Here is a 53,188-nt window from a genome sequence, read left to right as displayed (position 1 = left end):
TTCCGACATGCCGTGCTTGCGGCACAAGTCCGCGCATTTTGCGCCTGCTTCGTGCTCGCCAAGGATGCCGATGATCTGTTCGTCCGTGAATCTCGTTCGCTTCATTGTCCGTCCTCAAGTTGGGCCGGACTCTAATCGACGGTGGAGGAAAAATCCCGTGGCAGGTCACGGCATCGCCAAGCAGGTCTTCAGGCCGCTCGCAGCCCTTCAGTAGTTCGTCCAGCAGTTCCTTGGATATGGTCATCGTCCTTGCTCCTCTCAGGAAGCATGGACCAGTTCGCAGTTACACAAAAGATCGGACACTCTCGTTTTAATTCAATTATCGCAGGCCATATACGTTCCGTATCCAATGCGCCTTTGGCGCATAGCCCCTCCCCTTCCCCCCATGGGGAAGGGGCTCCTACACAACAACAGGTCGGGACCGCACCAGCAGTTACTCGCAACGTCAGCACCTATCCCCAACTTCCCCCTTGATCCGCCGCCCACACCGGTCCTAACTCCCCCCATGATCCGCGCCCTCCTCCTTCTCCTCCTCCTCACCGCCTGCGGTCGTCCGCTGACGGAGAACGAGCGCGCCTACCTCTCCACCATCCACGGCACCTCTGTCGACTACGACCGCGTGCGCTTGCACGACGGTGCCCCGACCCGCGCCGTTACCTTCACCCGCAAGCCGCGCCCGCGCACCACCTGCCGCGAGCGCATCCTGCCGCCGCAGGAGGGCGACACCGTGACTTCCAAACCCGCCGCCGTGGCCCTGTGGAACAACCTGCTTTTCGACAAGGACTGGTACCTCGAAGACTACCTCCCCGATCACCCCGACCGCATCGGGCTGATCGCTGCGATGCTGCTCGCGCATGAGATCACCCATGTCTGGCAATGGCAGAACCGCAAGCTTACCGCCTATTCGCCCCTGCGCGCGGCCTCCGAGCAGTTCACCAGCCCGGACCCTTATCTTTTCGAGGTCGACACCCAGCCGCGCTTCCTTGATTTCGGCTATGAGCAGCAGGGCTCAATCGTTGAGGAATTCGTCTGCTGCCGCGCGCTCGACCCGCAGGCGCCGCGCACCAAACGGTTGCACGCAATGCTGTCCGAGGTCATGCCCGTGGCCCCTCTGCCCCAGAGCCGCCCCTATGACGTGGGCCTGCCTTGGGACGGGGTCGAGCTTGAAAATATCTGCCGGTAACCCCGTCTCGGCTCAGACCGGCACCAGCTGCCCCGCCTCAAGCCGGATCTGTCGGTCCATCCGCGCGGCCAGTTCAAGGTTATGCGTGGCGATCACCGCCGAAAGCCCCGTGCCGCGCACCAGCGCCATCAGCGCCGCAAACACCTGATCCGAGGTCGAGGGATCAAGGTTGCCCGTGGGCTCGTCCGCCAGCAGCAGACGCGGCGCATTGGCCAGCGCCCGGCAAAAGGCCACCCGCTGCTGCTCACCGCCCGACATGGCGGCGGGGCGGTGGTCGGCGCGTTCGGCGATGCCCACCTGTGCCAGCAGATCACGCGCCCGTGCCTCGGCCACCTTGCGGGCCACGCCATTGGCAAGCTGCGGCAGCACAATGTTTTCCAGCGCCGTGAATTCGGGCAGCAGGTGGTGGAACTGATAGATAAAGCCCACATCCGCCCGGCGCACCCCGGTGCGCTTGCGGTCGCTCTGCCCCGTCAGGTCATCGCCCGCGATCTCAACCGTGCCGCTGTCAGCCGTATCCAGCAGCCCCGCGATGTGCAGCAGGGTCGACTTGCCCGCGCCCGAAGGGGCAACCAGTGCCACGACTTCACCGGGCGCGACCGTCAGGTCTATGCCGCGTAGCACCTGCACCTCATTCGGCGCGCCGGGGTTGTAGGCTTTGGAGATGCCGGTCAGGCGCAGGACGGGATCATTCATAGCGCAGGGCCTCCACAGGGTTCATCCGCGCCGCGCGGCGGGCGGGGAAAATCGTCACGACAAAGCTCAGCCCGAGCGACAGCCCCACGGCAGAGAGCACATCGCCCAGTTGCAGTTTCGCGGGCAGGAAGTAGATGCCGCGGATCGAGGCATCCCAAGCATTGCCGCCGCTGAGGTAGTTCACGAAGGCGAAAATCTGGTCGACGTAGATCGCAAAGAGCACGCCCAGCACCACGCCCGCGGCGGTGCCGATGATCCCCGTGAACGCGCCGCAGATAAAGAACACCCGCAGCACCGAGCCCTCAGACAGCCCCATGGTGCGCAGAATGCCAATGTCGCGGCCCTTGTTCTTGACCAGCATGATCAGCCCCGAGACGATGTTCATCGCGGCGATCAACACCAGCACCGAGAGGATTACGAACATCACCCGGTCCTCGATATCCAGCGCCGAAAGGAACGAGCCGGACGCATCGCGCCACGTCCAGACCTGCGCCCGGTCGCCCGCCGCCTGCATCAACGCCGGCGCCATGGCGTCAACGCTTTCGGGGTCTTCGACCATAACCTCCAACTCATCCGCGACGCCCTCGCGGTTGAAAAAGCTCTGCGCCTCGGCGATCGGCAGATAGACACGTGTCTTATCAATATCATAGCGACCGGCTGAGAAGATATAGACGACCTCATAACCGTTCACCCGCGGGCTGGTGCCAAAGGCAGTTTTCACCCCATTGGGCGAGATCAGCTTGATCGTGTCACTGACCTGCACGCCCAAGCTCTGCGCCACGCCGCTGCCGATGGCGATGCCTTCCTCAAACCGACCAATGTCACCGAATGACCGTTCCGAGGGCTGGATGCCGGGGATGGTCATCAGATCATCCGATGCGATGCCAAAGACCTCGACGCCCGCGTTGGACTGCCGCCGGTTCGCCATGACCTGCTGGCGCACCAAGGGGGCCACGCGGGTCACGCCGGGCACTTTCGCAACCTCGGCGGCCATTTCGGTATAGTTGGCGATGGTGCGGTCGATCTGGCCGGTCTCTTGCACCTCGCCCATCGTGTAAACCGTGACATGCGCGTTGGCGCCAAGGATCGTGTCGACAAATTCGGCGCGAAACCCTGAGCGAACCGACAGCGTGGCAATCAGTGCGAAGACCGCGAGCGTGATGCCGATCAGGCTGATCCATGTCATCACGCTCACCCCGCCCTCGGCGCGGCGGGCGCGCAGGTAGCGCCAAGCGATCATCCATTCAAAGGCCGCGAATGGGGCGGTGCGTGTGGGTTTGCTGGCCATGCGGGAGGGCTCCGGTCTGAGGTGCGCGCAACCTGAGGCTTTGCCCCAGAAGGGTCAAGAACGCAATGCCCGGCGGCGGAAGCGCGCGGGCCATGTGGGCAGCCAGAGGAGCACCCGCGCGAAGGCGGCTCCGGCGATGAAGCCTATGGTGGCGAAGATCAATTCGGCACGGCTGCGCGGCGCGGTGAGCGAAAACTTCTGCACGGTTGCGCGCAACGCTTCTGCGTCAGGTGCGCGTAACAGGTAATAACTGCGTAGGAACGGACCCGCCGTTTGCTGTCGCGGCACCTGCGCCTCAAGCGCCATGTGCCTTTCGATGTTGCGGGTCAGATCGATACGTCGGCGTTCCAACAAGGCCGACCCACGCAGCCGCGCAAGCGCGGCCTCTCGGTCAAGCCCGGCGGTGCGGGCGGCAGCATCAAAATGCGCTACAACACCGGAGAGCGTTCGCTCTGCGGCTTCTAGCTCAAACACATAGGCCCGGGTGAACCCCGGGCCTTGTGCGGCAATCCCTGCCCCTATAATCCCACCGGCCAATGTCAGCGCCCGCAGGATCATCGTAGCCCTCAGGCGATGCCTGCGTAGATTTTCGCCAGCTTTTCGACCGCCTGTTCGGGCGGCAGCTCTTCACTTTCCCCGGTGCGGCGGCTGGTCAGTTCGACCACGCCGTTTTTCAGCCCGCGCGGGCCGACGGTGATGCGCCATGGCAGGCCGATCAGGTCCATCGTCGCAAATTTCATACCAGCGCCGCCTTTGCGGTCGTCATAAAGCGGATCGAGGCCCAGCGCCTTGAGGCTCTTATAAAGCGCATCGCAGGCCGCATCGGCTTCGTCGTCGCCTTGCTTGAGGTTGACGATCCCCGCATGGAACGGGGTCACGCCTTCGGGCCAGATAATGCCCTTGTCGTCATGGCTGGCCTCAATGATCGCGCCCAGCAGACGGCTAACGCCGATGCCGTGGCTGCCCATATGGACCGGCACCTGTTTGCCGTCGGGGCCCTGCACCTTGGCGTTCATCGCGTCGGAGTATTTCGTGCCGAAGTAGAAAATCTGCCCCACTTCGATGCCGCGCGCGGTGCGCTGGCGGTCTTCGGGCACTTTGGCGAAAAGCTCGGGGTCGTGGGTTTCATCGGTGCGGGCGTAGCGCGAGGTGAACTCATCCAGCACAGCGCGGCAGGCGTCGTGATCGCTGGGGTCAATCTCGCGGTCGCCAAAGGTCAGATCGGTGATCTCGCTGTCATAGAAGACTTCCGATTCGCCCGTCTCGGCCAGCACGAGGAATTCATGCGTGTCATCGCCGCCAATGGGACCGGAGTCGGCGCGCATCGGGATCGCTTGCAAGCCCATCCGCTCATAGGTGCGCAGGTAGCTGACCAGATGGCGGTTATAGGCGTGCAGCGCGTCCTCTTTGGTGAGGTCGAAGTTATAGCCATCTTTCATCAGGAACTCGCGGCCCCGCATCACGCCGAAACGTGGACGGATCTCGTCGCGGAATTTCCACTGGATGTGATAGAGCGTCAGCGGCAGGTCTTTGTAAGACCCGACATGGCTGCGGAAGATGTCGGTGATCATCTCCTCATTGGTGGGACCATAGAGCATGTCGCGGTCTTGGCGGTCGCGGATGCGCAGCATCTCCGGGCCGTAGGCGTCATAGCGGCCCGATTCCTTCCACAGATCCGCCGATTGCAGCGTCGGCATCAGCATCGGGATATGGCCCACGCGCTGCTGCTCTTGGTGCACGATCTCTTCAACCTTGCGCAGCACCTTGTAGCCCAGCGGCAGCCAAGAATAGATCCCCGCGCTGGATTGCTTGATCATCCCCGCCCGCAGCATCAACCGGTGGCTGACGATCTGCGCCTCGGCAGGGTTTTCCTTCAGCACGGGCAGAAAATATTGGGACAGACGCATGGTGTTTCCTCATTGAGCGAATTGCCCCCTGACTAGTGCATGTCAGGGGGCGAGACAATCACATCGCACAGGCCGCGCGAGAGCTTGGCCACCCGCGGCGCACAGCGCCCATCTCTCGAGCGGCCTGTACACAACGGACGACGTGCTGCTGCGATGGTCGCCCGATCTCCCCCAAGTCAAGCAGCCAAGACTTGAAACGAAACGCCACATGGGCGATGTGAGAACATTCCCTGCCGGAGAGCATCATGGCCCTGCCAATCCGAGACCAACTGAAATACTGGGGCATCGCTGCGGCGGTGTTCATGGTGGCACTGTGGTTCATGGGCGATGTGCTGCTGCCCTTCCTGCTGGGCGGGGCAATTGCCTATTTCCTCGATCCGGTGGCCGACCGGCTGGAGCGACTGGGGCTGAGCCGTGTGATGGCCACCGCGCTGATCACCGTGGCGGCCCTTCTGATCTTCGTGCTGATGGCGCTTTTGGTCATCCCGACGCTGGTGAACCAAACCGTCAACCTGATCGAGACCGCGCCCAAGGTCACTCGCAATTTTACCGATTTCATCACCGACCGCTTCCCCTCGCTGCTGGACGACGATTCGACGCTGCGCACCTCGCTGACCACCTTGGGCACGACGATCCAAGAACGCGGTGGTGAGCTGTTTCAAACCGCACTGGCCTCCTTTGCCTCGCTGATCAACATCCTGCTCTTGTTCGTCATCGTCCCCGTGGTCGCCGTCTATCTGCTGCTCGACTGGGACCGCATGGTCGCGGCCATTGACCGGCTGCTGCCGCGCGACCATGCGCCGACGATCCGGCAATTGGCGCGGGAGATCGACGCGACGCTCGCCTCCTTCGTGCGTGGCATGGGCACGGTCTGCCTGATCCTTGGCACCTATTACGCCGTGGCGCTGATGCTGGTGGGGCTACAGTTCGGCCTCGTCGTCGGTTTCGTGGCCGGTTTGGTCACCTTTATTCCCTACCTTGGCGCATTGATCGGTGGGGCGCTGGCGATCGGGCTGGCGCTGTTCCAATTCTGGGGCGATTGGGTGTCGATCGGGCTGGTGGCGGGTATCTTTGTGCTGGGCCAGATCGTCGAGGGCAATCTGCTAACCCCGAAGCTGGTCGGCAACTCCGTCGGGCTGCACCCGGTCTGGCTGCTGCTGGCGCTGTCGGTCTTCGGCACACTCTTTGGCTTCGTCGGGCTGCTGGTCGCGGTGCCCGTGGCCGCCGCCATCGGGGTGATCGCGCGTTTCGCCACGGCGCGCTACCGTGAAAGCGTGCTCTACATGGGCCGCGAGCCTGAAACGACCGTCGACGAGGACATTCGCTGACATGGCCCACCAACTCGGGTTGAACCTGCCCAGCCGGACGGCTCTGGGCCGCGACGCATTCTTTGTCGCCCCCTCCAACGCCATGGCGATGGCGATGATCGACGGCTGGCGCGGTTGGGCGGGCGGCAAGCTGGCGCTGACCGGGCCACAAGGCTCGGGCAAGACGCATCTGACGCATGTTTGGGCGGACTTGTCGGGCGCCCGCATCATCAGTGCTGCCGACCTGCTGGAGGCCGACATTCCCGCCCTCGCCCGCGGCCCCCTCGCCGTCGAAGATGTCCATCTGATCGCCGGGAACGCAGAAGCGCAAACGGCCCTGTTTCACCTGCACAACCTCGTACTGGCCGAGGGGCAGGCGCTTTTGCTCACCAGCACGGGGCCGGTGGCCCATTGGGGGCTGACGCTGCCCGATCTGGTCAGCCGGATGCGCGGCGCCACGATGGTCGAAATGGAAGCCCCCGATGACGCACTGCTTTCCGCACTGCTGGTCAAGCTTCTGGCCGACCGGCAGTTGACGCCAAAACCGGAACTGATCAATTACCTGATGACCCGGATGGATCGTTCCTTTGCCGCTGCCATCGCGCTGGTCGACCGGCTGGATGCCGCCAGCCTTGCGCAGAAGCGCCCGTTGACCCGCGCACTGGCCGCGCAGGTGCTGGACATCGCCCCGCCCCGCGCGTGATACTGGAATAATTAACGCAAGCCTTCGCAAACCCGTTACATTCCAATGTCATGAGGCCCGCATGACCCAAGCTGATTTCCTGCAAGCGCCCTTTCCGCCCGCCACCGATCTGCCCGAGCTTGATACCGCCGGGCCGGGCCGTTTCTTTAACCGTGAGCTAAGCTGGCTCGACTTCAACTGGCGGGTGCTGGAAGAAGCCGAGAACCCGCGCGTGCCGCTGCTGGAACGGCTGCGCTTTCTGTCGATTTCAGCCACCAATCTGGATGAATTCTATACCGTGCGGGTCGCGGGGCTGCGCGAACTGGCCCAAGCGGGCAATACCACCGCCGCCGCCGATGGGCTGAGCCCCGGTGAGCAATTGGTGCTGATCAACGAAGACGCGCGCAACCTGATGATGTCCCAACAGCGTGTGCTGGTTGACCTCATGACCGAGATGGACGCGCAGAACATCATGCTGGAACGCGCCGCCGACCTGACCGAGGCGGACCACAAACATCTCGAAGGGGTCTTTCTCAACCAAGTCTTCGCCGTGCTGTCGCCGCTGGCGATTGACCCGGCACATCCCTTCCCCTTCATCCCCAACACCGGCTATGCGCTGGCTTTGCAACTGGAACGCAGCCGCGACAAACGCCCCCTGCAAGCGCTGCTGCCGATTCCCGGCCAGATCGACCGCTTCGTGCCCCTGCCCGCGCCCGATGGTTGCCTGCGCTACCTGCCGCTCGAAGACCTGTTGATCATCAACATCCCCAACCTCTTTCCGGGCTACAAACTCAAAGCGCATTTCGAATTCCGCGTGCTGCGCGACAGCGATCTTGAAGTGGAAGACGAGGCCGAAGACCTCGTGCGGGAATTCGAAGTCGCCCTGAAACGCCGCCGCCGGGGGGAGGTCGTGCGTCTGACCCATTCCGCCGGCGCCCCGGAAAAGCTGAAATCCGTCGTCATGCGCGAGCTTTGCGTGCGGCCCCAAGACGTGATCGAAATCGAAGGCATGCTCGGCATCGCCGATCTGTCGAAACTGGTAACCGACGCCCGGCCCGACCTTCTGTGGCCGCAGTTCACCCCGCGTGTGCCCGAGCGCGTCAGCGACCACGATGGCGATATGTTCGCCGCGATCCGGCAAAAGGACATGCTGCTGCACCACCCCTATGAGACCTTTGATATGGTGGTGCGCTTCCTTGCCCAAGCGGCGCGGGATCCCGACGTGGTGGCGATCAAACAGACGCTCTACCGCACCTCGCGCGACAGCCCGATTGTCAGCGCGCTCTGCGAGGCTGCCGAGGATGGTAAATCCGTCACCGCCTTGGTTGAACTGAAAGCCCGCTTTGATGAGGCCGCCAATATCCGCCAGTCACGCCGCTTGGAACGCGCGGGCGCGCATGTGGTCTATGGCTTTCTCGACCTCAAGACCCACGCCAAGATCTCGACCGTGGTACGCCGCGAAGGCGATCAACTGGTGACCTATACCCACTACGGCACCGGCAACTACCACCCGATCACCGCGCGGATCTATACGGATCTGTCGCTTTTCACCTGCGACTCGAGCCTTGGGCGCGATGCCACGAAAGTCTTCAACTTCCTCTCAGGCTATGCCCCGCCAGAGCAGTTGGAAAACCTCGCCATTTCCCCCACCACGCTCAAGCCGCGCCTGCTTGAGATGATCGCCACCGAGGCTGACCATGCTCGCGCCGGGCGGCCTGCCGTGATCTGGGCCAAGATGAACGCCCTGATCGACGCCGAGGTGATCGACGCGCTTTATGATGCCAGCCAAGCGGGAGTGGAAATCAGCCTTGTCATTCGCGGCATCTGCGGGCTGCGCCCCGGCGTTAAGGGGCTGTCGGACAACATTCGCGTCAAATCCATCATTGGCCGTTTTCTGGAACACAGTCGCATTGTCTGCGTCGGCAACGGCCACGGGCTGCCGCATAAAAAAGCGCGGGTTTTCATGTCTTCCGCTGACTGGATGGGCCGCAACCTCAACCGCCGGGTCGAGACTTTGGTTGAGATCGAGAACCCGACCGTCAAGGCACAGATCACCAGCCAGATCATGGCGGCCAATCTGGCTGACGTGGCGCAAAGCTGGGTCATGGGGCCGGATGGCAAATTCACCCGGCCCGCCGTGCCGGAGGGGACGTTCGCGTTTAACTGCCACCGCTTCTTTATGGAAAACCCCTCGCTCTCGGGGCGCGGCAGCGCGGGGGCGTCGGATGTGCCCAAGCTGACCCATACCGAGGATTGACCTATGGAGAGGTCCGTTAGCAATTGACCTCACCGCGCCCCTGCGCCAATTATCCCTTCAAACGGATGGCCCGCAGGAGCATTGATGGCAGACCAGACCGACCCTTCCCGAGCCGCCCCCGTCCCTGAGACCGGCGTGGCGGAACTGGGCCTTTTCGCGAAACCGTTGTTTCAGGATCCGGGCGCGCGCGCGCTGGCGCGGGTGGGCGTGGTGGATGTGGGCTCGAACTCTGTCCGCCTTGTGGTGTTCGACGGCGCGGCGCGCTCTCCGGCCTATTTCTATAACGAAAAGATCATGTGTGCCTTGGGTGCTGGCATGTCTGAGACGGGCCACTTGTCCCCCGAAGGCCGCGCCCGTGCCCTCTCGGCGCTGCGGCGGTTCAGCAAGCTTGCCGATGGCATGGGCCTGTCGGAACTCACGGTCGTTGCCACCGCAGCGGTGCGCGATGCCAGCGATGGGCGCGAGTTCTGCGCCGATGTGCTGCGCGAAACCGGCCTGCGCATCTGGGTGATCGACGGCGAGGAAGAGGCCCGGCTTTCGGCCCAAGGGGTGCTGCTGGGCTGGCCCGGCGCTTACGGCCTTGTCTGCGACATCGGCGGCTCTTCGATGGAACTGGCGGAAATCTCTGGTGGGCGCGTCGGGCGGCGGGTGACCTCGCAACTCGGGCCGCTGAAATTGCGCGATCTCAAGGGCGGTGCCAAGGGGCGGCATGCCCATATCAAAGAGGTCATCACCGGCCTTCAGGAAAAGATGGGCAACCAGCGCGACCGGCTGTTCCTTGTAGGCGGCTCATGGCGCGCTATCGCGCGGATCGACATGTACCGCCGGGGCTATCCGCTGCATGTTCTGCATGAATACCGCATGACCGTGACCTCGGTCCGGGAGACAGTGAAGTTCATCCAAGCCTCTGATTTGGAAGAGTTGCGCAGCGCCTGCGGCGTGTCGTCGAGCCGGATGTCATTGGTGCCCTACGCCGCTGAGGTGCTGAGCCGTCTGGTCAAAACCTTCCGCCCCAAAGACATCGCCATTTCCAGCTACGGCATCCGCGAAGGCATGCTCTATGAGCAGATGCCGCAACGCCTGCGCGACCGTGATCCGCTGATTGAGGCCTGCTATTTCGCCGAGGCCAAAGACGCGCGGATGCCCGGCTTTGGTAAGGTGCTCTATAACTTCATCCTGCCGCTCTACCGCTCTGCCCCGCATGCGCGCAGGCGGTTGGTCAAAGCGGCCTGCCTCCTGCATGATGTCAGCTGGCGCGCGCATCCCGACTACCGGGCCGAGACCTGTTTTGACAACGCCACCCGCGCCAACCTTGGCGGGCTCAAACACGCGGAGCGGATTTATCTGGGGCTGGCGCTGCTGCACCGTTATTCCAACAAACGGGAAAACACCCGGTTCGAAGACCTTTATGAGATGGTCGACGAAAAGACCCGGTTGGAGGCCGAGATCCTTGGCAAGGCCATGCGCTTTGGTGCGATGCTGTGGATGGACAAGGGCGAACAGCGCGGCGAATTGCGCTGGTTCCCCAAGAAAAAGCAGTTGGAACTGTGGCTCACCCCCGACATGGTGCCGCTTTTCGGTGAGGTCGCAGAGGCCCGACTGAACTCGCTCGCCAAATCGCTTGACGCCGAAGTCCATGTGCGCACCGGCAAACGCCCTCCGAAATAGCCCGGGTTACAGGTCGATCTGGGGGGCAGGCTCGGTCGGCGTGTCTGGTGGCACCATCGGATGATCCGGCTTGCGGCGAATGATGATATCGCCGTTGGGCTGCATCTCGGGCGCTTGGTATGCGCTCCAGTCTTCGACCTCATCCAACAGTTCCGTCAGCTTCGGCCCCATCTCGCGCGCAAAATCGCGCAGGGCGGGGCGCATGGCTTCGCTAAAGCCTTCGAAACCCTCCATGACCGGGCCCATTTCATCCATGATCCCGTCCATGAACATCTGCGCGCCGCGCTCCATCAAGCCGAGGCCGCGTTCTTCGGTGTCCTCTTGCGCGTGGGCCGCAAGCGGCAGCATCGTGCAAAGGGCGATAAGGGGCATGAAACGTGTCATGCAATTGATGTAGGCGGCGCGTTCGGGATTTCTAGTCTTCTGCCGGTGCACGAGCACAAGCCCGCCTAAAGGTCGAGATCCAGCGTCACCGGGAAGTGATCCGACGCCGCCAGCAGCGCACCGCGAAGGGCCACGTTTTGCCAGCAGGCGGGATCATCCATCGGGTGCCAGATGCGCCAGCGGGCATCCCGGGCCTGAATTTGCGGCGTGACCATGATGTAGTCCAATAGCGCCTGAAGGAAGCGTTCTTCGGGCGCGATCCAAAACCGCGCGCTGGTGGGCGCGGCCCCCAAACGTCGGCTAAGCGCCTGTTTGGCATGCGGATCAAAGAGCGCCCCCGCCCCCTCCCCCAGCACAATCTCGACCGAAGACCGCCCAAACAGGCTCTCGAACTCATCCAGCCCCGGCCCGTCGTTCAGATCACCCATCACCATCACCGGCCGATCTGCCGCCAGATGCGTATCGATCCGCCGCCTGAGCCAGATCGCCTGCGCCAACTGCTTGCGCCTGTTGGCGATGGCGATGCGCAGCACATCGGCCTCGGACTTGGCCCCATGGGGCGCTTTGGATTTCAGATGCGCGCCGATCATCTGAAAAGCAAACCCAGCCTTCGTGGTCACCCCCAACTCCAGCGGCGGTTTGGAGAAGACCACGGCATCCTCTGTCGCATCCACGTCAAGATCAATCCGTAGTGTCTGATCAAAGCGCGGGGCATCAGCAGCGGCCAGCGGCGCATGGCGGGCGGTGAGCTTATCGGGGTCATAAAGCAGTGCAATCTCTTGCTCTGTATCGTTGGAAAACCCCATGACGGCCTCCCGCGCGCGCAGGGAAAACCGCGCGGCGAAATGCTCAAGCGCGGCCACAGTCGACTGCCGCCGCCCGTGGTTTGGCGCCTCGATCACCATCACCGCATCTGCATCCAGCGCCGCGAAAACCACCCCCAGTGCCGCCGTTTGCTGCGCACGGGTCACCTGATAGCGCGACGACCATTCGCTGTCGTCGTAAAGCTGATTGTCATCGTCAAAAAGGCTCGCGAACCACTCAACATTGTAGGTCGCGATGCGCATCAAGCGTGTTTGCCCGAGATCGTTTCCCACGCGCGGTTGATGTCGATCATGCGTTTTTCGGCCATTTTGATGGCCTCTTGCGGCAAGCCCCGCGCCACCAGCGCGTCGGGATGGTTCTCCCGTACCAACCGCCGCCACGCCTTGCGGGCTTCCTCAAGCGTGGCATGGGGGCCGATGCCCAGAACTGTGCGCGGCAGGGGCGAGCTATCAGGCACGAACCGCGCTTTGAGCGAGGCAAAAGCCTCCTCTCCCATGCCAAAGATCGCAGCCACATCTTCGAGAAAGGCGTTTTCGTTCGGGTGATAGATGCCATCGGCCATGGCGATGTGAAACAGCCCCTCCATCAGATCATGCAGCATCTCGGGCTGGTCGTTGAACATGCTGGCGATGCGTTTGGCGTATTCCTCAAACCCGGTGACATCCTGCCGCGCAAGGTTAAAGACCCGCGCCGCCCCGTCTTGGTCCCCTTCGGCAATTTGGAAGACCTCGCGAAAGGCCGTCACCTCGTCGCGGGTCACCAGCCCATCGGCCTTGGCCATCTTCGCGCCCAAGGCGATGACTGCGATGGTAAAGGCGACCGAGCGTTCAGGCGGGCTGCGCAGACGGTCAAAGACAGCCGACAGCCCCTCGCCCGCGGTGAGGGCTGACAAAGCTTCGGAGATGCGCGTCCAAATCGACATGGGCTGACCCTTTGGTATTCGGCCCCAGCTTAACCGCTGGCACCGGGGAAGTCAGGATGCTGACAGGGTTTTTTGCATCAAGATCAGATCAAGCCATTGCCCGTGTTTGCGCCCGACTTCGGGCATCCGGCCCACCTGCGCAAAGCCTAGTTTTTTATGAAAAATCACGGCGCCAGGGTTGGCGCTGCTGATCGCGGCGACCATCACATGATGGCCCTCCCCCGCAGCCGCCTCGACCGCCCGCGTCATCAAGCCGCGCCCCAGCCCCTGCCCCTGTACGGCGTCCGACAACACGATGCTATGCTCCACTGTCGCGCCGTAGCCCGGCCCGCCCCGAAAGCTGCCGTAGGTGACAAAGCCCATGATTTGCCCCGCATCCTCTGCCACCCAAAAGGCGTCGGCGCGGGTGGCGATCAGGGCGGTGATATCCTGTGGCGTCTTTTCGTCGGTGGTAAAGGTCGACAGGCTGTCGCGGATCATACCGTTCCAAAGATCAGCCACGGCCGCGGCATCGCGCCGCCCTGCCGGGCGGATCGCGCGGCCCGTTTGGGCCGCGCCCGTTTCAGCCTGCATCACTTCCGGGTCTCGCGGATCAGCTTGAGGATATCCTGCGCAGCCGTCGGGATGTTCGTCCCCGGGCCAAAGATCGCCTTGACGCCCGCGTCCTGCAAAAACTTGTAATCCTGTTGCGGAATGACGCCGCCACAGATCACCAGAATATCCTCGGCCCCTGCATCCTTCAGCGCCTGAATAAGTTGCGGTGCCAATGTCTTATGCCCCGCCGCTTGGCTGGAGATGCCGACGACATGCACGTCATTGTCCACCGCATCCTGCGCGGCCTCGGCGGGCGTCTGGAACAGCGGTCCCACGTCCACGTCAAAGCCGATGTCGGCGAAAGCCGTGGCAATCACCTTGGCCCCGCGATCGTGCCCGTCTTGGCCCATTTTAACGACCAGCATACGCGGGCGGCGGCCTTCGGCCTCGGCGAACTCATCGACCGATTTCTGGATGTCAGCAAAGCCCGCGTCGCCCTCATAGGCCGCGCCATAGACGCCCGAGAGCGTCTTGACCTCGGCCCGGTGCCGCCCGAATTCTTTCTCCATCGCCATGCTGATTTCTCCCACTGTGGCGCGTGCGCGGGCGGCTTCAACCGCCGCGTCGAGCAGGTTGCCGCCCTCGGCGGACCGCCGTGTCAGTTCCGCCAAGGCGGCGGTGCATGCCGCGTCGTCCCGCTCGGCCCGGATGCGTTCCAGCGCCTTGATCTGTCCGGCGCGGACCTTGACGTTGTCCACGTCCAAGATGTCGATCGGCTCTTCCTTGTCGCGGCGGTACTTGTTGACGCCCACGATCACCTCGGTGCCACGGTCGATGCCCGCCTGACGCTGGGCCGCGGCTTCCTCGATGCGCAGTTTCGGCATGCCGGAGGCCACGGCCTTGGTCATGCCGCCCATCTCTTCAACTTCCTCGATCAGATTCCACGCTGCTTCGGCCAGATCAGCGGTCAGCTTCTCGACGTAGTAGCTGCCCGCGAGCGGGTCGACGACGTTAGTGATGCCGGTCTCTTCTTGCAGGATCAGCTGGGTGTTCCGAGCGATGCGCGCTGAATGCTCCGTCGGCAGGCCGATTGCCTCGTCCAGCGAGTTGGTATGCAGCGATTGCGTACCGCCCAGCACGGCGGACAGCGCCTCATAAGCCGTGCGCACGACGTTGTTGTAGGGGTCCTGCTCGGCCAGGCTCACGCCGGAGGTTTGGCAATGAGTTCGCAACATCGACGACTTGGGGTTTTTCGGCTCGAATTCCTCCATTACCCGCGACCAAAGCAGACGCGCGGCGCGCAGTTTGGCGGCCTCCATGAAGAAGTTCATGCCGATGGCAAAGAAGAAGCTCAGGCGCGGTGCAAAACGGTCCACATCCATGCCTGCCGCAATCGCCGTGCGCACGTATTCGCGCCCGTCCGCGATGGTAAAGGCCAGTTCCTGCACGAGGTTCGCGCCCGCCTCTTGCATGTGGTAGCCCGAGATCGAGATCGAGTTGAACTTCGGCATATGATCCGAGGTATATTCGATGATGTCCCCGATGATCCGCATCGACGGTTCCGGCGGGTAGACATAGGTGTTGCGCACCATGAATTCCTTGAGGATGTCATTCTGGATCGTCCCCGAGAGCTTGGCACGGTCATGGCCCTGCTCTTCGCCCGCGACAATGAAATTGGCGAGGATCGGGATCACCGCGCCGTTCATCGTCATGGAGACCGACACCTGATCCAGTGGGATGCCGTCGAAGAGGATTTTCATATCCTCAACCGAATCGATGGCCACACCGGCCTTGCCGACATCGCCCTCAACGCGCGGGTGATCGCTGTCATAGCCCCGGTGCGTTGCCAGATCGAAAGCAACCGAAACACCCTGCTGCCCGGCGGCCAGCGCACGGCGATAGAAAGCGTTGGATTCCTCAGCCGTCGAAAAACCCGCATATTGCCGGATCGTCCAAGGACGGCCCGCGTACATCGTCGCCTTCACGCCGCGCGTAAACGGAGCTTCGCCGGGAATGCTGCCGAGATGCTCCAGCCCGTTCACGTCGTCGGCGGTATAGAGCGGTTGTACGTCGATCCCCTCCAACGTCTTCCACGTCAGATCATCAAGGCTGCGTCCGCGCAATTCGCCCGTGGCCAGTTCCTGCCAGCGTGTCTTGGCGTCCTTTTGGTCGGATGTCATATGCTTGTCCTTCTCCCTTAACGCCGGGCGGCAGGCATGGGCCTGCGCATCACCGGCGGCTGAATTGTCACGGGGCGCGCCCTCACGGGGATAAATGCCCCCTGCGGCGCTTTGCCCTTCGCAAAATGGTACAGGCCCCCTATATCTGAAGGGACAGGAGCCTTGATGAAACGTTTGATCTCACTAGTTTTTGCAGGATTGATCGCCAGCACAGCGATTGCCCAAGGGGCCGATACCCCCATGGAGGATCCGCTGTTCCTGCCCGCCGATATGGCCGATCTCAGCGCCTTCCAATGGAAAAAGCGGCCCGTTCTGGTCTTTGCCAATTCCGAGAACGATCCAGCATATGTCGCGCAGATGGAATACCTCCGCGACCGCGAGGAAGAGTTGCGGCTGCGCGATGTCATCGTGCTGACCGATACCGACCCTACCGCGCGCAGCGCGCTCAGGCTGCGGATGCGCCCGCGGGGCTTCATGCTGGTGCTGGTCGACAAGGAAGGCCAGATCGAGCTGCGCAAACCCTTTCCATGGGACGTGCGCGAAATCACCCGCAGCATCGACAAGATGCCGCTGCGCCAGCGTGAAATCAGAGAGGCAAAGGAGCGCGACGTCATCCGTTGATGCCCCGCGCCCTGCCCGCCCTGATCGCCAGCGCATCGCACCCTATTCGAACTCCATGATCACATCGTCCACCGCAAGGCTGTCGCCCGCGCCAGCGTTGACCTTGCTCACCACGCCCTTCTTCTCGGCGCGCAGGATGTTCTCCATTTTCATCGCCTCGATGGTGCAGAGCGCTTGGCCCTCTTGGACCTCGTCACCTACTTCAACGTCGAGTTTCACCACCAGACCCGGCATCGGGCAGAGCAGCATCTTGGAGGTGTCGGGCGGCAGCTTCTCGGGCATGAGGGCCGCCAGTTCCGCCTGACGCGGGGTGCGGACATGGACTTTCAGATCCGCGCCGCGGGTGCGGATGCGAAAACCGCCAGAGATTTTGCCAACCTTCAGCACCAAAGGCGCGCCATCAACAGTCATCTCGGCCAGTTGGTCGCCCGGTGTCCAATCGCCGCTGACCCGCATTTCGCTGCCGTCGGAGAAAGCCACCGTCGCCCCCTCGGGATCGGCCTTGGTGACCACATCAAAGTTTTCACCCTGCAGCTTGACGTTCCAATCGCTACCGACCTTGCGCTCGTGGTTGTCCATCCGGCCCGAGACACGCGCGCGGCGAATTTCGCCGACGCGGTGCATCGCAGCGCAGGCCGCAGCGATGCGGCGCAGCTCGCCCTCAGGCAGGGTCACACCCTCGAAACCTTCGGGGTATTCTTCGGCGATGAAGGCAGTGGTCATCTCGCCCGAGACGAACTTCGGGTGATCCATCACGGCAGAGAGGAACGGCAGGTTGTGCCCGATGCCCTCGACCTCGAAACTGTCGAGCGCCACGCGCATCTTCTCAATCGCCTCGGCCCGGGTTGGGGCCCATGTGCAGAGTTTGGCGATCATTGGATCGTAATACATCGAAATCTCGCCGCCCTCATAGACGCCGGTATCGTTGCGCACGGCCATCTCGCCGCTCGGTGCATCGCCCTGCCATGTGCCTTGCTCCAGCAGCGGGCCGGCGGCCACTTCCTGCGGCGGGCGGTAGCGGGTCAGACGGCCAATGGACGGCAGGAAACCACGGTAAGGGTCTTCGGCGTAGAGCCGGTTTTCGATGGCCCAACCGGTCAGGGTCACATCGTCTTGAGTGATCGACAGTTTCTCGCCATTGGCGACGCGGATCATCTGCTCGACCAGATCGACGCCGGTGATTAGTTCCGTCACCGGGTGCTCCACCTGAAGGCGGGTGTTCATCTCAAGGAAGTAGAAATTCTTGTCGCCATCGACGATGAATTCCACCGTGCCCGCGCTGGTGTAGCCCACGGCCTGCGCCAGAGCGACGGCCTGTTCGCCCATCGCTTTACGGGTGGCTTCGTCAAGGAAAGGGCTCGGCGCTTCTTCGACAACCTTCTGGTTGCGGCGCTGGATCGAACATTCCCGCTCGCCCAGATAGACGCCATTGCCATGCGCGTCACAAAGCACCTGAATTTCAATGTGGCGGGGCTGGGTGACGAATTTTTCGATAAAGATACGGTCATCACCAAAGGAGTTCGCGGCCTCGTTCTTGGACGACTGGAAACCCTCGCGGGCCTCTTCATCATTCCAAGCGATCCGCATGCCCTTGCCGCCGCCGCCAGCCGAGGCTTTGAGCATCACCGGGTAGCCGATTTCGTTGGAGATTTTCACGGCCTCGTCGGCGTCTTCGATCAGACCCATATAGCCCGGCACGGTCGAGACACCCGCCTCCTGAGCAATCTTTTTGGAGGTGATCTTATCGCCCATCTTTTCAATGGCGCCAACGGGCGGGCCGACGAAAGCCACGCCTACAGCGTCAAGCGCCTCGGCAAACTTGCTGTTTTCGCTTAGAAAACCATAGCCCGGATGGACCGCCTGCGCGCCGGATTGCTTCACGGCCTCCATCACCTTGTCGATGACGATATAGGACTGGTTCGCGGGCGGCGGGCCGATGTGAATGGCCTCATCCGCCATTTCCACATGCAGCGCCTGCGCATCCGCATCGGAATAGATCGCCACGGTGGTCAGACCCATCTTCTTGGCGGTCTTGATCACGCGGCAGGCGATTTCGCCCCGGTTGGCAATGAGGATCTTGTCAAACATCAGCAGTTCCTTTGACGGTAACAGGCCACGCAAAATGCCGCGTCAGCCAAAGCTGCGCGGGTGCCTGTAGAGATAAAGATGGAGGGGGAAACCGCCCTGCCCGCGCCGATGGCAGGCAGAGCGGTTAATGGGGCGAGATCAGTTACATTTGCCGGGGTTAAGCTGGCAATAACCGACGTTAGCTGCGGCGCCGATGGCTGCGCCCTGCGCCAGCGACCCACCTGTGACGGCTGCCGCGCCTGCGCCGACGGCTGCGCCGCCCAAACCCTGTTCGCCGATGGTGTTGCCACATGCGGCAAGACCGGCTGTCGCGCCAAGCGCGAGAATGATGTTACGAATTGACATGTGCCTGTTCCTTCACTGCTATCTACTGTCCGACCAACGCCCTGCCGTTTGACAAGTTCCCGGTCAATTTTCCGGGCCGTTGCCCTGTGGCGCGAAAACCACCCCGCCGAAAAGTCGGGCAGCGCGGCGCGGTTGCGCAGCGGCTGCCCGTTAGGGGAAGGGGTATGGTCTTCATGTCCGACGGCACGAAGAGCAAAAGACGCGCCGCCAGCCACGCAAAACCTGCCCCAAGCCTGCGCCAGCGCCAAGCACGCCCTTTGAGGCGGCCGGACTTCGGCAAGGCTGTGCTGATCTGCGTAGAGGCGGGGCGACATCATGCCGATCAACCCTCGAAAGCTTCGGGGAAGGCGGCACGGGCTGCGGCCACATCGAGCACAAGCAAAGCTTCGTAATCGGCGGGGTCGAAGGGATCAGTGGCCGGCAGCACCTCGCGGCCAAAGAGCCACGACAGACGGCCCGCATCCAGATTGCCGCGCTCGAAAGGATGCTCGCCAAAGGCTTCCCACAGGGCTTTGACAAAAGCGGTGTCAGCACGACGGTCCGGCGCCCGGCGGTCAGGGCGACGCTCACGCCGGGTGATCGGCGTGACCCCCTTGGGGTTCGGACGGCGAATTGTGAATTGGAAATCGGTGCCGGGCAGTCGCCCGGGGAACCCGCGATGTTTCAGCATATAGGCGGGCATCAGACACCCCTCCCGGTTGCAGGGGTGGCTGGGATCAGGGCAGGCGCAAACGCCTGCCCTGCAACGGCATTATTTGTACTTGCCGGTGTAGACGGGCTCGACCGAGATGGGCTCGGGCTCAACCACGACGAACTCTTCTTCTTGCTGTGCGCAGGCCGAAACAGCTGCGACGAAACCGATAGCTGCCAGCAACTTGATGCTCTTGGACATGTATATCTCCTATTAATGTTAAATGAACCTGACGCAACAACATGCCGGCCAAGCCCGGGTTCTGAGGTAAGGGATACGTGGGTATTCCTTGACCGCATCATATGCGATTCACATAGCAATGGATATGGTTGCAAGCGCAATCGGTCGCGTTGTGACTCCAAAGCATCAATCCAATTGGGGCATCGGCGGATTCTTGCAAGATATTGCCCGCGCATCACAAACCCTCCCAGATGCAAGCGTCATCTTGGGCACGGAAAGCTTCGAAATATTGGGTCGCTTCGGGGTCGGCCGCGCCGAATTCCACCGGGCGGTCAGCAAGGGAGACGACGATCACCTGCCCCGCAAGCGCATGTTCGGTCATGTAAGGGAGGGCGACCACCGCGCAGAGATGCTCCATGTCCGGAGCGGCGAGGTCATAGGCGATGGCCTCCGGCCCTTTGGCGATCTGCGGCGCGATGAACCGAAAGCGAAGCCAGGTCTCACCACCCAGCTCCTCGACAAGAACCTCTTGCAAGTCAATCACTTGCCCGGAGGGCACGTCAATCGCCCGTGCTGGAGACGTGAGCCCCCCCGCCAGCAAAGCGGGCAGGCAAGCCCGGCGCAGCAGAGCGCCTAGTGATTGCGCAAAGCGTCGATCAGTGCGTCCTTGTCCATATCCGAACGCCCCTCGATCCCGAGTTCCTGCGCCCGGTCGTAGAGGTCGTCTTTGGTCCAATCCTCGTAGGGCGGCTGTTTGCCCCCCTTCTTGCCGGGATGCTGGCTGTCGTTGGCCTGCGCATTGGCGATGCGGGCGGCTTTCTCCTTGCTCGCCCCATCCTCGCGCAGGGACTTGTAGGTCTCTTCGTCCTTGATCGATGAATTCGGCATGATCTGGCCCTCCTTTGCAAGGAAAACCACCCAGTTCGCCGAGGGTTCCGCGCGCGGCTTCGGTGGGATCGGTATTTAAGAAAGGATGAAGCTGCATGATGGTGCTCAGAGCGGAATGTTGTCGTGTTTCTTCCACGGGGTCTGCACTTTTTTGTTGCGTAGTGACGCGAAGGCGCGGGCGACCCGTTTGCGGGTGCTGCGGGGCTGGATCACCTCGTCGATGAAACCGCGTTCGGCGGCGACGAAGGGATTGGCGAAACGGTCTTCGTAATCCTTCGTGTGTTTGGCGATCTTTTCGGGATCGTTCAGATCCTTGCGGTGGATGATCTCTGTCGCGCCTTTGGCCCCCATCACGGCGACTTCGGCGGTGGGCCATGCGTAGTTGAAATCCGAACGCAGGTGTTTGGAAGCCATCACGTCATAGGCGCCGCCATAGGCTTTGCGCGTGATGACGGTGACCATCGGCACGGTCGCCTCGCCATAGGCGAAGAGCAGTTTCGCGCCGTGTTTGATGACGCCGCCGAATTCCTGACCGGTGCCGGGCAGGAAGCCGGGCACATCCACGAGGGTCAGGATCGGGATTTCGAAAGCATCGCAGAACCGCACGAAACGGGCCGCTTTGCGCGAGCTATCAATGTCGAGGCAGCCCGCCAGCACCATCGGCTGGTTGGCGACCACGCCGACGGTACGGCCTTCAAGACGGATGAAACCGGTGATGATGTTCTTGGCGAATTCTTCTTGGATTTCGTAAAAGTCGCCCTCATCCGCCAGTTTGAGGATCAGTTCCTTCATATCATAGGGGGTATTGGCGTTCGACGGCACTAGCGTGTCGAGCGAGGGTTCAATCCGGTTGGGATCGTCGAAGAAGGGGCGGACCGGGGGTTTCTCGCGGTTGTTGGCGGGCAGCAGATCGACGAGGCGGCGCACTTCGGCCAGCGCTTCGACGTCATTTTCGAACGCTGCATCGGCGACAGAGGATTTGCGCGTGTGGGTCGAGGCGCCGCCCAATTCCTCGGCGGTGACGACTTCGTTGGTGACGGTTTTCACCACGTCGGGGCCGGTGACGAACATGTAAGAACTGTCTTTGACCATGAAGATGAAGTCGGTCATCGCGGGCGAGTAGACCGCGCCACCCGCGCAGGGGCCCATGATGACGCTGATCTGCGGGATCACACCGGAGGCTTCGATGTTGCGCTGGAAAACCTCGGCATAGCCCGCGAGGCTTGCCACGCCTTCTTGGATACGTGCGCCGCCGGAATCGTTAATGCCGATCACGGGCGCGCCGTTCTGCACCGCCATGTCCATGATCTTGCATATTTTCTGGGCGTGGGTTTCCGAAAGGGAGCCGCCGAAGACGGTGAAATCCTGACTGAAAACATAGACGAGGCGGCCGTTGATCGTGCCCCAGCCCGTAACCACACCATCACCTGCGGGCTTTTGATCCTGCATGCCGAAATCGGTGCAGCGGTGGGTGACGAACATGTCGAATTCCTCGAACGAGCCTTCGTCGAGCAGCAGATCGACACGCTCCCGTGCGGTGAGCTTGCCGCGACCGTGCTGCGCATCGATCCGTGCCTGACCGCCGCCCAAACGCGCATCTTCGCGGCGCCGCTCCAGTTGTTCGAGAATGTCTTTCATGACGCACCCCTATTGTGATTTCGACCAGTCTATCGGAGGAGCGCAACTGACCAAAGAGCAATTTTGCAAATTTGCAAAATCAATACAGGCGAACTTAAGCAAAATGAAAAGTTGCGAAACAATCTAGTTAACATGGACATTTCCCATGCCCCCGACTACTTGCATTTGCATGAGCCATATCCCCAAAGTCCGATATCTAGATCGGACGACCCCGCCCCATATTTCAACGCTGATCCTGCTGGCCGGGCTTTCGGCCATGGTGATGAACATCTTTCTGCCCAGCCTGCCGAAGATGGCAGAGCATTTTGGCACGGATTATGCGGTGATTCAGCTTTCGGTGCCGCTTTACCTGTTCTTCAGTGGCATACTGCAGATCTTCATTGGGCCGATATCCGACAACCTCGGGCGGCGGCGCGTGATGCTTTGGGGGCTGGGCCTGTTCCTTGCCGCCACGGTCGGCTGCTTGCTGGCCCCGAACATTGCCGTGTTCCTCGTCTTTCGTATGGCGCAGGCCGTGATCGCCACGGGGATGGTTCTGAGCCGTGCGGTGATCCGCGACCTTTATACCCAAGACGAATCGGCCTCCATGATCGGCTATGTCACCATGGGCATGGCGCTGGTGCCGATGATCAGCCCGGCTTTGGGCGGCTTGTTGGAGCAGGGGTTTGGCTGGCAGGCGTCATTTTGGGCGATGCTGATCCTCGGCGGGCTGGTGTTCTGGGTGGCTTGGGCGGATTTGGGCGAAACAGCCCGCGCCAGTGGCAAATCGCTGGGCCAGCAGTTCGGCGAATACCCTGAACTGCTCCGCTCGCCGCGGTTTTGGGGCTATGCGCTTGCGACGGGCTTCTGCTCGGGCGCTTTCTTTGCCTATCTTGGCGGCGCGCCTTTCGTCGGCACCGTGGTTTTTGGGATGGAGCCTGCGGTGCTGGGCCTATATTTCGGCGCGCCCGCGATTGGTTATTTCATCGGCAACTTCATCACCGCGCGCACCGCGACCCGCTTTGGCGTCAATACGCTGGTGCTCTGGGGCTGCATCTCAAATGCCGTGGGCGGCACGGTTTCGCTGTTGATTTTCCTTGCGGGATACGGCTCCCCGCTCAGCTTCTTCGGGCTGATGACGCTGGTGGGGCTGGGCAATGGTCTGTGCATTCCCAACGCCACGGCCGGGATGCTGTCGGTGCGCCCGCATCTGGCGGGCACGGCCTCTGGGCTTGGCGGGGCGATTATGATCGTCGGTGGCGCGGCGCTGAGCGCGCTGGCCGGGGCCCTTCTCACGCCAGAGACGGGGGCCTATCCGCTATTGTGGTTGATGCTGCTGACCGCCATCGCCTCGGTCGCCTCCATCTGGGTGGTGATCCGGCGCGAGAAAGCCTTGGGGCTTTAACCTAGCAGTACCCCCGCCTCGGGCTTGCGAGCGGGGGTTTGCAAAGCTACGCTGCCGCGAAATGCAAATTTGCAAAGGTGCGCGGATGGCGATCCAGAAACTCTATGCCGGTGTGAAACTGCGAGAGACCCGCACCCGTGCGGGGCTGACGCAGAAAGACTTCGCCGCCCGGCTTGGCGTCTCCTTGCCCTATCTCAACCAAATGGAGAACAACAACCGGCCCGTCAGTACCAATGTGGTGCTGGCACTGGCGTCGGAGTTCAGGCTCGACGTGACCGAGCTTTCCAGCGGAGATGGAGAGCGATTGGTGAGCGATCTGCGCGAGGCGCTGGCCGATCCGATCTTCGCCGGAAAGACACCCCCGGTGGCCGATCTGCGCCTCACCGCCTCCAACGCGCCGGGTCTGGCCCATGCGTTTCTCGCCCTGCACCAAAGCTACCGGCAGGTGCATGAACGACTGGCCTCGCTGGACGAAGCCTTGGGCCGCGAGGACGCTCGGGCGATGCCCTCCCCTTGGGAGGAGGTGCGGGATTTCTTTCACTATTGCGACAATTACATTGATGCCGTCGACCGCGCGGCAGAGCATTTTGCCACCCGCGAGGGCACCGGTAACGATACGCGGGCGACCGCGGCAACCGCGCTTGAACGCGCTGGCGTGACCGTGATCTTTGAGGATGACGACCGCCTGCGCGCCTATGATCCCGCGCGCAAAACGCTGCATCTGTCGGCCCGTGCAGCCCCTGAGACGCAGACCTTTCAAATGTTGCTCCAGGTGGCGCTGACCCAGCAGGACGCGCTGTTGGAGGCAACGCTTGATCTTGCCCGGTTCCACAGCGCCGCCGCCCGGGATATCGCCAAGATCGGGTTGGCCAATTACTTTGCTGGGGCGGCGCTACTGCCTTATGGGCGATTCCTGCAAAAGGCGCAGGACTGCCGCCATGATCTGGAGGTGCTGGCTGGGCATTTTGGCGCCTCGATTGAGCAGGTGGCGCACAGGCTTTCGACGCTCCAGCGGCCCGGCGCAAAGGGGGTGCCCTTTTTCTTTGTGCGGGTCGATCAGGCGGGCACGATCACGAAGCGCCATTCTGCCACCCGGTTGCAATTCGCGCGTTTTGGCGGGGCCTGTCCGCTTTGGAATGTCCACCGCGCGTTTGAAACGCCGGGAAGGTTCTTGCGCCAATTGGCCGAAACGCCGGACGGGGTGCGCTATATCAGTCTGGCGCGGGACATCTCGAAGCCGGCGGGGCGGTTCGGCGCGCCGGTGCGGCGTTATGCAATCTCACTGGGATGCGAGGTGCGCCATGCGGCGGCACTCGTCTATGCCGATGGGCTGGATGTCACCCGCAGCGATGCCTTTGAACCAATTGGCATTTCCTGCCGCATTTGCGAGCGACGGGATTGCCACCAGCGCTCCGTCCCGCCACTGGAACGGCAGTTGGTCGTCGACCCGCATCTGCGCGACACCCTGCCCTACCGGGTGGAGTGATCAGCGCAGCGCCCGCCGCCAGCCAGCACCGTGGGCTTCTGCTTCGGAACAGAACCAACGCTCGCCCTTGCGGGTGCTGATGCGGGTGCGGCCGTAAAATTCCTGCCCCGGCATATGGTAAATCTTGACCCCCTTGGCGCTGATATTGCCCTTGATCTGGCAGCTCCCCTCAGGCCGGGCCGGTTCTGAACCGCTGCGGCGGGTTACGCGATAGCGGGCCGGAGAGACGGTCTTGAACCCATGAATGCCACGCCCTGCGACAAAGGCTGCCTTTTCCTCCAGATCATAGTCCATCGAATATTTGCGATAGGCAAAGGCCAGCCCCTCTTGCACAAGCGCCTGCCCTACGTCGACACCGCCGACATGGCAGCGGGCGACGATGCGATCATATCGGTCGCGGTCCAGCGCTTCACAGCGCGCTTCGGCCCCTTGGTATCTGTCGCGCACCTCTCTCGTCGTCCAATCACCGCAGGCCCAAGCCTGCCCGCCATCGGTTTCGCAGGTCTGGCTCGCCTCAAGCGCGTCGATACCGTGTAAGCGAATGCGCGTGCCGCCAAGGTCGAAGGTATCCCCATCAATCACGCGCACCACACCCGACACGGTCTGCGCCCCAGCCGATACTGCTGCGAAACTCAGCGTGAGACTGAGGGCGAAAAGTGAACAAATCTTTAACATGGGGCAGGTATGACGCCCTGCCCCACCAGCTTCAAGGGAGGAGATTAAGACAGGTTAATGATCAGCGCTGCGCCACCTGCCAATTGGGATGCAGCCAAGGTTCGTCATTCGCCCGAGGCAGCGGATCGCGGCCCAAAAGCAGGTCCGAAACCTTTTCCCCCACCATGATCGAGGGCGCGTTGAGGTTGCCATTGGTGATGCGCGGAAAGATCGAACTGTCGGCCACCCGCAGCCCTTCAACCCCAATCACCCGCGCCTGCGGATCGACCACGGCGCTCGGATCGTCGGCCGCGCCCATGCGGCAGGTGCCACAGGGATGATAGGCGCTTTCCGCATGTTCGGCGATGAAACTGTCAAGCTCCGCATCCGATTGCAGCGCGTCGCCGGGTTGGATCTCATGTTTGACGAAAGGCTTGAAAGCCTCCTGCGCGAAAATCTCACGTGTGAGGCGGATGCAGGTGCGGAACTCCTCCCAATCGTCGGGATGCGACATGTAGTTAAAGCGGATTTTCGGCGCATCTGCCGGGTCGGCTGACCGCAAGGTGATGTCGCCCCGCGACTTAGAGCGCATTGGCCCTGTATGGGCCTGAAACCCGTGCCCCTCCGCTGCTGCCTGCCCGTCGTAACGCACGGCGATGGGCAGGAAATGGTATTGAATATCAGGGTATTCCACGCCGGGCTTCGAGCGGATGAAGGCCGCGGATTCAAACTGATTAGAGGCACCCATACCGGTCTTGGTAAAGAGCCACTGCGCGCCGATGACAGCCTTCGACAGCAAGTTCCAATGTTTATAGAGCGTGATCGGCTGGCTGGAGGCCATCTGAATGTAAAGCTCCAGATGGTCTTGCAGGTTCTGCCCCACGCCGGGACGGTCTGCGACGACATTGATGCCGTGCTGCGCCAGATGACCCGCCGGGCCGATCCCCGACAGCATCAGCAGTTTCGGCGAGTTGATCGATGACGCGGCCAGCACCACTTCGCGCTGCGCACGGATGACCTCTGTGCGGTTTCCGCGCTTGACCTCGACCCCCACGGCGCGGCCCTCTTCGATCACCACGCGCTGCGCCAGCGCGCGGATCAGCGTCACATTCCCGGTTTTCTGTGCAGGCCGCAGGTAGGCATTGGCCGCCGACCAGCGCCGCCCGTTCCAGACCGTCTGCTCCATCGGGCCAAAGCCCTCTTGTTTCTCGCCGTTGTAATCTTCGGTCATCTGGTAACCGGCCTGCGAGCCCGCCTGTACGAAAGCGTCAAACAGCGGGTTCTCCCGCGGGCCGCGGCTGACGTGCAGCGGGCCGTCTGTGCCGCGCCACGCCGCATCGCCGCCATGGCCGTTCTCGTGCCACGTCTCCATGCGTTTGTAATAGGGCAGCACGTCAGCATAGCCCCAGCCCTGCGCGCCGCTTTCCTCCCAATGATCGAAGTCCTTGGCATGGCCGCGCACATAGACCATGCCATTGATCGACGACGAGCCGCCGATCACCTTGCCACGTGGGCAGACCAGCTCGCGGTTGTTCAGATGCGGCTCAGGCTCGGACTTATAGCCCCAGTCATAGCGCGGCATGTTCATCGGATAGCTGAGTGCCGCGGGCATCTGAATAAACGGCCCCGCGTCGCTGCCACCATGTTCAATGACGATCACCTTCCGCCCCGCCTCGGCCAGACGGTAGGCCATGGCGCAGCCCGCAGACCCCGCCCCGACGATTACAAATTCAGCTTCCATTCCACTTACCTTCCGCAAATCCGCACGGGTGCGGGGCAGCGCCCGACGGTGTCGGCTTTATGCGCTGCGGCCTAATTTTCCGTTGCTTAGAACGGCGCTTCGACATCGCCCATGCGGACGTAGACCGACTTCAACTGGCTATAATGGTTGATCGCAGCCTTAGAGTTTTCGCGACCCACGCCGGAGTTTTTCATGCCCCCAAAGGGCGCTTCGACGGGCGCGTCATTATAGGTGTTGATGTAGCAGGTCCCCGCCTCGAACCCGGCAGCCACGCGATGTGCGCGGGTCAGGTTTTGGGTAAAGACACCGGCGGCGAGGCCGAATTCCGTGGTATTGGCACGGGCCATGACCTCGGCCTCATCCTCAAAATCGAGCACCGCCATGACGGGGCCGAAAATCTCTTCGCGGGCGATCACCATATCGTCTTTGACATCCGCGAAGACGGTGGGCTGCATGTAGAAACCGTCGCGCTCGATCCGTTTGCCGCCATAGACCAGCCGCGCGCCCTCGGCCTCACCCTTCGCCACATAGTCCAGCGCGATCTGCATCTGCCGTTCGCTGACCATGGGGCCAAAGCTGGTATCGGGGTCCATCGGGTCGCCGATCACGGCGTTATCCAACCGCTCGGCCAGACGCGCAAGAAACGCATCCTTGATGTCGCGGTGCACAAAGACCCGCGTGCCGTTCGAACAAATCTGGCCTGAGCTATAGAAGTTGCCCAAAATCGCGCCGCTCACGGCGTTGTCGATATCGGCATCCTCAAAGACGATCATGGGGGATTTGCCGCCCAGTTCCATCGTCACATGTTTAATGCCCTCGGCGGCGGCTGCATAGACCTTGCGGCCCGTCGGAACGGAGCCAGTCAGCGACACCTTGTCGACGCGGGCATCGGTGACCAGCGACTGGCCCACCTCGCCCATGCCCTGCACCACGTTAAACAGGCCCGCAGGCAGCCCAGCCTCAATGAGTATCTCAGCCACTTTCAGCGCGCAGAGCGGTGTTGTTTCGGACGGCTTGAAGATCATCGCATTGCCGCAGGCGAGCGCTGGCGCGGCTTTCCAGCAGGCGATCTGCGTGGGGTAGTTCCACGCGCCGATGCCCACGCAGAGGCCAAGCGCCTCGCGGCGGGTATAGACCCAATCTTCGCCCAGTTGGATATGCTCGCCCGTCAGGCTGCCCGCCAGCCCGCCGAAATACTCCAAGGCGTCGGCCCCGCTGGTGGCATCGGCGACAGAGGTTTCCTGATAGGGTTTGCCGGTGTCATAGGTCTCCAGCACCGACAGGTCGTGGTTGCGCTCGCGGATCATGTCGGCGGCGCGGCGCAGGATGCGGCCCCGCTCGGTGCCTGTCATCGCGGCCCATGCGGCCTGCGCCTTGCGGGCCGAGGTGATGGCTTGTTCGACGATCGCAGGCGTGGCGGCATAGAGCGTGGCGATCGTCTCGCCCGTGGCGGGATAGATCACCGGGATCGGCGTGCCGTTCGTGTCTTCGACATAGGCGCCGTCGATGAAATGGCTGGCTGTGGGCTGGGGATCATAGGACATCAAAGATACTTTCTTGCCTGAGGGGCGGAGTGTTCGAGGAGGCGGAGCGCGGCAATGCCGCCCTTCTCCGCCGTGTTCAGCGGCCCGCTTTCAGCAGCAGGTCGAGGGTATAGAGCGCGCGGGTCATGGCTTCGGCAGCGCTGACATCGTCCGACAGCGCCGCCCGCAGATAGAGCCCATCAATCAGCGCCGCCAAAGTCTCGGCGTCGCCCTCGGGTTGGGGGCTGATCGGACGCAGCGCATGGGTGAGGTTGGAGCGGAGGCGGCTTTGATAAGCTGTCAGCAGCCGCCGCGTTTCGGGATTGGTGCGGGCATGGGCGTAAAGCGTCATCCACGCGCTAATCGTGCCAGGATGAAAGCCGGTGTCGTCGAAACTGGCCACAATGATCGCCGCCGCCCGGTCATGCGGCGTGCGGGCCGTTGCCAGCCGTTCGCGCACCCCTGCCGCATATTCCGACAGGATATGCCGCATCGCGGCGAGGAAGATCTGATTCTTGCCGCCGAAATAGTGATGCGCCAACGCGCTCGACATGCCTGCCCGCTTGGCGATCTGGCTCACCGTCACATCCAGTGACTGAGCTTCCCCGATCTCGGCGATGGTGGCTTTGACCAGCGCAGAGCGGCGAATAGGTTCCATTCCGACTTTGGGCATTGGATTCGGGTCCTTGGGGCAGTGTTGACCGCCTCAGGATAGGGGAATCTTTATTGACTCGTCAATCAAGTACCGCCCGGCGGGGTGGTACGTCAGAATTTCGTGGCGTGGGAGGGCGGCGTGACCTGCCGTTTCAGCATTGCTTCGCGCCATGTGATAAAGGTAACCGAGCCCAAAATCACCGCGCCGCCCAGCACGACCCAGACGTCCACCGGCTCGGCAAAGACCACCACGCCGAGGATCGTGGCCCAGACCAATTGCAGGAATGTCACCGGTTGCGTCACCGTCACCGGGGCGGCGGCGAATGCCAGCGTCATGGTGAAATGCCCCGCCGTGGCGAAAAAGGCGACGCCCGCGAGGATCAGCAGCTCCTGCGCGGTCGGGGTAATCCAAACGGTAAAGGCAAATGGCGCCAGCCCGATGGTGACGAAGATTGACAGCATGGTGACGATCATCACAGGGCGTGCTTCATCCGCCAGCACCTTGGCCAAGAGGTAGGAGCCCGCAAACACCACCGCTGCCAGTAGCATCGCCAGATGCCCGGTTGAGACTTCGCGAAAGCCGGGCCGCAGGATGATCGCCGCCCCCGCCAGCCCCAGACAGACCGCCACGATGCGCCGCGCCGCAAGCTTTTCGCCCAGAAAAATCGCAGCGCCGACAGTGACATAGATCGGCGCGAGGTAGTTCATCGCCGTGACCTCGGCAATCGGCAGGCGGGTCATAGCGTAGAACCACAAGATCACCCCGCCCGCATGAAAGAATCCGCGCAGACCGAAAAGCCCCCACTGGCGCTTGCTAACGGGGGTCGACAAAAGCGACCGCAGGATCGGCAGGACAAAGACCAGCCCCATGGCGTAGCGCAGGAATGCGGCCTCTGCCGACGGAAGGCGCGGGCCCATATATTTGACCAGCGCAGTCACGCCGATGAAACACGCCCCTGTGACCAGCATCCAAAAAACCCCGACAAGCGGGCGATTGGCGGGAACGGGGATGTCGGGGGTGGTTGCGGGGTTTTGTGTCATGCCGCGACCCTTTCCCAAAGTGCTGCCAAGGGCAAGATGGGCGCGGCACTTTTATTCACATCGCAAGCAATTTGATCGCAATCCCCCACATGGTCATGGCGATGACGGCGTCCAAAATCTGCCAACTGCGCGGCTTGGCGAAAAGCGGCGCAAGCAACCGCGCGCCATAGCCGAGGGCAAAGAAGAACACAAAACTTGCCATCGCTGCGCCGATGCCAAAGCTCATCCGGTCGGGATATTGCGCCGAAATCGAGCCAAGCAGCACCAATGTATCAAGATAGACATGCGGGTTTAGCCATGTCAGCGCCAGCAGGGTCAGGATTGCCTTGCCCAAGCTGCGCGTGGCCTGCCCTTCGGCCTCCAACCCCTCACCGCCGCGCCATGCCGACACGGCATTGCGCCAACCGTACCACAGCAGGAAGGCCGCGCCGCCGTAGCGCATCAGTGACCCGAACCACGGTGCCGCTTCGGCCAGCGCGCCGAAACCGGCCACACCGGCAGTGATCAAGATCGCATCCGAAGTGGCGCAGACCAACACCACCACCAGCACATGCTCACGCCGCAGCCCTTGGCGCAGGACAAAGGCGTTCTGCGCGCCGATGGCCATGATGAGAGTGAGGCTGAGAGCGAAGCCGGGGAGGAATGAGGTCAGCATTGGGGCGTCCTGTCTTGGGTTGCTTTTGCCTACCGCGGCGGTGCAGATTACTCAAATTCAATAGTCTTCGCTTGGATTAGAAAATCTTATGCAGCTAGACAGCGCCCAACTGACCGCTTTGGCGAGCATCCTACGACTTGGCAGCTTTGACGCGGCGGCGGCGGCGCTCGGGGTCACCCCCTCCGCCATCTCGCAGCGGGTGAAGGCGCTTGAGGATCGAGTCGGCACCACGCTGGTCTTGCGCGGCCAACCCTGTACCGGCACGCCGACGGGCCAGCGGCTGGCGAAACATGCCGAAGACGTGGCCCTGCTCGAAGCGCAGGCATTGGGCGTCAGCGGCAACACGTCCCCGCCCCGGCTGCGGCTGGCGGTGCCTGCGGATGTACTGGCGACATGGCTCATCCCGGCCTTGGCGCAGATACCGGAGATGCTGTTTGATCTGGTGATCGACGATCAAGACACCTCCGCCGATTGGCTGCGGCGTGGAGAGGTCAGCGCGGCTGTGACCGGACAAGCCCGCGCCGCACCGGGCTGCGATATGCTGGCTTTGGGTGCGCTGCGCTATCACCCGACCGCAAGCCCCGCCTATGTGGAAAGGTGGTTCGCAGATGGCATCACCGCCGAGGCACTGGCGCGTGCGCCGATGCTGACCTTTAACCGCAAGGATCAATTGCAGGGGCGTTGGCTGATGCAAAAGATCGGGCAGCGATTGACGCCGCCCAGCCACCATCTGCCCTCAAGTCACGGCTTCGTGGCGGCGGCGCGCGAAGGGCTCGGCTGGGGCATGAACCCTGCCCCGCTGGTGACTGAAGATATGGAGATGGGCCGCCTCGTCTCGCTCGACGACGCACTACCGCTGGATGTGCCGCTCTATTGGCAGGTCGCGCGGATCATGGCGCCCGCGCTCGCCCCGCTCACCGCTGCCATAAGGGCCGCGGCGCGCGAGGCGCTGGTGCAAGGGGGCGTTAAAGCTGCGCCATAACCTCGTCGGAGGCCTCGAAATTGGTTGTGACGCGCTGCACATCGTCGTCTTCCTCAAGCGCATCAACAAGCTTCATCAGCTTTTCCATGTTCTCAAGGTCCATCTCTGTCGTCGTGACCGGACGCCAGATCAGCTTGGTAGATTCCGACTCGCCCAGTTCCGCCTCAAGCGCGGTCGACACATCGTTGAGATCGGTGTCGGCGCAATAGATGACGTGGCCATCTTCGGAGCTTTCGACATCCTCGGCCCCGGCCTCAATCGCCGCCATCATCACGGTGTCCGCGTCGCCGACGGCGGCGGGGTAGATCACCTCGCCCTTGCGCTCGAACATGAAGCCGACCGAACCGGTTTCGCCCAGATTGCCGCCGTTCTTAGTAAAGGTCGAGCGCACGGTCGAGGCGGTGCGGTTCCGGTTGTCGGTCATCGCCTCGACGATCACCGCCACGCCGTTCGGGCCATAGCCCTCATAACGGATTTCTTCGTAATCTTCACCCTCACCGCCCACGGCCTTCTTAATGGCGCGTTCGATGTTGTCTTTGGGCATGGACTGGCCCTTGGCCTCTTTCACGGCCATGCGCAGCCGCGGGTTCTTTTCCGGGTCGGGGTCGCCCATCTTGGCCGCGATGGTGATTTCCTTGGAAAGTTTGGAAAACACCTTGGCGCGCAACTTGTCCTGACGGCCCTTGCGATGCTGGATGTTTGCCCATTTGGAGTGACCGGCCATGAATACCTCGTTCTGGCAATGCGTTTGCGCCACTCTATATGCCAGCATCACCGCTGGAACAAGCCACCCGGCCTGTGCTTAGCTTTCCTCCTTTGGGGCAACCACGTTAGACCGGATATATGACCACAGATCAGATCATTCTCTTTACCCTCTTTGGCGCGGTCTTTGGCCTGCTGCTGTGGGGCCGCTTTCGCTATGACATCGTGGCATTTGGCGCACTGATGGCCGGGGTGGTGCTGGGGGTGGTGCCCACGGAAAACGCCTTTGACGGCTTTGGCCATCCGGCGACGCTGATCGTGGCGCTGGTGCTGGTGGTTTCCGCCGGGCTGGTGCGTTCGGGCGCGGTGATGTTGATCACCCGCACGCTGGTGGACAGTTCGCGCAGCTTGGGCGCGCATATCTCGATCATGGGGGCCGTCGGCGGGGTGCTCTCGGCCTTTATGAACAACGTGGCGGCCTTGGCGCTTTTGATGCCGGTCGACATTCAGACCGCGCGCAAAGCGGGCCGCGCACCGGGGCTAAGCCTCATGCCGCTGAGTTTTGCCACCATCCTTGGCGGTATGGCCACGCTGATCGGCACGCCGCCCAATATCATCATCGCCTCAATCCGGCAGGAATCGCTGGGCGCGCCGTTCAAGATGTTCGATTTTGCCCCGGTGGGCGGTCTGGCGGCCATCGTTGGGCTGATCTTCGTGGCGCTGGTCGGCTGGCGTTTGATCCCCGCCCGCGAAGACGCCATGATCGAGCCTGAGGATATCGCGGAATATATCGCCGAGTTGACCGTGCCCGAGGGCAACAAGCAGATCGGCAAGCGTCTGGCAGAGCTACAGGAAGAAGCACATAAGGCCGATGTGGCGATCCTTGGGCTGATGCGGGATGGCAAGAGGCGCTATGGCACCGCGCGCAATGTGGTGCTGCAAGCCGGGGACGCGATCGTGCTAGAAGCCACGCCCGACGCGCTGGACGAATTCCGCAGCACGCTGAACCTCGCGCTGGCAGACAGTGACCGCGAAGACCTGCTGCTGGCCGATGGCGACGGGGTTGAGATTGTCGAGGTCGTGGTGACCGAAGCCTCGCGCCTCAATGGTCGCACGGCGCAGGCAGTGGGCCTCTCGTGGCGCCAGCGCACGGTGCTGCTGGGTCTGTCGCGGCAAGGTCGCAAGATCACCTCGCAGCTGCGCACGACCGAATTGAAGCCCGGTGACATTCTGCTGCTGTTGGTCCCCCGCGACACGGTGGCCCATGTCACCGACTGGCTGGGCGTACTGCCCTTGGCCGACCGTGGCCTTGCCGTGACCCAAGACAGCAAGACGTGGCTTGCCATCGGCATGTTCGCAGGTGCGGTGGCAGCGGCCTCCTTCGGGCTGATCTATTTGCCCATCGCGCTTGGGCTGGTGGTCGTGGGCTATGTGCTGGCCAAGATCGTGCCGCTATCGGAGCTTTACACGCATATCGAATGGCCGGTGATCGTTCTGTTGGGCTCCATGATCCCGCTCGGCGCGGCGCTGGAAACCTCGGGCGGGACCGAGTTGATTGCGGGCGCGCTGGTGGGGCTGACCGAGGGGCTGCCCGCATGGGTCGTACTGACGGTGTTGATGGTCGTGACCATGTCGCTGTCGGATGTGCTGAACAATACGGCGACAACCATCGTCGCCGCCCCGGTGGGCATCCAGATGGCACAGACACTCGGGGTGTCGCCCGACCCGTTCCTGATGGCGGTGGCTGTGGCGGCCTCCTCGGCATTCCTCACGCCGATTGGACATAAGAACAACACCCTGATCCTTGGCCCCGGCGGCTATTCCTTTGGCGATTATTGGCGCATGGGGCTGCCGCTAGAGATCATCGTGGTCGCGGTGTCGATCCCCGCGATCCTCGTCTTTTGGCCACTCTGACGTTGCGCTTCCGGCGCGCGTCAGGCTTGCCAGATCACATTTGCCGCCCCTAGGCTGATTTCAGCTTTAGGGGGGACAAATGGATATTCTAATCAACGTCGTACTGCCGCTGTCTTTGGCGATCATCATGCTGTCGCTGGGGGTCGGCCTTACGGTCCAAGACTTCACCCGCGTCGCAAAATACCCACGCGCCTTCGGGTTGGGCGCGCTGTGCCAAGTGGTGCTGGTGCCCGCCGCCGCTTGGGCCGCGGCCACGGTCTTTGGCCTCAGCGGAGAGCTGGCGGTGGGGCTGATGATCCTGTCTTTTTGTCCCGGCGGGGTGACCTCAAACATGATCAGCAAATTCGCGCGGGGCGATGTGGCGCTGTCGGTGACTTTGACGGCGGTCGTCTCGCTCCTGAGCATTCTGACCGTGCCGATCTTCACCGCCATCGCCGTGCGACATTTCATGGGCGATGCGGCCCCGGATGTGTCGGTCGCAACACTTGCCATGGCGATGTTTCTGATCACCACCCTGCCCGTCGCGCTTGGGCTGCTGCTGCGCCACGGCGCCCCTGCCATGGCCCTGCGGATCGAGCCGGGTCTCTCCGCCCTCGCGGCGCTGCTCTTTGTGCTGATCGTCCTGGCCGCTTTGGCCGGGAACTGGAGCCTTTTTGCCGAGAACCTCGCCAGCCTCGGGCCTGCGCTCATCAGCTTTAACGTCGTTTTAATGCTGCTGGGGCTAGGCATCGCCGGGGCCGCGGGGCTGGCGTGGCAGACACGCAAGACGATTTCGATTGAGGTCGGCATTCAGAACGCCACGCTGGGCATCACCCTCGCCGCTTTGATCTCGGGTCAAACATCAGGGTTCAGCGCCTACGCCCTGCCCTCGGCGGTCTATGGGATTACCATGTATCTGGTCGCCCTGCCCTTTGTGCTTTGGTTTCGCAAGCGCTGAGAGTGGACAAGCAAAAGGCGCGCCCCGAGGGACGCGCCTTTCATTTCTGGAATGACGGGCCCTTAAGCCATGTCGAAGGCGTCATCCTCATAGGTGTCGACCTCTTCGTCTTCCTCCGAAGGCATGGAGGCAAGGCTGAGCGCGTCCATAAGAGCGGTCGCGCCGTCGGATGTGTCGGCGGCGTCGGGGTCGGCCATGTCGGGATCGACCATACCCGTCACCTCAAGAACTTCCCCGCCAGTCTCGTCCGAGTCGACGACGAGGCGCATCCCGCTCAGATCGATATCCTCGAACGACAGTGAACCGGGATAGGTCCACAGGGTAAAGTTGGTACTGCTGACCTCCCCTTCCGAACTATCAGCGGTCGTGCCGAACTGCAGACCGACATCAAAATTGCCCCCCGCTTGGGGACCGTCGGTGAAACCGTCAACTCCGTCATCAACAGCCTTCACGTCCGTGAGGTGATACCCCTCGGCGTTCACATCAGGGAAGAAGTTCAGTTCTTCGATCGCACTCCCGTCAGTCACATTGAAGAAAAGTCCGTTGATATCTGCGTGGGACTCAGCTTCAGGGTCTGTGGGTGATAGGTTGAAGTGCAACTCGCCATTAGGCATCTCAGTGACGGCGACTGTGGTCTCTCCATTCTCCCCCATCAGGAATTTCAGAACGGTTTTATCGTCGCCACCGGTATCACTACCTTGCGTACCGCCAGAACCGGAGCCCTTCGTGCCGCCAGAACCGGAACCCTTAGTGCCGCCCGAACCAGAACCCTTCGTACCGCCCGAACCAGAACCCTTTGTACCGCCAGAGCCGGAACCCTTAGTGCCACCAGAGCCGGAGCCCTTCGTGCCGCCAGAGCCGGAGCCCTTCGTGCCACCCGAGCCGGAGCCCTTCGTGCCGCCAGAGCCGGAGCCTTTCGTGCCGCCAGAGCCGGAACCCTTCGTGCCGCCAGTGCCGGAACCCTTCGTACCGCCAGAGCCGGTGCCTTTGGTACCGCCAGAGCCGGTGCCTTTGGTACCACCAGAGCCGGAGCCTTTGGTGCCGCCAGAACCAGAACCCTTGCCGTCATCGCTCCCGTCGAACTTCCCGGCTAGGTTTTCGTCATACCATTTCGCGAAGGAGGATCCCTCTACCCCGCCGTTGTGATAGGACTTTGTACCGCTGGCGTCGCAACCGCTGCCCGCCGCACCATCGGTGGACCAGCTATCGTCTTTACTGTTCCAACCTTTAGAGAATCTGTAACCCATGACACCAATCCCTCATATACTTTTGCAGTCGCGACCGCTTTGCAGCGCCACGTCCCCCACAGACTTGCGAAACTAACAGGCGCAATTCTCTTTCGGCAAATTCTTTCCATTTTTTCGATGAATGAGGCCAGATGTCGACATAATCTCGAAACAGTAACGCGCACTGCAGACGCATTGTCCTTTGGTATAGATCAAACATGCCGAATGGCGGCGAATCACTCCGGGCGGATAGGCTGAAATTGCCTTTGTTTTGCCCAAAACCCGCCGTACCCTCGACCGTCAAAACGCCTAGACAGACCGAAACACCAGCGGAGGCCCCATGGCACGACCCAAGGAACAAAGCGCTCAGGCGCAGATCGTCGCAGCGGCGCGCAAACATTTCGGCCAAGATGTCGCACGGGTATCGGCACCCGGTGGTGAGAACCGGTCAAGTTTCCGGCTGCACCTGACCGATCGTACCGTCATCGCAACCCTGCGCCCGAACTTTCGCCGCACCCATTTGGAAGCCCATGTGCTGACCGAACTTGGCCGCCATTGCAGCGACCTGCCCGAATGTCTGGGCGTGGTCGGCGAAATCATGTTCCAATCCGATGTCGGCAAACGCCGCCTCAATGTTGAGGTCGCGCAGGTCGCGCCAGCGGTACAGCTTGATCTGGCGGGAGAGGCCGTCTCGGCCATATTCCGCATCCATGGCGCCGCGCGCCAGACCGAGTTGAACGCCATCATGCCGCATCTGGGCAATAACCGCGATTGGGTGCTGAACTTCGTTGATGCGGTGGACTTTCTAAAGGACCTCGGGGGCGGCATTTCAGACCAGTTCGACCGCACCGCCGCCTATGAACGTATCAACGCCCCGGCGCGGCAATTCGTGAAATGGGACTGCCGGTCGGGCAATGCCGCGATTGGCCGGGATGACAAATTGCGTTGGTTCGATTTTGAATATGCCGGGCTGCGCCATGGCGCCGAAGACATCGCTTGGCTGATCGGGGATGAGGCGTGGCCCGTCGCCCCGCAGGACATGGTCGACGTGGTAATCGACGCCTTCGATCCCACCTGCGGCATCCTCCTGCCCGACTACCTTGACTACCTTTCCGTTTACCTAACCTTCCATGCTGTGCAGCGGCTTAAGCTAATCAGCAAGGAAGCCAAGAAACGTGGCTGGCTGAGCAAAGACCGCATCCGGCGCTATGACGATGCAGGGGTGCACCCCGAATTCGCGGCGCATATCTGCCGGGTTGGGGCCTATTTCTCGGACCAATCCGAGCTTACCGCGCCGCTGACACGCAACTTTCTTGAGGCGCAGGCGGGGTTTGACGCGATCGTCGCCCAGACCGAAAAGCAGCGCAGCGCCTGAGTTACCAAAACAGTGGGATCACCGCGCTTACCAACAGCGACATGCTCAGGTTCAGCGGGATCCCGATGCGCATGAAATCGGTGAATTTATACCCACCCGGCCCGTAGACCAGCGTATTGGTCTGATAGCCGATAGGCGTGGCAAAGGCGCAGGAGGCCGCGATCATCACCGCCACAACCAGCGGGCGCGGGTCCATGCCAAGCGCAGTGCTGAGGCTGATGGCGATCGGCGTCATGATGACAGCCACCGCATTGTTGCTGACGATCTCGGTCAGGGTGGTGGTCAGCAGGAACACCGCCCAGATGATGAAAAACGGCGGCAACTGTGCCAATCCCGGCGCGATATTGTCGACGATCAGCGCAATCGCGCCTGAGTTTTGCAGCGCGGCCCCCACGGCCAACATGGCAAAGATCAGTGCCAGCAACCGCCCTTCCACGAAAGAGAATGCCTCCTCCGCGTCGATACAGCCGGTAACCAGCACCACAGCCACAGCGATCACGGCCAAGGCCAAGATCGGCGCGACGTTGAAGGCGGCCAGTGTGACGATGCCTACCAGCGCCGCGATGGCAATCGGCGCATGGCCCCGCCGAAACGCACGGGCCGAGGGTTGGGTCACGTCAACGAGGTTCATCTCGCTGGCCAACCGCTGAATGTCCTCTGCCGCGCCTTCCAGCAGCAGCGTGTCCCCCACTTTGACGATCAACTGGTCAAGCTGTTGGCCGATATTCTGGTTCCGCCGATGCACCGCCAGCGGATAGACGCCATAGCGCCGCCGCAGTCGCATGGAACCCAAGCTACGCCCCACCATCCGGCAACCGGGGGTGATCAGCACTTCGACGGTCGTGGTCTCCACCGCCGAAAGCTGGTCAACCCGGCGCAGTTCTTTGTTGTTTTGCAGGCTCAACAGCTCGGTCATCTGGGTCCGCAGCACCACGCGGTCCCCGACCTGAAGCTCAACGCCTTTGAGGTTGCGGCGCAATGAATCGTCGCCGCGCACCACGTCGATCAACCGCACGCCTTCGCGTTTGAACAGCTGCACATCCAGCACTTCGCGGCCAATCAAGTTGCTTTCAGGGGGGATCACCGCCTCGGTAAAGAACTTCATCTTGGAGCGGTCCGACAGCATATTCGCCATGCTGTCGCGCGCGGGCAGCAGCTTGTCTGCGAAGAACAGCATGTAGATTAGGCCCCACGCGCAGACGACAAGACCCACGGGAAGGATCTCGAAGATCCCAAACGGCGCCATCCCCTGCGACCGCGCCACACCATCGACCAACAGGTTGGTCGAGGTGCCGATCAGCGTGAGTGAACCGCCCATAATCGCGGCATAGCTGAGCGGGATCAGCAGCTTAGAGGCTTTAGTATTGAGCGTTCGGGTCAATTGCACGACCACCGGGATCATCACCACGACGACGGGCGTGTTGTTCATAATCGCGCTGGCCGCCATGACCGACAGGATCACCCCCGCCACCGCCGTCTTGGGGTGGGTCTTGGCCGAGCGTTCGGCCAACCGGGTTAGCACATCCAACGCCCCGGTCCGCACCAAGGCCCCCATGATGATGAACATGGCTGCAATGGTCCAAGGCGCGGGGTTCGACAGCACCGCCAGCGCATCGTCATAGGGCAAGACGCCGATGGCCAGCAAAAGCGCGGCACCGGCGATGGCGACCACTTCGGTGGGGAAAGCTTCGCGCAGGAAAAGCACGAACATCATGCCGACGACCACGAGGGTGAGCACCGCCGTCTCCGTCGGAGAGAAGCTGAAAAATTCCATCAAGAACCTGTCATTCGGGCAAAAGGCCGTTGTCCAGTTACGCCGATTGCCGCGCCCTGCGCAAGCCTGACGCATGGGTCGGCAGTGTCAGACCTCAGGGCGTGTTGGTCTGGAGGGCACCGCCCTCGCGCACCGGCACGATCCGCGTGGCACGGCCCGTGCGGTCATCCGTTTCGATATAGACGCCAGACAGCGTCGCTTCGCCATTGGCGGGGGTGAAACGTTCGCGCGGCATGCCGGTGATGAAACGGCGCAGCGGCTCGGCCTTGTCCATGCCGATGACCGAATGGTAATCGCCACACATGCCCGCATCGCTGAGGTAGGCCGTCCCGCCCGGCAGGATCATCGCATCGGCGGTGGGCACATGGGTATGGGTGCCGACAACAAGGCTCGCCCGCCCGTCGCACCAATGGCCCATGGCCATTTTCTCGCTCGTAGCTTCGCAGTGCATATCCACGATAATCGCCTGCGCCATGCCGCCCAAAGGATGGGTTTTCAGCACCGGTTCCAGCGCCGAAAAGGGATCATCAAAGGGCCGTTTCATAAAGACTTGGCCAAGCGCCTGGGTGACCAGAACCTTCTTGCCGTTCTGCGCTGTGAACAGCTTGGCCCCTTTGCCCGGCGCGGATTTGGAGAAGTTCAGCGGGCGGATCACGCGGGGCTCCTGCTCGATAAAACTCAGCATGTCTTTCTGATCGAAAGCGTGATCGCCAAGGGTCAGACAATCGGCCCCGGCATCCAGCAACGTTTTGGCGTGCGCGCCCGACAAGCCCATGCCCCCGGTCGCATTCTCGCCATTGACCACAATGAAATCGAGCTTCCAGTCGCGCCGCAGCCGCGCCAGATTTTCGGTGATCGCCCGCCGTCCGGCCCGGCCCATCACATCGCCAAGAAACAAAATCTTCATAACTTATGGACTAGGACGCAGGCGGCTTGGCGGCAACCCTTATTCCGCCTGGGCGGGTTAGCGTTGCGTCACTTCGATCACACCGGCCTCTGTCACGATCAGGTCCAGCGGCTCATCGGTTTCCTCGAGCGGAATGTCATCGCACTCCTGCCCGGCAAAGGCGAAACCAATCGCCATCGTGGCCCTGCGCGCGCGCAGCATCGCCAGTGTCCGATCATAAAATCCGCCGCCATAGCCCAGCCGCGCCCCCGCGCGGTTAAAGGCCAGCAGCGGAACGATCACGATCTCGGGTTCGAAAAAATCGTTATGTTCGGGGATCATCGCGCCGAAAGTGCCCGCGACCATCGGCGTCTCTGGTGTCCAACGCGAAAAGGACAGCGGGTGGTCGGGCCACATGATCACCGGCACGCCGACCGGGCCGTGGGCGCAGGCCTCGGCCATGGCCGGGCGGGGGTCGATTTCGGTGCGAATGGGCATGAAGCCCGAAAGCGGCACGCCGCGATAACCTGCCAAAACTTCGGAAAGATACCCCGCCTGTGCCGCATTCGCCGCCTCAAACAACGGCTTGCGGCGGGCAAATGCCGCCTTGCGCGCCTCGGCCTTCCGAGTGGCGCAATCGCTCACAACAGCACCAGCGCCGCAAGACCGAGGAAGGCGAAAAATCCCACCACATCCGTCACCGTGGTCACAAAGGCCCCCGAGGCAAGCGCCGGGTCAATCCCGAACCGCTCCAGCAAAATCGGGATACCGGTGCCCGCAAGGCCCGCCACTACGAGGTTAATCACCATCGCGGTCGCAATCACATAGCCAAGCGCCGGAGAGCCGAACCAGATCACCCCGACGATCCCCATGATCACCGCAAAGATCAGCCCGTTCACCAGCCCCACCAGAACCTCCCGCCGGATCACCCGCCAGACGTTGGAGCCGGTAAGGTCTTTCGTCGCAATCGCACGCACCGCGACGGTCAGGCTCTGCGTGCCCGCGTTGCCGCCCATGGAGGCGACGATCGGCATCAGCACCGCCAGCGCCACGATCTGCGCGATGGCGGCCTCGAACTGCGAAATCACCATCGACGCGGCAATCGCCGTTACAAGGTTCACCGCAAGCCATGGCAGACGCTGTTTGGTCGTTTCCGCCACACGGTCGGAAAGTGAGCCCTCGCCCACACCCGCCAGTCGCAGGATGTCTTCTTCGTGTTCTTCGTCGAGCACCGCCATGGCGTCGTCGATGGTGATGACACCGATCAACCGCCCTTCTTCATCAACCACAGGGGCCGATATCAGGTGGTACTGGTTAAACGCATAGGCCACATCGCCCTCATCCCGCATCGCGGGGATGATCTGGAACGTTTCCTCCAAGATATCCGCCAGCCGCGTCTCGCGGCGCGAGCGCATCAGTTTGCCCAGTGTCACGTTGCCCACCGGGTGCAGGCGCGGGTCGACCATGACGATGTGATAGAACTGATCTGGCAGGTCTTCTTCCTTGGTGGCGCGCAGATGGTCGATGGTCTGGCCCACCGTCCAATGCTCGGGCGCCATCACAACCTCGCGCTGCATCAGACGACCGGCGGAGTATTCTGGCCAGTTCAGCGCCTGTTCAACGGCGACCCGGTCGGTTTCCTCCAGCGCGTCGAGGATGGTTTCCTGCTGCGCGTCTTCCAGATCTTCGATCAGGTCGACGACATCATCGCTGTCCAGTTCACGCACCGCTTGGGTCAGAACCTGCGGCGTCAGGATGGAGATGACTTCCTCGCGGATCGACTCGTCGAGTTCCGACAGAATCTCGCCGTCGAATTCTTGCCCGTAAAGCCGGATTAGTGCGGCGCGGTCATCCTCGTCGATCTGCTCCAAAAGGTCAGCGATATCCGCCGCGTGCAGCGGCTCCATCAACTGGGTCAGATGGGCTTGATCGTTGGCCTCTACGGTCTCAAGGATCGCGGCAACGGCCTTGCGGTCCAGCATATAGGCCTCGGCAGTCTCCTCAGAGGCTACCGCCGGATCCAGCTCTTCAATCTGCTCTGACATCCGCTGCTCTCCGTGCCTGTGCCCTTGTTGGAGGCGACAATAGGCGAGCGGCCTCGGGGGTACAACGGCACCCGCGACGCTTCGGTATTGTTCCCCGTCTCGCCCTCACCTAAACCACTGGCATGACAAATCAACGACTCCTTTTGGGCGCGACGCTCAGCTATTCCGGCAACCCGATGCAAAGCGCGTGGGAGGATGCCGTGAAGATCGACACCGAAGGCGGTGTCTTGATCGAAGACAGTCGCATTGTCGCCGTGGGCAATGGCGAACGCCTGCGTGCCGACCATCCCCAGGCCGAGGTGACGCGCTACGCCGATGCGCTGATCTGCCCGGGGTTTGTCGATGCCCACGTGCATTATCCGCAGACCGCGATCATCGCGTCATGGGGCAAGCGGCTGATCGACTGGCTGAACACCTACACCTTCCCTGAAGAGATGCGCCTTTCGGATCCGGCCTATGCGGGCGACATCGCCGCGCGCTATTTGGACCTGACGCTGGCCCATGGGACCACCACTGTTGCGTCTTACTGCACGATCCACCCCCACAGCGCCGACGCGCTGTTTCAGGCGGCAGAGGATCGCGGCCAGCGGATCGTGGCGGGCAAGACCTGCATGGACCGCAACGCCCCCGAAGGGCTGCGCGATACGGTGCAATCCGCCTATGACGACAGCAAAGCGCTGATTGAGCGCTGGCACGGCAAGGGCCGCGCGAGCTATGCGATCACGCCGCGTTTCTCTCCGACCTCGACGCCCGAGCAACTCTCGGCCCTCGGTGCGCTTTGGGCAGAGCATCCGACCTGCCTGATGCAGACCCACCTTAGCGAGCAGACGGATGAGATTGAATGGGTGCGCGGGCTGTTCCCAGAGGCCCGCGATTACCTTGATACCTATGAGGCCCATGGGCTGCTAGGCGAACGCGGGCTCTACGGCCATGCGATCCACCTAGAGCCGCGTGAGATTGACCGGCTGGCAGAGACAGGCGGGGCGCTGGTGCATTGCCCCACCTCCAATACGTTTATCGGTTCGGGGCTGTTTGACATGACCGGGCTTGCCGCGCGGGGCATTCCGCTGGCGCTGGCAACGGATACCGGGGGCGGCTCGTCATTTTCGATGCTGCGAACGATGGCCGCAGCCTATGAGGTCGGCCAGTTGCGCGGCACCCCGCTGCACGCGGCGCAGCTGATCTGGCTCGCCACCGCAGGCTCGGCCCGCAGCCTGCATCTGCAGGATCACATCGGAAGTCTGGCCGAAGGGATGGAAGCAGATATTACCGTGCTGTCGCTCGACTCGACCCCCGCCATCGCGCAGCGTCACGCGGCTGCCAAGGATATCTGGGAAAGCCTCTTCGCCACCATCATGATGGGCGATGACCGCGCGATTGCAGATGTTTGGGTTGCGGGTGCGCGTCGGGGTGGCACGGCGTAACGCACCACCCGCGACTGGGTCAGGTTAGCAGGGCGCGCCCAGCACCATGACCCAAACCTCACTATCGGCCTGCACCAGCCCCATCTCTTCGGCGCGGCTGTCGACCATATTGCGGTAATGCCCCGGCGAGTCGGTCCAACCGGTCATGACCTCATCCAAGGACTGCTGCCCCTTGGCGATATTTTCGGCCACAAAACACCATTGATAGCCCGCCATCGCGGCACGACGGCCCACATCCGTGCCATCGCGGCCCTTATGGCTGAAATAGTCGTGCTCTGCCATATCGCTGGCATGGGTTTGCGCCGCTTGCGCCAAACGGCCATCATAGACGAGAGGTTTGAGCCCCTGCACATCCCGCAACGCATTTACGCGCTCCAACCCCATGGGGTCGGCCAATGCCGGCATGCCCGCCAGCATCAGGATCGATAGAAAAAATGGCCTCATTCAGCCAAGCCTTTCGCCAATTCGTTTTGCCGCGCCACCTGCGCGGCCAAGTCAATCGTGGTGACGTGACCATCGCGCACCACTTGTCGGCCTTCAACGAAAAGGTCGCGCACCGCCGTCGGACCGGCAAGAAGCAGCGCAGCCGGATCCCAACTGCCTGCGCTATGCACACCCGAGACATCCCAAATTGCCACATCGGCGCGTTTGCCGGGCATCAGCCGCCCGCAATCAGGGCGCCCCAACACATCCGCCCCGCCGCGTGTGGCCATTTCCAAGGCGGCGCGGGGACTCATCGCATCAGCGCCGCGTGACACCCGCTGCAACAGCATCGCCTGCCGCGCCTCGGCGGCCAGATTGCCGCTGTCGTTGCTGGCCGATCCATCGACCCCCAGCCCCAGCGGCACGCCTGCACCCAGCATCGCGCGTACCGGCGCGATGCCTGACCCAAGGCGACAATTTGAACAGGGGCAATGCGCCACCCCGGTGCCTGTGCGCGCGAAAAGGTCAATCTCCGCCCCGTCCAACTGCACGCAATGGGCATGCCAAACGTCATCGCCCAGCCAACCTAGGCTTTCGGCATATTCTCCGGGGCGGCAGCCAAATTTCTCGAGCGAATAGGCTACGTCCTCCGCATTTTCGGCCAGATGAGTGTGCAGCATCACGCCCTTGTCGCGGGCCAGAAGCGCGGTATCGCGCATCAACTCGCGGCTGACCGAGAAAGGTGAACATGGGGCCAATCCAACGCGACACATCGATCCTTCCGCAAGGTCATGGAAGGCGTCGACCACGCGGATGCAATCCTCCAAGATCGCCGCTTCACGCTCCACCAGCGCATCGGGTGGCAGGCCGCCGTCGCTTTCACCGATGCTCATTGAGCCGCGCGTGGGGTGAAACCGCAGGCCCAGTTCGGCGGCGGCATGGATCGTATCCTCCAGCCGCACGCCGTTTGGGTAGAGGTAAAGGTGATCCGAGCTCAGGCTACAGCCCGACAGCGCCAGTTCCGCCAACCCAATCTGGGCCGAGACGGACATATGCTCCGGCCCCATACGCGCCCAGATGGGATAGAGCCGCTGCAACCAGCCAAAAAGCAACGCGTCCTGTGCGCCCGGCACGGCGCGGGTCATGCTTTGATACAGGTGATGATGCGTGTTCACGAGGCCCGGCGTGACGACGCAGCCCTTCGCCTCGACAATCTCGCCCTCCGTCCGAAGGCCCTGCCCGATCTCGGCAATCACCCCGTCGCGCAGCAGCAGGTCTGCACCTGCAAGCTCCCGCCGGGTATCGTCCATCGTGATAAGGTAATCCGCGCCGCGGATGAGGGTCTCTGCCATAGGTCACACTTTTCGCTATGCCCGTCTCATGCAAAGTGTGTGTGGCCGATGGAAAACGGGCGAGAGAACCGACCTTTGCGGGATTTATCGCATCCCGCCGGGGCCGGTCAATCCGCGGGTTTTGACAATTGGATCAATATGCGGAAAGGATCGCAAGCGCCCGCGCGTGGATTTCGCGGTTGGCCGCCGCAAGCGCCCTGCCCCCTTCATGCACCGGATTGCCCTGCCAATCGGTGACGACACCCCCCGCCGCTTGGATCACCGCGATGGGCGCTTGAATGTCATAGGCGTTCAGCCCTGCCTCGATCACCAGATCGACCTGCCCAGCCGCGACCAGCGCATAGGCGTAGCAATCCATGCCGTAACGTGTGAGCAGCGCCCGCGACGCCACGGCCCCAAAGGCGCTGGCTTCATCGGTGCTGCCGACCTCGGGGAATGTGGTGAAAACGATAGCCTGCCGCAGGTCCCGCGCCGCGCGGGTCTGCAAGGGGCGGCTTCCATGCGGCCCAGTCATCAGCGCGCCATCCGGGGCGCCCTCGAAACGCTCGCCGATATAGGGCTGGTCAATGATGCCGTAGAATGGCCCCGACACATTGCTGACCGCGATCAGCACGCCCCAAGTCGGCGTGCCGCTGAGAAACCCGCGTGTGCCGTCAATCGGGTCAAGCACCCACGTCAGCCCCGACGTGCCGGGCTGCGCGCCATATTCTTCGCCCAAGATGCCATCGGCGGGCCGTTCCGCCGCCAAGATATCGCGCATCGCCCGTTCGGCGGCGCGATCCGCCTCGGTCACGGGGTCAAAACCCGTACCGAGCTTATTGTCGGCCTGCAAATCAAGGCTGCGGAAATAGGGCAGGATCACCTGACGCGCCGCATCCGCCATCAGATGGGCGACGCGGCGAATATCAGGATCAAAATCAGTGGCGTTCATCATGACGAAGACCTGACAGTTTGCGCGGGTTTGCGCAAGCCTGCCAATGCTTTAGAAAGTTGGACCCTAGAAAGCTGGCCCTTCAAAAGCTAGGCCAAGAAAGACGACCCGGATGGGTTCAGGCCACATCGCTCAACACGCGGGCCAGTTCGAACAACCGGCGGCGCTGGTTCTCGGGGATGGCATAGTAAGAACGGACCAGCTCCATCGCCTCTTTATCGGCCATCAGATCGGCGGGCAGCCCATCCACCGATGGGCCATCTGCGCCCTCCTCGTCTTTCAGTCCCTCAAAGAAGAAAGACACAGGCACGCCAAGCGCATCTGCGATATCCCAAAGCCGCGAGGCGCTGACGCGGTTCGCGCCGGTTTCGTATTTCTGTATCTGTTGGAATTTGATCCCGACGAGTTCTGCCAGTTTCTGTTGGGTCATCCCCGTCAACCAGCGCCGCTGCCTGATACGCTTACCCACATGTACATCTACCACATGCACCATATTCTTTAATCCTTATAGGGCACATGCGACCGTGCCAATCTCTGTTCCAAACAAGGACGAAGTGTGCCGTTGCTTCACGCAATACCGCAGGGGTTGCGCGAAAGTCCTACCTCCTATCATAGCGGTTGCGTTGAATTCGGCAAAGAAATTTCACGTGATGGTAAAAATCTGTTCCGTTTCGACTGCAACCTCAGGCGGTGCACTGCCCCTCTCTCTCTTCGACCGGCGAGCGTTAAATCTCCAAGTATCCTTGGCTGTAGTGGTTTCCCGCTCGGCAACCATTGGATGAACGCGAAGAATATCAATCGGTTCCCCCCGGAATAGTTCAAATGCCGATTTTCTGGCTCTCGGGCGGTTCGCGCGCCGTCGCCAGCGCCCCGCCGCGCCGGAAAAGCATCGGTGCTTTTCCGCCGATCACCGCGCCTTGGGCGGCCCGCCCGCTGAAAACGAAGGTCTTACCGACCCTCGGCGCGCGCCCCTGACAAATCCTGGGAGAAACCCGCGATTATTGCCGTGATATCAGGCCGCAAGACACTTGAAATTCGCCCCTGCAGGCCCGATATTCAAAGCCAAGAACGTGTCGGCCGGGTTTCGACACGCAACTTTGCCAATGGGAGTCACTAAATGGCTGACGTCAATTCAATTCGCTCTGCTGCCGGGTCGCGCGTCGCCGCGATCGACGAGGGTCTGCGCGCTCATATGAACAAGGTGTATGGCACCATGTCGATCGGCATGCTCATCACCTTCGCCGCGGCTTGGGCCATCTCTGGGCTATCGGTTACCTCCGACCCTTCCGCCGCCGTAGCGCAGCTTAGCCAAGATAAGTACCTGACGCAGTTGGGCTATGCGCTCTATGCCTCGCCGCTGAAATGGGTCGTAATGTTCGCGCCGCTCGCTTTTGTCTTTGGCTTTAGCGCGATGATCAACAAAATGTCGGCGGCCACGGCGCAGGTCGTGTTCTACGCCTTCGCCGCCGTCATGGGCATCTCGATCAGCTCGATCTTCCTTGTCTTCACCGGCTATTCCATCGCGCAGGTCTTTTTGATCACGTCGATCGCCTTCGCCGGTCTGTCGCTCTGGGGCTACACCACCAAGAAGGACATCTCGGGTTGGGGCAGCTTCCTGATCATGGGCGTGATCGGTCTGGTTGTCGCGTCGATCGTTAATATCTTCCTCGCCTCTTCGGCGCTGATGTTCGCGATTTCGGCCATCGGTGTTCTGATCTTCGCGGGTCTGACCGCCTATGACACCCAGAAGATCAAGACCGAGTATCTGGCCCACGCGCATCACGGCGACACTGAGTGGCTGGGCAAGGCCGCGATCATGGGCGCGCTGAGCCTCTATCTGGACTTCATCAACATGTTCATGATGTTGCTGTCGCTCTTCGGCAACCGCGAATAATCGCTGTGCCATCTGATGCGAAAGGCCGGCCCTGAAAGGGGTCGGCCTTTTTCTTTGGTGGCATCTTTAATCAAAGCGTCAGCCAATCGCTCCGAAAAGATGCCCGACCCCGGCGGTCACGGCCATGGCCAAACCGCCCCAGAAAACGACACGCCTGATGGCGGGCCGTTTCGGCGCACCGCCCAATTGTGCCCCGCCCGCGCCAAGCAGCACCAGCGCCAGCAACGCAACCAATGCGATCGTCAGGCCACGCGCCCCCGCAGGGGCCAGAACAGCCGCCAACAAGGGCAGCCCGCCGCCCAAGGCAAAGGCCAGCGCCGAGGCGCCCGCCGCCTGCAGCGGATCGGCCTGACCGGCAAGGCCGAACATGCCCAACTCTTCGCGTGCGTGGGCGCCCAAGGCGTCATGGTCGGTCATCTGTGCTGCGACTTCCAAGGCGAGGTCACTTTCCACGCCCCGGTTCTCCAGCCCTTCGGCAAGTTCGCTCAGCTCGTAATCCGGGTCTTCGATCAGGGCCACGCGCTCGCGCTCCAAATCGGCCTTCTCAACGTCCGCCTGTGCCGAGACCGAGACATACTCCCCTGCCGCCATTGACAGCGCCCCGGCGGTGAGCCCCGCAAGCCCGGTCAGCAAGACATTGCCCTGCGCCATACCTGCCGCGCTCACCCCCACCAGCAGGCTGGCAGAAGAGACGATACCGTCGTTGGCCCCCAAAACGGCAGCGCGCAGCCAATTGCTGCGGTTGATGAATTGACCTTCTTTGGGCATCTCAGCCGCCTTACGTCTATTGCGGCTGGTACACCAAAAGATGCGCCGGGAAGATGACTGGCCGGTCACCGCCCACGCCGGTAAAGCCGACACTGCCGGTAGGCTCGGCCCGGTCCAGCGGGGCGCAGGCCCCCAGCGTCAGCAACAAGATCACGGCAGTCGATTTGGCAAACATGGCATTTCCCCGGTGGTTCATTCAGGTATCCCCTGTTCCGCCTTGACGCGCAAGGCGGTCGGGGCAGTTGGTCAGACGGTGATCGGCTGCATCACCTGCGGCTCCACCACATCAACGCCGGGCAGCCCATCGGTCAACACCTGCGCCGATTGCTCCAGCGCGTCGAAGGTGCGGTAGTGGCAGGGGATAACCGTCTTGAAGTTAAAATAACGTTTCGCGGCATAAGCGGCCTGCGCCATATCCATCGTGAAATGCCCGCCTGCCGATAGAATGCCGATGTCTGGTTTGTGATAGTCGCCCATCCAATCCATATCCGCCATGATCGCCGTGTCGCCGGAATGATAGATCGTATGCCCCTCGCCCGAGATCATGAACCCCGTCTCCATCCCGGTGTAGATCGGCCCGTTGTCGCCTTCCACGGATGAGGAATGCGAGGCCGGAACCATGGTGATCGCCACCTCGCCCGCGCGGATCGTCCCGCCTTTGTTAAAGCCGGTGGTTTGTGCGACGCCTTTGCTTTCCAGCCAGCCCATCAGTTCGACCATCCCCGCCACCGGCGCATTCGTCCGGCTGGCGATATCGGCGATGTCAGCCGTGTGGTCGAAATGGCCGTGGGTGACGAGGATTTGAGTCGCGCCTTTGATCGCCTCGGCATGGTGTTCCTCAGGCAGCATCGGGTTGTCCTTGAGCCAAGGGTCGATCAGCAGCACTTGATCTTCGATCTCGATGCGGAATGAGCCGTGGCCGAGCCAGATGATGTTCATGAGGGTCTCCTGAGTAATGTGGGTTTTACGTCAGATTTGACCCTCCGAAGCGCGGAATCAAGTAAACGCCTCCGCATGCCACCAGCCCGGAATCAAGGGCGCATGCCCGCCGGGCAGCGCCAGACCGGCCCAACGGGCTGGCGCTTCTGCAAGCCGGACGCCATCCCGCCATCGCGCAATACCCCAGCAAACATAAATTGCCCAACTGCTTCGAAGCAGGCGCCATCCCCCGGTCTGGCGCTGCCCGGCTCCGCTTCGCCCCTCTCAAACCCTTGCGAGGCCCGCCCCCAAACGGTAGAGGACCCACAAAGAGATGGAGATGTTCATGTCGATCGACGAAAACACCGCCGCACGGGTGGCGAAACTGGCCCGGATCAAGGTTGAACCCGAGGCGCTTCCGGCGCTGGCCGAAGAGTTCAACAACATCCTCGGCTTCATCGAGCAGCTGTCCGAGGTGGATGTCGACGGCGTCGAGCCGATGACCTCCGTGACCCCGCAGCGCCTGAAACGGCGCGAGGATGTGGTCACCGATGGCGACCAGCAGGACCGCGTGCTGGCCAATGCCCCCGATGCCCGTGAAGGGTTCTTTGCCGTGCCGAAGGTGGTGGAATAATGACCGATCTGAACAAACTGAGCCTTGCCGAAGCCCGCGACGCGCTGCGCAAGGGTGAGACCACCTCGAAAGACCTGACCGAAGCCTGCCTCAAAGCCATCGACGGCGCAGGCGCGCTGAACGCCTTCGTGCACCGCACCCCCGAGATCGCGATGGAACAAGCCGCCGAGGCTGACGCGCGCATCAAACAGGGCGACGCGCCTGCCATGTGCGGCCTGCCCATCGGCATCAAAGACCTCTTCTGCACCAAAGGCGTGCCAAGCCAAGCGGGCAGCCGCATCCTCGAAGGGTTCTTGCCCGAGTATGAGAGCACCGTCAGCCAAAAGCTGAAAGACAGCGGCGCGGTTATGCTGGGCAAGCTCAACATGGACGAATTCGCCATGGGCTCGTCGAACGAGACATCCGTCTATGGCAACGCGGTGAATCCGTGGCGCCGCGCGGGCGACACGGCGGACCTGACACCGGGCGGCTCCTCGGGTGGCTCTGCCGCCGCCGTGGCGGCTGATCTGTGCCTCGCCGCGACCGGCACCGACACCGGCGGCTCGATCCGCCAGCCTGCGGCCTTCACCGGCACCGTGGGCATCAAGCCGACCTATGGCCGCTGCTCGCGTTGGGGCATCGTCGCATTCGCCTCAAGCCTCGACCAAGCCGGGCCGATGACCAAAACCGTGCGCGATGCGGCGATCATGCTGGAAGCCATGTGTGGCCATGACGCCAAGGACAGCACCAGCGCCGATCTGGCCGTGCCCGACTTTGAGGCGGCCCTGACTGGCGACGTCCGTGGCAAGAAAATCGGCATCCCGCGCGAATACCGCATGGATGGCATGCCCGAAGAGATCGACAAGCTCTGGCAAGACGGCATCGCGATGATGAAGGACGCGGGCGCCGAGATCGTCGACATCTCGCTGCCGCACACGAAATACGCCCTACCCGCCTATTACGTCATCGCCCCCGCCGAGGCGTCCTCGAACCTCGCGCGTTATGACGGTGTGCGCTTTGGCCACCGCGCCAAGCTCGACCACGGCGACGGCATCACCGAGATGTACGAGAAAACCCGCGCCGAGGGCTTCGGCCACGAGGTGCAGCGCCGCGTCATGGTTGGCACCTATGTGCTCTCCGCCGGTTTCTACGACGCCTATTATAACCGCGCCCGCAAGGTCCGTACCCTGATCAAGAAAGACTTCGAAGACGTCTTTGCCCAAGGCATCGACAGCATCCTGACCCCGGCGACCCCCTCGGCGGCCTTCGGTCTGGGTGAAATGAAGGACGCCGATCCGGTGGCGATGTATCTCAACGACGTGTTCACTGTGACGGTGAACCTTGCCGGTCTGCCCGGTGTCGCGCTGCCGACGGGGCAAAGCGCCACAGGCTTGCCGTTGGGTCTGCAACTGATCGGGCGCCCGTGGGAAGAGGCCGAGTTGCTGTCCTCCGCCTATGCGCTGGAGAAGGCGGCCGGTTTTGTGGCCAAGCCCGAGAAATGGTGGTAAGCCGCAGGGCGGTGAATAAGAGGCGAGAGCGGGTCAGATGATCACACGGACACTTCTAGCGATGACAGCAGGCGGTCTTTTGGCAGCCTGCCAA

General features: G+C 62.2%; 53 protein-coding genes. 17 read left to right on the top strand and 36 right to left on the bottom strand.

What is annotated here, in order from left to right; translation table 11 throughout:
* On the bottom strand, positions 1-105 hold a 105-nt coding region (locus A3722_RS23185), incomplete at its 3' end, for a transposase (protein WP_150120448.1).
* Positions 106-505: 400 nt separating this feature from the next.
* Here A3722_RS23185 and A3722_RS05795 point away from each other — a divergent pair.
* Complete coding sequence (locus A3722_RS05795) at positions 506-1,183, top strand: hypothetical protein (protein ID WP_067625335.1); 678 nt, start codon at positions 506-508, stop codon at positions 1,181-1,183.
* 12 nt (positions 1,184-1,195) lie between these two features.
* On the opposite strand, the gene A3722_RS05790 is transcribed toward A3722_RS05795, so the two are convergent.
* The 4 genes from A3722_RS05790 to proS are packed head-to-tail and all read right to left on the bottom strand — an operon-like array spanning position 1,196 to position 5,074.
* Positions 1,196-1,879: an ABC transporter ATP-binding protein gene (locus A3722_RS05790; protein ID WP_067625338.1), complete on the bottom strand. Its 684-nt coding sequence runs from the start codon at positions 1,877-1,879 to the stop codon at positions 1,196-1,198.
* Positions 1,872-3,167, bottom strand: coding sequence for a lipoprotein-releasing ABC transporter permease subunit (locus A3722_RS05785; protein ID WP_067625341.1), 1,296 nt, complete (start codon positions 3,165-3,167; stop codon positions 1,872-1,874). The genes A3722_RS05790 and A3722_RS05785 overlap by 8 nt, the downstream gene beginning before the upstream one ends.
* 54 nt (positions 3,168-3,221) lie before the next feature.
* Positions 3,222-3,725 carry a DUF2937 family protein gene (locus A3722_RS05780; RefSeq protein ID WP_067625345.1) on the bottom strand — a complete coding sequence of 168 codons (504 nt, stop codon included), beginning with the start codon at positions 3,723-3,725 and terminating at the stop codon, positions 3,222-3,224.
* Positions 3,726-3,733: 8 nt separating this feature from the next.
* A complete protein-coding gene (gene proS / locus A3722_RS05775) occupies positions 3,734-5,074 on the bottom strand; it encodes a proline--tRNA ligase (protein ID WP_067625347.1) in 1,341 nt (446 codons plus the stop codon).
* Positions 5,075-5,319: 245 nt separating this feature from the next.
* Between proS and A3722_RS05770 the strand changes: the two genes are divergently transcribed.
* The 4 genes from A3722_RS05770 (at position 5,320) to A3722_RS05755 (ending at position 10,988) form a co-directional block, all read left to right on the top strand.
* Entirely contained in the window at positions 5,320-6,402 is a 1,083-nt protein-coding gene (locus A3722_RS05770) for an AI-2E family transporter (RefSeq protein WP_067625350.1), read from the top strand.
* Between the two features lies 1 nt (position 6,403).
* Complete coding sequence (locus A3722_RS05765; protein ID WP_067915988.1) at positions 6,404-7,084, top strand: HdaA/DnaA family protein; 681 nt, start codon at positions 6,404-6,406, stop codon at positions 7,082-7,084.
* Positions 7,085-7,145: 61 nt separating this feature from the next.
* Positions 7,146-9,320 (top strand): RNA degradosome polyphosphate kinase, encoded by a 2,175-nt coding sequence (locus A3722_RS05760; protein WP_067626891.1) that lies wholly within the window; start codon positions 7,146-7,148, stop codon positions 9,318-9,320.
* An 84-nt stretch (positions 9,321-9,404) separates the two neighbouring features.
* The gene (locus A3722_RS05755) at positions 9,405-10,988 is read left to right on the top strand and encodes a Ppx/GppA family phosphatase (RefSeq protein WP_067626893.1); all 1,584 of its coding nucleotides are present in this window, start codon (positions 9,405-9,407) and stop codon (positions 10,986-10,988) included.
* A gap of 6 nt (positions 10,989-10,994) precedes the next feature.
* Here A3722_RS05755 and A3722_RS05750 read toward each other — a convergent pair whose 3' ends face one another.
* From A3722_RS05750 to scpA, 5 genes are all read right to left on the bottom strand, one after another.
* The gene (locus A3722_RS05750; protein WP_236627351.1) at positions 10,995-11,360 is read right to left on the bottom strand and encodes a hypothetical protein; all 366 of its coding nucleotides are present in this window, start codon (positions 11,358-11,360) and stop codon (positions 10,995-10,997) included.
* 77 nt (positions 11,361-11,437) lie between these two features.
* Positions 11,438-12,439 (bottom strand): endonuclease/exonuclease/phosphatase family protein, encoded by a 1,002-nt coding sequence (locus tag A3722_RS05745; protein ID WP_067915986.1) that lies wholly within the window; start codon positions 12,437-12,439, stop codon positions 11,438-11,440.
* On the bottom strand, positions 12,439-13,119 hold the full coding sequence (locus A3722_RS05740; protein ID WP_067630240.1) for a molecular chaperone DjiA: 681 nt from the start codon (positions 13,117-13,119) through the stop codon (positions 12,439-12,441). The genes A3722_RS05745 and A3722_RS05740 overlap by 1 nt, the downstream gene beginning before the upstream one ends.
* Before the next feature lie 51 nt (positions 13,120-13,170).
* Complete coding sequence (locus A3722_RS05735; RefSeq protein WP_067630238.1) at positions 13,171-13,692, bottom strand: GNAT family N-acetyltransferase; 522 nt, start codon at positions 13,690-13,692, stop codon at positions 13,171-13,173.
* On the bottom strand, positions 13,692-15,833 hold the full coding sequence (gene scpA, locus A3722_RS05730) for a methylmalonyl-CoA mutase (protein WP_067630236.1): 2,142 nt from the start codon (positions 15,831-15,833) through the stop codon (positions 13,692-13,694). The genes A3722_RS05735 and scpA overlap by 1 nt, the downstream gene beginning before the upstream one ends.
* A gap of 165 nt (positions 15,834-15,998) precedes the next feature.
* On the opposite strand from scpA, the gene A3722_RS05725 reads away from it, so the two are divergent.
* Complete coding sequence (locus tag A3722_RS05725) at positions 15,999-16,454, top strand: DUF4174 domain-containing protein (RefSeq protein ID WP_067630233.1); 456 nt, start codon at positions 15,999-16,001, stop codon at positions 16,452-16,454.
* Between the two features lie 42 nt (positions 16,455-16,496).
* On the opposite strand, the gene A3722_RS05720 is transcribed toward A3722_RS05725, so the two are convergent.
* The 7 genes from A3722_RS05720 to A3722_RS05695 form a co-directional block, all read right to left on the bottom strand.
* A complete protein-coding gene (locus tag A3722_RS05720) occupies positions 16,497-18,542 on the bottom strand; it encodes an acetyl-CoA carboxylase biotin carboxylase subunit (RefSeq protein ID WP_067630230.1) in 2,046 nt (681 codons plus the stop codon).
* A 138-nt stretch (positions 18,543-18,680) separates the two neighbouring features.
* Positions 18,681-18,887, bottom strand: a complete 207-nt coding sequence (locus tag A3722_RS05715; RefSeq protein ID WP_067630227.1) for a hypothetical protein — start codon at positions 18,885-18,887, stop codon at positions 18,681-18,683.
* Between the two features lie 322 nt (positions 18,888-19,209).
* Complete coding sequence (locus A3722_RS05710; RefSeq protein ID WP_067630248.1) at positions 19,210-19,557, bottom strand: hypothetical protein; 348 nt, start codon at positions 19,555-19,557, stop codon at positions 19,210-19,212.
* Positions 19,558-19,638: 81 nt separating this feature from the next.
* The gene (locus tag A3722_RS24525) at positions 19,639-19,779 is read right to left on the bottom strand and encodes a hypothetical protein (RefSeq protein WP_162931863.1); all 141 of its coding nucleotides are present in this window, start codon (positions 19,777-19,779) and stop codon (positions 19,639-19,641) included.
* Between the two features lie 214 nt (positions 19,780-19,993).
* Positions 19,994-20,317 (bottom strand): DUF6497 family protein, encoded by a 324-nt coding sequence (locus A3722_RS05705; RefSeq protein WP_236627350.1) that lies wholly within the window; start codon positions 20,315-20,317, stop codon positions 19,994-19,996.
* Positions 20,318-20,391: 74 nt separating this feature from the next.
* Complete coding sequence (locus tag A3722_RS05700) at positions 20,392-20,646, bottom strand: DUF7218 family protein (protein ID WP_067630224.1); 255 nt, start codon at positions 20,644-20,646, stop codon at positions 20,392-20,394.
* A 105-nt stretch (positions 20,647-20,751) separates the two neighbouring features.
* A complete protein-coding gene (locus A3722_RS05695; RefSeq protein ID WP_067630221.1) occupies positions 20,752-22,284 on the bottom strand; it encodes an acyl-CoA carboxylase subunit beta in 1,533 nt (510 codons plus the stop codon).
* Positions 22,285-22,453: 169 nt separating this feature from the next.
* Between A3722_RS05695 and A3722_RS05690 the strand changes: the two genes are divergently transcribed.
* Together A3722_RS05690 and A3722_RS05685 are read left to right on the top strand one after the other, a co-directional pair.
* A complete protein-coding gene (locus tag A3722_RS05690) occupies positions 22,454-23,668 on the top strand; it encodes a multidrug effflux MFS transporter (protein WP_067630218.1) in 1,215 nt (404 codons plus the stop codon).
* A gap of 85 nt (positions 23,669-23,753) precedes the next feature.
* On the top strand, positions 23,754-25,154 hold the full coding sequence (locus A3722_RS05685; RefSeq protein WP_067630215.1) for a helix-turn-helix domain-containing protein: 1,401 nt from the start codon (positions 23,754-23,756) through the stop codon (positions 25,152-25,154).
* On the opposite strand, the gene A3722_RS05680 is transcribed toward A3722_RS05685, so the two are convergent.
* The 6 genes from A3722_RS05680 to A3722_RS05655 form a co-directional block, all read right to left on the bottom strand.
* Entirely contained in the window at positions 25,155-25,829 is a 675-nt protein-coding gene (locus A3722_RS05680) for a thermonuclease family protein (RefSeq protein WP_067630212.1), read from the bottom strand.
* 61 nt (positions 25,830-25,890) lie between these two features.
* Positions 25,891-27,549, bottom strand: coding sequence for a choline dehydrogenase (betA, locus tag A3722_RS05675; protein ID WP_067630209.1), 1,659 nt, complete (start codon positions 27,547-27,549; stop codon positions 25,891-25,893).
* 86 nt (positions 27,550-27,635) lie between these two features.
* Positions 27,636-29,093 (bottom strand): betaine-aldehyde dehydrogenase, encoded by a 1,458-nt coding sequence (betB, locus tag A3722_RS05670; protein ID WP_067630206.1) that lies wholly within the window; start codon positions 29,091-29,093, stop codon positions 27,636-27,638.
* A 76-nt stretch (positions 29,094-29,169) separates the two neighbouring features.
* On the bottom strand, positions 29,170-29,745 hold the full coding sequence (gene betI / locus A3722_RS05665; protein WP_067630203.1) for a choline-binding transcriptional repressor BetI: 576 nt from the start codon (positions 29,743-29,745) through the stop codon (positions 29,170-29,172).
* Positions 29,746-29,837: 92 nt separating this feature from the next.
* Positions 29,838-30,767: a DMT family transporter gene (locus A3722_RS05660; protein ID WP_067630201.1), complete on the bottom strand. Its 930-nt coding sequence runs from the start codon at positions 30,765-30,767 to the stop codon at positions 29,838-29,840.
* 55 nt (positions 30,768-30,822) lie between these two features.
* Entirely contained in the window at positions 30,823-31,422 is a 600-nt protein-coding gene (locus A3722_RS05655) for a LysE/ArgO family amino acid transporter (protein ID WP_067630198.1), read from the bottom strand.
* Between the two features lie 88 nt (positions 31,423-31,510).
* Between A3722_RS05655 and A3722_RS05650 the strand changes: the two genes are divergently transcribed.
* Entirely contained in the window at positions 31,511-32,404 is an 894-nt protein-coding gene (locus A3722_RS05650; RefSeq protein WP_067630195.1) for a LysR family transcriptional regulator ArgP, read from the top strand.
* Here A3722_RS05650 and A3722_RS05645 read toward each other — a convergent pair.
* Positions 32,388-33,128, bottom strand: coding sequence for a YebC/PmpR family DNA-binding transcriptional regulator (locus tag A3722_RS05645; RefSeq protein WP_067630244.1), 741 nt, complete (start codon positions 33,126-33,128; stop codon positions 32,388-32,390). The two genes, A3722_RS05650 and A3722_RS05645, sit on opposite strands and share 17 nt — an antisense overlap.
* A 119-nt stretch (positions 33,129-33,247) precedes the next feature.
* Between A3722_RS05645 and A3722_RS05640 the strand changes: the two genes are divergently transcribed.
* Complete coding sequence (locus A3722_RS05640) at positions 33,248-35,020, top strand: SLC13 family permease (protein ID WP_067630192.1); 1,773 nt, start codon at positions 33,248-33,250, stop codon at positions 35,018-35,020.
* A 79-nt stretch (positions 35,021-35,099) separates the two neighbouring features.
* On the top strand, positions 35,100-35,957 hold the full coding sequence (locus A3722_RS05635; RefSeq protein WP_067630190.1) for a bile acid:sodium symporter family protein: 858 nt from the start codon (positions 35,100-35,102) through the stop codon (positions 35,955-35,957).
* A 62-nt stretch (positions 35,958-36,019) separates the two neighbouring features.
* On the opposite strand, the gene A3722_RS24265 is transcribed toward A3722_RS05635, so the two are convergent.
* A complete protein-coding gene (locus A3722_RS24265; RefSeq protein ID WP_067915984.1) occupies positions 36,020-37,204 on the bottom strand; it encodes a hypothetical protein in 1,185 nt (394 codons plus the stop codon).
* 319 nt (positions 37,205-37,523) lie between these two features.
* Between A3722_RS24265 and A3722_RS05625 the strand changes: the two genes are divergently transcribed.
* A complete protein-coding gene (locus A3722_RS05625; RefSeq protein ID WP_067627462.1) occupies positions 37,524-38,558 on the top strand; it encodes a hypothetical protein in 1,035 nt (344 codons plus the stop codon).
* A 1-nt stretch (position 38,559) separates the two neighbouring features.
* Here A3722_RS05625 and A3722_RS05620 read toward each other — a convergent pair whose 3' ends face one another.
* From A3722_RS05620 to mgtE, 4 genes are all read right to left on the bottom strand, one after another.
* Entirely contained in the window at positions 38,560-40,332 is a 1,773-nt protein-coding gene (locus tag A3722_RS05620; protein ID WP_082849364.1) for an SLC13 family permease, read from the bottom strand.
* 94 nt (positions 40,333-40,426) lie between these two features.
* Entirely contained in the window at positions 40,427-41,239 is an 813-nt protein-coding gene (locus A3722_RS05615) for a TIGR00282 family metallophosphoesterase (protein WP_067627466.1), read from the bottom strand.
* A gap of 57 nt (positions 41,240-41,296) precedes the next feature.
* On the bottom strand, positions 41,297-41,863 hold the full coding sequence (locus tag A3722_RS05610; RefSeq protein ID WP_067627467.1) for a 5-formyltetrahydrofolate cyclo-ligase: 567 nt from the start codon (positions 41,861-41,863) through the stop codon (positions 41,297-41,299).
* Positions 41,860-43,263, bottom strand: coding sequence for a magnesium transporter (gene mgtE / locus A3722_RS05605; RefSeq protein WP_067627469.1), 1,404 nt, complete (start codon positions 43,261-43,263; stop codon positions 41,860-41,862). The genes A3722_RS05610 and mgtE overlap by 4 nt, the downstream gene beginning before the upstream one ends.
* 122 nt (positions 43,264-43,385) lie before the next feature.
* Here mgtE and guaD point away from each other — a divergent pair, with 122 nt between their 5' ends.
* Positions 43,386-44,687, top strand: a complete 1,302-nt coding sequence (gene guaD, locus A3722_RS05600; protein ID WP_067627471.1) for a guanine deaminase — start codon at positions 43,386-43,388, stop codon at positions 44,685-44,687.
* A 24-nt stretch (positions 44,688-44,711) separates the two neighbouring features.
* Here guaD and A3722_RS05595 read toward each other — a convergent pair whose 3' ends face one another.
* From A3722_RS05595 to A3722_RS05580, 4 genes are all read right to left on the bottom strand, one after another.
* Positions 44,712-45,131, bottom strand: coding sequence for a CAP domain-containing protein (locus A3722_RS05595; RefSeq protein WP_067627473.1), 420 nt, complete (start codon positions 45,129-45,131; stop codon positions 44,712-44,714).
* The gene (locus tag A3722_RS05590) at positions 45,128-46,462 is read right to left on the bottom strand and encodes an 8-oxoguanine deaminase (protein ID WP_067627475.1); all 1,335 of its coding nucleotides are present in this window, start codon (positions 46,460-46,462) and stop codon (positions 45,128-45,130) included. Before A3722_RS05590 ends, A3722_RS05595 begins: the two co-directional genes overlap by 4 nt.
* 133 nt (positions 46,463-46,595) lie before the next feature.
* A complete protein-coding gene (gene hisN / locus A3722_RS05585; protein ID WP_067627476.1) occupies positions 46,596-47,396 on the bottom strand; it encodes a histidinol-phosphatase in 801 nt (266 codons plus the stop codon).
* Positions 47,397-47,511: 115 nt separating this feature from the next.
* A complete protein-coding gene (locus A3722_RS05580; protein WP_067627478.1) occupies positions 47,512-47,886 on the bottom strand; it encodes a helix-turn-helix domain-containing protein in 375 nt (124 codons plus the stop codon).
* A 329-nt stretch (positions 47,887-48,215) separates the two neighbouring features.
* On the opposite strand from A3722_RS05580, the gene A3722_RS24260 reads away from it, so the two are divergent.
* Both A3722_RS24260 and A3722_RS05575 read left to right on the top strand, forming a co-directional pair.
* Positions 48,216-48,368, top strand: coding sequence for a hypothetical protein (locus tag A3722_RS24260; protein WP_161487373.1), 153 nt, complete (start codon positions 48,216-48,218; stop codon positions 48,366-48,368).
* A 142-nt stretch (positions 48,369-48,510) separates the two neighbouring features.
* Complete coding sequence (locus tag A3722_RS05575; RefSeq protein ID WP_067627480.1) at positions 48,511-49,287, top strand: Bax inhibitor-1/YccA family protein; 777 nt, start codon at positions 48,511-48,513, stop codon at positions 49,285-49,287.
* 78 nt (positions 49,288-49,365) lie between these two features.
* Here the strand turns inward: A3722_RS05575 and A3722_RS05570 are convergent, their stop codons facing one another.
* The 3 genes from A3722_RS05570 to A3722_RS05560 are packed head-to-tail and all read right to left on the bottom strand — an operon-like array spanning position 49,366 to position 50,994.
* Entirely contained in the window at positions 49,366-50,055 is a 690-nt protein-coding gene (locus A3722_RS05570; RefSeq protein WP_067627482.1) for a VIT1/CCC1 transporter family protein, read from the bottom strand.
* Positions 50,056-50,071: 16 nt separating this feature from the next.
* Positions 50,072-50,251, bottom strand: coding sequence for a hypothetical protein (locus A3722_RS05565; protein ID WP_067627484.1), 180 nt, complete (start codon positions 50,249-50,251; stop codon positions 50,072-50,074).
* Positions 50,252-50,301: 50 nt separating this feature from the next.
* Entirely contained in the window at positions 50,302-50,994 is a 693-nt protein-coding gene (locus tag A3722_RS05560; RefSeq protein WP_067627486.1) for a metal-dependent hydrolase, read from the bottom strand.
* A gap of 325 nt (positions 50,995-51,319) precedes the next feature.
* On the opposite strand from A3722_RS05560, the gene gatC reads away from it, so the two are divergent.
* Together gatC and gatA are read left to right on the top strand one after the other, a co-directional pair.
* A complete protein-coding gene (gatC, locus tag A3722_RS05555) occupies positions 51,320-51,607 on the top strand; it encodes an Asp-tRNA(Asn)/Glu-tRNA(Gln) amidotransferase subunit GatC (protein WP_067627510.1) in 288 nt (95 codons plus the stop codon).
* A complete protein-coding gene (gene gatA, locus A3722_RS05550; RefSeq protein ID WP_067627488.1) occupies positions 51,607-53,094 on the top strand; it encodes an Asp-tRNA(Asn)/Glu-tRNA(Gln) amidotransferase subunit GatA in 1,488 nt (495 codons plus the stop codon). Before gatC ends, gatA begins: the two co-directional genes overlap by 1 nt.
* Positions 53,095-53,188 lie beyond the last annotated feature (94 nt).

The organism is Sulfitobacter sp. HI0027, from assembly GCF_001634775.1.
GTDB lineage: Bacteria > Pseudomonadota > Alphaproteobacteria > Rhodobacterales > Rhodobacteraceae > Sulfitobacter.
Note: the sequence above shows the minus strand (reverse complement) of the source record. Positions and strands in the feature narration are given on the sequence as shown.

Bases quoted from the DNA above. Each gene is read 5' to 3' on its own strand.
- A3722_RS05790 (WP_067625338.1), bottom strand. From the start codon at position 1,879: ATGAATGATCCCGTCCTGCGCCTGACCGGCATCTCCAAAGCCTACAAC.
- A3722_RS05720 (WP_067630230.1), bottom strand. From the start codon at position 18,542: ATGTTTGACAAGATCCTCATTGCCAACCGGGGCGAAATCGCCTGCCGC.
- A3722_RS05695 (WP_067630221.1), bottom strand. From the start codon at position 22,284: ATGAAAGACATTCTCGAACAACTGGAGCGGCGCCGCGAAGATGCGCGT.
- A3722_RS05715 (WP_067630227.1), bottom strand. From the start codon at position 18,887: ATGTCAATTCGTAACATCATTCTCGCGCTTGGCGCGACAGCCGGTCTT.
- gatA (WP_067627488.1), top strand. From the start codon at position 51,607: ATGACCGATCTGAACAAACTGAGCCTTGCCGAAGCCCGCGACGCGCTG.
- A3722_RS05575 (WP_067627480.1), top strand. From the start codon at position 48,511: ATGGCTGACGTCAATTCAATTCGCTCTGCTGCCGGGTCGCGCGTCGCC.
- A3722_RS05765 (WP_067915988.1), top strand. From the start codon at position 6,404: ATGGCCCACCAACTCGGGTTGAACCTGCCCAGCCGGACGGCTCTGGGC.
- A3722_RS05680 (WP_067630212.1), bottom strand. From the start codon at position 25,829: ATGTTAAAGATTTGTTCACTTTTCGCCCTCAGTCTCACGCTGAGTTTC.
- A3722_RS05615 (WP_067627466.1), bottom strand. From the start codon at position 41,239: ATGAAGATTTTGTTTCTTGGCGATGTGATGGGCCGGGCCGGACGGCGG.
- A3722_RS05700 (WP_067630224.1), bottom strand. From the start codon at position 20,646: ATGCCGAATTCATCGATCAAGGACGAAGAGACCTACAAGTCCCTGCGC.
- A3722_RS05690 (WP_067630218.1), top strand. From the start codon at position 22,454: ATGAGCCATATCCCCAAAGTCCGATATCTAGATCGGACGACCCCGCCC.
- A3722_RS05635 (WP_067630190.1), top strand. From the start codon at position 35,100: ATGGATATTCTAATCAACGTCGTACTGCCGCTGTCTTTGGCGATCATC.
- A3722_RS05770 (WP_067625350.1), top strand. From the start codon at position 5,320: ATGGCCCTGCCAATCCGAGACCAACTGAAATACTGGGGCATCGCTGCG.
- A3722_RS05795 (WP_067625335.1), top strand. From the start codon at position 506: ATGATCCGCGCCCTCCTCCTTCTCCTCCTCCTCACCGCCTGCGGTCGT.
- A3722_RS05735 (WP_067630238.1), bottom strand. From the start codon at position 13,692: ATGCAGGCTGAAACGGGCGCGGCCCAAACGGGCCGCGCGATCCGCCCG.
- A3722_RS05565 (WP_067627484.1), bottom strand. From the start codon at position 50,251: ATGAACCACCGGGGAAATGCCATGTTTGCCAAATCGACTGCCGTGATC.
- betI (WP_067630203.1), bottom strand. From the start codon at position 29,745: ATGCCCAAAGTCGGAATGGAACCTATTCGCCGCTCTGCGCTGGTCAAA.
- A3722_RS05590 (WP_067627475.1), bottom strand. From the start codon at position 46,462: ATGGCAGAGACCCTCATCCGCGGCGCGGATTACCTTATCACGATGGAC.
- A3722_RS05785 (WP_067625341.1), bottom strand. From the start codon at position 3,167: ATGGCCAGCAAACCCACACGCACCGCCCCATTCGCGGCCTTTGAATGG.
- A3722_RS24525 (WP_162931863.1), bottom strand. From the start codon at position 19,779: ATGTCCAAGAGCATCAAGTTGCTGGCAGCTATCGGTTTCGTCGCAGCT.
- betA (WP_067630209.1), bottom strand. From the start codon at position 27,549: ATGGAAGCTGAATTTGTAATCGTCGGGGCGGGGTCTGCGGGCTGCGCC.
- A3722_RS05710 (WP_067630248.1), bottom strand. From the start codon at position 19,557: ATGCTGAAACATCGCGGGTTCCCCGGGCGACTGCCCGGCACCGATTTC.
- A3722_RS05725 (WP_067630233.1), top strand. From the start codon at position 15,999: ATGAAACGTTTGATCTCACTAGTTTTTGCAGGATTGATCGCCAGCACA.
- gatC (WP_067627510.1), top strand. From the start codon at position 51,320: ATGTCGATCGACGAAAACACCGCCGCACGGGTGGCGAAACTGGCCCGG.
- A3722_RS05570 (WP_067627482.1), bottom strand. From the start codon at position 50,055: ATGCCCAAAGAAGGTCAATTCATCAACCGCAGCAATTGGCTGCGCGCT.
- hisN (WP_067627476.1), bottom strand. From the start codon at position 47,396: ATGATGAACGCCACTGATTTTGATCCTGATATTCGCCGCGTCGCCCAT.
- betB (WP_067630206.1), bottom strand. From the start codon at position 29,093: ATGTCCTATGATCCCCAGCCCACAGCCAGCCATTTCATCGACGGCGCC.
- A3722_RS05640 (WP_067630192.1), top strand. From the start codon at position 33,248: ATGACCACAGATCAGATCATTCTCTTTACCCTCTTTGGCGCGGTCTTT.
- A3722_RS05760 (WP_067626891.1), top strand. From the start codon at position 7,146: ATGACCCAAGCTGATTTCCTGCAAGCGCCCTTTCCGCCCGCCACCGAT.
- A3722_RS05650 (WP_067630195.1), top strand. From the start codon at position 31,511: ATGCAGCTAGACAGCGCCCAACTGACCGCTTTGGCGAGCATCCTACGA.
- A3722_RS05660 (WP_067630201.1), bottom strand. From the start codon at position 30,767: ATGACACAAAACCCCGCAACCACCCCCGACATCCCCGTTCCCGCCAAT.
- A3722_RS05595 (WP_067627473.1), bottom strand. From the start codon at position 45,131: ATGAGGCCATTTTTTCTATCGATCCTGATGCTGGCGGGCATGCCGGCA.
- scpA (WP_067630236.1), bottom strand. From the start codon at position 15,833: ATGACATCCGACCAAAAGGACGCCAAGACACGCTGGCAGGAACTGGCC.
- A3722_RS05780 (WP_067625345.1), bottom strand. From the start codon at position 3,725: ATGATCCTGCGGGCGCTGACATTGGCCGGTGGGATTATAGGGGCAGGG.
- A3722_RS24265 (WP_067915984.1), bottom strand. From the start codon at position 37,204: ATGGGTTACAGATTCTCTAAAGGTTGGAACAGTAAAGACGATAGCTGG.
- A3722_RS05620 (WP_082849364.1), bottom strand. From the start codon at position 40,332: ATGGAATTTTTCAGCTTCTCTCCGACGGAGACGGCGGTGCTCACCCTC.
- A3722_RS05750 (WP_236627351.1), bottom strand. From the start codon at position 11,360: ATGCCCCTTATCGCCCTTTGCACGATGCTGCCGCTTGCGGCCCACGCG.
- A3722_RS05580 (WP_067627478.1), bottom strand. From the start codon at position 47,886: ATGGTGCATGTGGTAGATGTACATGTGGGTAAGCGTATCAGGCAGCGG.
- mgtE (WP_067627469.1), bottom strand. From the start codon at position 43,263: ATGTCAGAGCAGATTGAAGAGCTGGATCCGGCGGTAGCCTCTGAGGAG.
- A3722_RS05645 (WP_067630244.1), bottom strand. From the start codon at position 33,128: ATGGCCGGTCACTCCAAATGGGCAAACATCCAGCATCGCAAGGGCCGT.
- proS (WP_067625347.1), bottom strand. From the start codon at position 5,074: ATGCGTCTGTCCCAATATTTTCTGCCCGTGCTGAAGGAAAACCCTGCC.
- A3722_RS05685 (WP_067630215.1), top strand. From the start codon at position 23,754: ATGGCGATCCAGAAACTCTATGCCGGTGTGAAACTGCGAGAGACCCGC.
- guaD (WP_067627471.1), top strand. From the start codon at position 43,386: ATGACAAATCAACGACTCCTTTTGGGCGCGACGCTCAGCTATTCCGGC.
- A3722_RS24260 (WP_161487373.1), top strand. From the start codon at position 48,216: ATGCCGATTTTCTGGCTCTCGGGCGGTTCGCGCGCCGTCGCCAGCGCC.
- A3722_RS05755 (WP_067626893.1), top strand. From the start codon at position 9,405: ATGGCAGACCAGACCGACCCTTCCCGAGCCGCCCCCGTCCCTGAGACC.
- A3722_RS05740 (WP_067630240.1), bottom strand. From the start codon at position 13,119: ATGTCGATTTGGACGCGCATCTCCGAAGCTTTGTCAGCCCTCACCGCG.
- A3722_RS05655 (WP_067630198.1), bottom strand. From the start codon at position 31,422: ATGCTGACCTCATTCCTCCCCGGCTTCGCTCTCAGCCTCACTCTCATC.
- A3722_RS05560 (WP_067627486.1), bottom strand. From the start codon at position 50,994: ATGAACATCATCTGGCTCGGCCACGGCTCATTCCGCATCGAGATCGAA.
- A3722_RS05745 (WP_067915986.1), bottom strand. From the start codon at position 12,439: ATGCGCATCGCGACCTACAATGTTGAGTGGTTCGCGAGCCTTTTTGAC.
- A3722_RS05625 (WP_067627462.1), top strand. From the start codon at position 37,524: ATGGCACGACCCAAGGAACAAAGCGCTCAGGCGCAGATCGTCGCAGCG.